General features: G+C 33.5%; 45 protein-coding genes, 1 riboswitch and 1 other annotated feature (1 of these 47 running past the window's edge). Of the genes, 33 read left to right on the top strand and 12 right to left on the bottom strand.

From position 1 onward, the window contains the following. On the top strand, positions 1–393 hold the 3' portion of the coding sequence (gene nagE, locus ACF91D_RS24620; RefSeq protein WP_107527627.1) for an N-acetylglucosamine-specific PTS transporter subunit IIBC. The gene continues 1,107 nt to the left of window position 1, outside the view; only the last 393 of its 1,500 coding nucleotides appear in the window; its start codon lies beyond the left edge, outside the window; its stop codon occupies positions 391–393. A gap of 362 nt (positions 394–755) precedes the next feature. Beyond that, complete coding sequence (locus tag ACF91D_RS24615) at positions 756–1,877, top strand: HAD family hydrolase (protein ID WP_107527954.1); 1,122 nt, start codon at positions 756–758, stop codon at positions 1,875–1,877. Positions 1,878–2,157: 280 nt separating this feature from the next. Here the strand turns inward: ACF91D_RS24615 and serA are convergent, their stop codons facing one another. The 3 genes from serA to ACF91D_RS24600 form a co-directional block, all read right to left on the bottom strand. Further along, the gene (gene serA / locus ACF91D_RS24610) at positions 2,158–3,774 is read right to left on the bottom strand and encodes a phosphoglycerate dehydrogenase (protein ID WP_042738415.1); all 1,617 of its coding nucleotides are present in this window, start codon (positions 3,772–3,774) and stop codon (positions 2,158–2,160) included. After that, positions 3,767–4,927, bottom strand: coding sequence for a pyridoxal-phosphate-dependent aminotransferase family protein (locus tag ACF91D_RS24605; protein ID WP_119624546.1), 1,161 nt, complete (start codon positions 4,925–4,927; stop codon positions 3,767–3,769). The genes serA and ACF91D_RS24605 overlap by 8 nt, the downstream gene beginning before the upstream one ends. A gap of 166 nt (positions 4,928–5,093) precedes the next feature. Next, positions 5,094–5,534 (bottom strand): SACOL1771 family peroxiredoxin, encoded by a 441-nt coding sequence (locus ACF91D_RS24600; protein WP_107527893.1) that lies wholly within the window; start codon positions 5,532–5,534, stop codon positions 5,094–5,096. 79 nt (positions 5,535–5,613) lie between these two features. Here ACF91D_RS24600 and ACF91D_RS24595 point away from each other — a divergent pair, with 79 nt between their 5' ends. Then, positions 5,614–6,360 (top strand): glycerophosphodiester phosphodiesterase, encoded by a 747-nt coding sequence (locus tag ACF91D_RS24595; protein WP_107527894.1) that lies wholly within the window; start codon positions 5,614–5,616, stop codon positions 6,358–6,360. Between the two features lie 66 nt (positions 6,361–6,426). On the opposite strand, the gene ACF91D_RS24590 is transcribed toward ACF91D_RS24595, so the two are convergent. From ACF91D_RS24590 to ACF91D_RS24580, 3 genes are all read right to left on the bottom strand, one after another. Continuing rightward, a complete protein-coding gene (locus ACF91D_RS24590; RefSeq protein ID WP_107512586.1) occupies positions 6,427–6,954 on the bottom strand; it encodes a GNAT family N-acetyltransferase in 528 nt (175 codons plus the stop codon). Between the two features lie 208 nt (positions 6,955–7,162). Continuing rightward, the gene (gene rpsD, locus ACF91D_RS24585; protein ID WP_042738420.1) at positions 7,163–7,765 is read right to left on the bottom strand and encodes a 30S ribosomal protein S4; all 603 of its coding nucleotides are present in this window, start codon (positions 7,763–7,765) and stop codon (positions 7,163–7,165) included. 254 nt (positions 7,766–8,019) lie between these two features. Continuing rightward, entirely contained in the window at positions 8,020–8,484 is a 465-nt protein-coding gene (locus tag ACF91D_RS24580) for a GAF domain-containing protein (protein WP_107512807.1), read from the bottom strand. Between the two features lie 227 nt (positions 8,485–8,711). Here ACF91D_RS24580 and ezrA point away from each other — a divergent pair, with 227 nt between their 5' ends. From ezrA to ACF91D_RS24545, 7 genes are all read left to right on the top strand, one after another. Next, positions 8,712–10,403: a septation ring formation regulator EzrA gene (gene ezrA, locus ACF91D_RS24575; RefSeq protein WP_119624755.1), complete on the top strand. Its 1,692-nt coding sequence runs from the start codon at positions 8,712–8,714 to the stop codon at positions 10,401–10,403. A gap of 242 nt (positions 10,404–10,645) precedes the next feature. Further along, positions 10,646–11,782, top strand: a complete 1,137-nt coding sequence (locus ACF91D_RS24570; protein ID WP_107526689.1) for a cysteine desulfurase family protein — start codon at positions 10,646–10,648, stop codon at positions 11,780–11,782. Continuing rightward, complete coding sequence (gene thiI, locus ACF91D_RS24565; protein ID WP_107526690.1) at positions 11,779–13,002, top strand: tRNA uracil 4-sulfurtransferase ThiI; 1,224 nt, start codon at positions 11,779–11,781, stop codon at positions 13,000–13,002. The genes ACF91D_RS24570 and thiI overlap by 4 nt, the downstream gene beginning before the upstream one ends. Positions 13,003–13,080: 78 nt before the next feature. Next, the gene (locus ACF91D_RS24560; protein WP_042738425.1) at positions 13,081–13,854 is read left to right on the top strand and encodes a sulfite exporter TauE/SafE family protein; all 774 of its coding nucleotides are present in this window, start codon (positions 13,081–13,083) and stop codon (positions 13,852–13,854) included. 357 nt (positions 13,855–14,211) lie between these two features. Then, a complete protein-coding gene (gene tpx, locus ACF91D_RS24555) occupies positions 14,212–14,706 on the top strand; it encodes a thiol peroxidase (RefSeq protein WP_042738426.1) in 495 nt (164 codons plus the stop codon). Between the two features lie 169 nt (positions 14,707–14,875). Continuing rightward, complete coding sequence (locus ACF91D_RS24550; protein ID WP_107512808.1) at positions 14,876–15,829, top strand: class I SAM-dependent methyltransferase; 954 nt, start codon at positions 14,876–14,878, stop codon at positions 15,827–15,829. Between the two features lie 87 nt (positions 15,830–15,916). Further along, positions 15,917–17,116 (top strand): acetate kinase, encoded by a 1,200-nt coding sequence (locus tag ACF91D_RS24545; protein WP_107526691.1) that lies wholly within the window; start codon positions 15,917–15,919, stop codon positions 17,114–17,116. Between the two features lie 134 nt (positions 17,117–17,250). Here the strand turns inward: ACF91D_RS24545 and ACF91D_RS24540 are convergent, their stop codons facing one another. Continuing rightward, positions 17,251–18,429 carry an esterase-like activity of phytase family protein gene (locus ACF91D_RS24540; RefSeq protein ID WP_107526692.1) on the bottom strand — a complete coding sequence of 393 codons (1,179 nt, stop codon included), beginning with the start codon at positions 18,427–18,429 and terminating at the stop codon, positions 17,251–17,253. 359 nt (positions 18,430–18,788) lie between these two features. Beyond that, entirely contained in the window at positions 18,789–19,292 is a 504-nt protein-coding gene (locus ACF91D_RS24535) for a universal stress protein (RefSeq protein WP_042738430.1), read from the bottom strand. 143 nt (positions 19,293–19,435) lie between these two features. Between ACF91D_RS24535 and ald the strand changes: the two genes are divergently transcribed. Next, the gene (ald, locus tag ACF91D_RS24530; protein ID WP_107512810.1) at positions 19,436–20,551 is read left to right on the top strand and encodes an alanine dehydrogenase; all 1,116 of its coding nucleotides are present in this window, start codon (positions 19,436–19,438) and stop codon (positions 20,549–20,551) included. Between the two features lie 139 nt (positions 20,552–20,690). Here ald and ACF91D_RS24525 read toward each other — a convergent pair whose 3' ends face one another. After that, positions 20,691–21,320, bottom strand: a complete 630-nt coding sequence (locus ACF91D_RS24525) for a copper homeostasis protein CutC (protein ID WP_119624544.1) — start codon at positions 21,318–21,320, stop codon at positions 20,691–20,693. Next, the gene (locus ACF91D_RS24520; RefSeq protein ID WP_107526694.1) at positions 21,317–22,369 is read right to left on the bottom strand and encodes a M24 family metallopeptidase; all 1,053 of its coding nucleotides are present in this window, start codon (positions 22,367–22,369) and stop codon (positions 21,317–21,319) included. The genes ACF91D_RS24525 and ACF91D_RS24520 overlap by 4 nt, the downstream gene beginning before the upstream one ends. Before the next feature lie 189 nt (positions 22,370–22,558). Here ACF91D_RS24520 and ACF91D_RS24515 point away from each other — a divergent pair, with 189 nt between their 5' ends. Continuing rightward, entirely contained in the window at positions 22,559–23,248 is a 690-nt protein-coding gene (locus tag ACF91D_RS24515) for a metal-dependent hydrolase (protein WP_107526695.1), read from the top strand. A 281-nt stretch (positions 23,249–23,529) separates the two neighbouring features. Here the strand turns inward: ACF91D_RS24515 and ACF91D_RS24510 are convergent, their stop codons facing one another. Next, on the bottom strand, positions 23,530–23,943 hold the full coding sequence (locus ACF91D_RS24510) for a universal stress protein (protein ID WP_042738435.1): 414 nt from the start codon (positions 23,941–23,943) through the stop codon (positions 23,530–23,532). A gap of 230 nt (positions 23,944–24,173) precedes the next feature. Here ACF91D_RS24510 and ACF91D_RS24505 point away from each other — a divergent pair, with 230 nt between their 5' ends. From ACF91D_RS24505 to pyk, 8 genes are all read left to right on the top strand, one after another. Continuing rightward, positions 24,174–25,466 (top strand): DRTGG domain-containing protein, encoded by a 1,293-nt coding sequence (locus tag ACF91D_RS24505; RefSeq protein ID WP_042738436.1) that lies wholly within the window; start codon positions 24,174–24,176, stop codon positions 25,464–25,466. A gap of 38 nt (positions 25,467–25,504) precedes the next feature. Continuing rightward, a complete protein-coding gene (locus ACF91D_RS24500; protein ID WP_107526696.1) occupies positions 25,505–26,440 on the top strand; it encodes a DHH family phosphoesterase in 936 nt (311 codons plus the stop codon). A gap of 21 nt (positions 26,441–26,461) precedes the next feature. Beyond that, a complete protein-coding gene (locus ACF91D_RS24495) occupies positions 26,462–29,662 on the top strand; it encodes a DNA polymerase III subunit alpha (RefSeq protein WP_107526697.1) in 3,201 nt (1,066 codons plus the stop codon). 249 nt (positions 29,663–29,911) lie between these two features. Beyond that, the gene (gene ystJ, locus ACF91D_RS24490) at positions 29,912–31,144 is read left to right on the top strand and encodes an NADP-dependent malic enzyme (protein ID WP_107513129.1); all 1,233 of its coding nucleotides are present in this window, start codon (positions 29,912–29,914) and stop codon (positions 31,142–31,144) included. A 77-nt stretch (positions 31,145–31,221) separates the two neighbouring features. Then, positions 31,222–32,088, top strand: a complete 867-nt coding sequence (gene accD, locus ACF91D_RS24485; protein WP_107526698.1) for an acetyl-CoA carboxylase, carboxyltransferase subunit beta — start codon at positions 31,222–31,224, stop codon at positions 32,086–32,088. Next, on the top strand, positions 32,081–33,025 hold the full coding sequence (locus ACF91D_RS24480; protein ID WP_042738441.1) for an acetyl-CoA carboxylase carboxyltransferase subunit alpha: 945 nt from the start codon (positions 32,081–32,083) through the stop codon (positions 33,023–33,025). Before accD ends, ACF91D_RS24480 begins: the two co-directional genes overlap by 8 nt. Before the next feature lie 514 nt (positions 33,026–33,539). Further along, complete coding sequence (gene pfkA, locus ACF91D_RS24475; protein ID WP_042738442.1) at positions 33,540–34,508, top strand: 6-phosphofructokinase; 969 nt, start codon at positions 33,540–33,542, stop codon at positions 34,506–34,508. A 21-nt stretch (positions 34,509–34,529) separates the two neighbouring features. Next, positions 34,530–36,290, top strand: a complete 1,761-nt coding sequence (gene pyk / locus ACF91D_RS24470) for a pyruvate kinase (protein ID WP_107526699.1) — start codon at positions 34,530–34,532, stop codon at positions 36,288–36,290. A 648-nt stretch (positions 36,291–36,938) separates the two neighbouring features. Here the strand turns inward: pyk and ACF91D_RS24465 are convergent. Continuing rightward, a complete protein-coding gene (locus tag ACF91D_RS24465; protein WP_042738444.1) occupies positions 36,939–38,297 on the bottom strand; it encodes an amino acid permease in 1,359 nt (452 codons plus the stop codon). A gap of 359 nt (positions 38,298–38,656) precedes the next feature. Here ACF91D_RS24465 and ACF91D_RS24460 point away from each other — a divergent pair, with 359 nt between their 5' ends. The 13 genes from ACF91D_RS24460 (at position 38,657) to ACF91D_RS24400 (ending at position 57,434) form a co-directional block, all read left to right on the top strand. Then, positions 38,657–39,775, top strand: coding sequence for a citrate synthase (locus tag ACF91D_RS24460; RefSeq protein WP_107526700.1), 1,119 nt, complete (start codon positions 38,657–38,659; stop codon positions 39,773–39,775). 110 nt (positions 39,776–39,885) lie between these two features. Further along, positions 39,886–41,151 (top strand): NADP-dependent isocitrate dehydrogenase, encoded by a 1,266-nt coding sequence (gene icd, locus ACF91D_RS24455; protein WP_107589585.1) that lies wholly within the window; start codon positions 39,886–39,888, stop codon positions 41,149–41,151. Positions 41,152–41,711: 560 nt separating this feature from the next. Beyond that, positions 41,712–42,422: a response regulator transcription factor gene (locus ACF91D_RS24450; protein WP_042738447.1), complete on the top strand. Its 711-nt coding sequence runs from the start codon at positions 41,712–41,714 to the stop codon at positions 42,420–42,422. Beyond that, positions 42,422–44,125, top strand: a complete 1,704-nt coding sequence (pnpS, locus tag ACF91D_RS24445) for a two-component system histidine kinase PnpS (RefSeq protein ID WP_119624543.1) — start codon at positions 42,422–42,424, stop codon at positions 44,123–44,125. The genes ACF91D_RS24450 and pnpS overlap by 1 nt, the downstream gene beginning before the upstream one ends. 243 nt (positions 44,126–44,368) lie before the next feature. After that, a complete protein-coding gene (gene polA, locus ACF91D_RS24440) occupies positions 44,369–46,999 on the top strand; it encodes a DNA polymerase I (protein ID WP_107527044.1) in 2,631 nt (876 codons plus the stop codon). Positions 47,000–47,014: 15 nt separating this feature from the next. Next, positions 47,015–47,887: a bifunctional DNA-formamidopyrimidine glycosylase/DNA-(apurinic or apyrimidinic site) lyase gene (gene mutM, locus ACF91D_RS24435; RefSeq protein WP_042738450.1), complete on the top strand. Its 873-nt coding sequence runs from the start codon at positions 47,015–47,017 to the stop codon at positions 47,885–47,887. 16 nt (positions 47,888–47,903) lie between these two features. After that, on the top strand, positions 47,904–48,524 hold the full coding sequence (gene coaE, locus ACF91D_RS24430; protein WP_119624542.1) for a dephospho-CoA kinase: 621 nt from the start codon (positions 47,904–47,906) through the stop codon (positions 48,522–48,524). 451 nt (positions 48,525–48,975) lie between these two features. Continuing rightward, complete coding sequence (gap, locus tag ACF91D_RS24425) at positions 48,976–50,004, top strand: type I glyceraldehyde-3-phosphate dehydrogenase (protein ID WP_107527046.1); 1,029 nt, start codon at positions 48,976–48,978, stop codon at positions 50,002–50,004. A gap of 422 nt (positions 50,005–50,426) precedes the next feature. Next, the gene (nrdR, locus tag ACF91D_RS24420; protein ID WP_042738453.1) at positions 50,427–50,897 is read left to right on the top strand and encodes a transcriptional regulator NrdR; all 471 of its coding nucleotides are present in this window, start codon (positions 50,427–50,429) and stop codon (positions 50,895–50,897) included. Then, positions 50,898–52,295: a replicative helicase loading/DNA remodeling protein DnaB gene (gene dnaB / locus ACF91D_RS24415; RefSeq protein WP_107527047.1), complete on the top strand. Its 1,398-nt coding sequence runs from the start codon at positions 50,898–50,900 to the stop codon at positions 52,293–52,295. 3 nt (positions 52,296–52,298) lie between these two features. Beyond that, on the top strand, positions 52,299–53,222 hold the full coding sequence (gene dnaI / locus ACF91D_RS24410) for a primosomal protein DnaI (RefSeq protein WP_042738455.1): 924 nt from the start codon (positions 52,299–52,301) through the stop codon (positions 53,220–53,222). Between the two features lie 343 nt (positions 53,223–53,565). Next, positions 53,566–55,503 (top strand): threonine--tRNA ligase, encoded by a 1,938-nt coding sequence (thrS, locus tag ACF91D_RS24405; protein WP_107527048.1) that lies wholly within the window; start codon positions 53,566–53,568, stop codon positions 55,501–55,503. A gap of 62 nt (positions 55,504–55,565) precedes the next feature. Further along, positions 55,566–55,737, top strand: a riboswitch (Lysine riboswitch). A 209-nt stretch (positions 55,738–55,946) separates the two neighbouring features. Further along, positions 55,947–57,434, top strand: a complete 1,488-nt coding sequence (locus tag ACF91D_RS24400; RefSeq protein ID WP_042738457.1) for an amino acid permease — start codon at positions 55,947–55,949, stop codon at positions 57,432–57,434. Between the two features lie 62 nt (positions 57,435–57,496). Continuing rightward, positions 57,497–57,624 (top strand) — a sequence feature (ribosomal protein L20 leader region). Positions 57,625–57,671: the final 47 nt, after the last annotated feature.

The raw sequence follows: 57,671 nt of genomic DNA, 5'->3' as shown, positions 1-57,671 counted from the left end.
TTTAGATTTGCGATTAAGGTATTAAAATTAAATACACCTGGTAGAGGTGATAACTTATTGCCTGACCCTACATCAGACGAAGCAACAACAGGTGATGTTGAGCACAGCAATGACTCAAGTGAAACGAGTACTGTGACAACGAATAAGTATACTAAGATAGCAAGTGATATTCTGAGTGGTTTAGGTGGCAAAGAAAATATCATGACCTTAACCAATTGTGCTACTCGTTTACGTATGGAATTACATGATAATACTTTAGTCGATGAGACGAAAATTAAACATGCAGGTGCTGTAGGTGTGACTCAAAGTGGTAAACATAATACACAAGTCATCATCGGTACTCAAGTACAGCAAGTAGCTGATGAAATAGAATCACAATTAGAAAGTAAATAGTTATACAAAGAGTGACGTCAAATGAATGTTTATTTTGACGTCAGTTTTTTATTTTGAATTATTGAAAAAATTGATAATAATTAGTTAGAAGTTTAATCGTTCACTCATACGCATGCTTAATAGTTAATAGAATTATCCACATAGTCGACAAAATCAAAGCAAGATAGGTACTTTATGCTACATTAAAGTTGTTATAATTTGTATTTTTATAAACTTTAATGAAAATGCACTCTGTTAAATTGCAAAGTATTCAAATTTCCATAAAAATTTGAATAAATTCAAGAAATACATTTGCGCTTTTTATATGTAAATAGTACGATATACTAGTATCAGAATTTTCTGATTAAAGGAGAGTAGGTAGGATGAAGTCGGTATTATTTGATGTAGATGGTGTATTTTTAAGTGAAGAAAGGTGTTTTGATGTATCAGCATTAACAGTTTATGAAATGTTGATGAGTAAAGATTACATAGGTTTAGATCCATCGGTACAATTTGAAGGATTAACTGATAGTCAAATCACTGAAATAAGAAATATTGTTTTTTACAATGATGAAATATTAACTAAATTAAAGTCGTTAGGACTCAACTCTAATTGGGATATGTTATTTATTGTTGTAGCGATTCATTTTATAAGATTGTGTCAGGGCTTATCAAATGACCAGCTATCGGACGTATTAAACCCTGAACAATTTAATCAAAATACTTTGGCATTTGTCGGTGAACATATCTCAGATGTAACACTTGATTTTTCTGCACCTCTAGCATTTTTAGATGGTGTGAGTTCTGGAAAGGACAATATCTATAAGTCATTAGTTACATATGCAAGTGAACATTTAAACACAACTGAAACGGAATTATTTGAATTGAAAAGTGCGTTTTGGACATTTGCACAAGAGATTTACCAAGAATGGTATTTAGGTTATAAATTATTTGAGGAAGTTGAAAAGAAACCGAAGCGTTCGAACTTTAAAAATGGCTATATATATGATGAAGTCGTATTAAGACCAGTTGCTGAAATTAAATCACTACTTGAAGATTTAAAAAACGCAGGCTATCATATTGCAATCGCAACAGGTAGACCACGAACTGAAACGATTGTTCCATTTGAAACACTTGGAATTAAAGCATTGTTTGAAGAACAACATATAGTTACAGCAAGTGAAGTGCTAATCGCTGAAGATCATTATCCAGACTTAAAGCCACTCGGAAAGCCTAATCCGTTTAGTTACTTAGCAACTTTAGAAGGTAATGAGTTAGAACGTTATAAACATTTTGCTACAAATCAAGAGAACCGTGTAAATAAGGACGATGTATTTGTAGTAGGGGATTCTTTAGCAGATTTATTAAGTGCTAAAAAAATTGGTGCAACATTTATAGGACCACTGACTGGATTAAAAGGTCAAAATGCACGCGAAGAGTTAGAATCTCATGGTGCAGAATATATAGTTGATCATGTCGGAGAAATTAGAAATATTTTATTATAAATAATTATAATTACTAACAATGATTAACGATTAGTATCTCATATTACATCCTTTATGGAAGACGTTGCAATGCGTTAGATATAAAGGATGTTTTTTAATTTACAATTAATTTCACTTATTATAAGTGAAATTAATTGTTAAGCAATTATTTGGATAGACAATAAATATTGAATAAAAAGCAGCCCTCAGAAAATGGAGTCATTTATCTGAGGGCTGTTATTCTAATATTGATGAGCCAAATTTTTACAAAATATTATTTCTGTATGATTTGGTTTTTGACTTAAATATTGTAATTCGTATCTTGTGGAATATCTAATTCAACGCTACGTACGTTATTGAAACCTTCAATTTGGAATAGGGCATCAATAACATCTTGATTTACAGGGTGGTCAATAGATAATACCATTAAGGCATTACCACCTAAGTTTGTTCGACCAAGGTGCATCGATGCAATGTTAATATCAAACTCACCAAGAATTTGACCCGTACGACCAACAATACCTGGTTTATCTGTATGATTGATAACAAGTTGGTGTTGTTCCGGTTTAAAGTCAACTGGATAATCATTAATTCGCACAATACGTGGGCCATAACCATTGAGTACAGTGGCACCAATTTTAATTTGTGTATCTTTATTGATTAAAGTTAACTCGATATAGTTACTGAAACCACGATGTTTGGTATTCTTTTCAATATTATATGAAACACCTTGTTCATTTAATAATACAAGCGCATTGATTAGGTTAACACGTTCTCCTAAATCTTGACGTAAAACGCCTGAAACAAGTGTACGTGTAATTAAGCTCGTATCATCAAGAGCTAAATCACCTTCGTATTTAATGTGTAATTCGCGAGGTGCTTTTTCTAATAATTGAATACCTACTTCACCTGTTAGTTTACTTAATTCGATATAAGGTTTTAATTCTTCATTAATTTCATTGTAAGTCATTCTTGGTGCATTGATTGCATTCAATACATTACCATTTTCGAAAATATCAACAATTTCATTCGCTACTGAAACGGCAACTTTCTCTTGTGCTTCAACTGTTGAAGCACCTAAATGAGGCGTAACGACAACTTTATCATGTTTAACTAATGGTGATTCAGTTGCAGGCTCAGTTTCAAACACATCTAGTGCTGCTGCTTGAATTCTATCTTCGTTCAGTGCATTAAGTAATGCTTCCTCGTCAATAATCCCACCACGTGCCACATTAATAATTTGTAATGTGGGTTTGGCTTTAGCGAAGAATGCTTCTCCTACAATACCTTTAGTTTTAGGGGTAAGCGGTGTATGAACCGTTACGAAATCAGCTTGTTCAGCAATTTCGTCTACAGTAGCTCGAATAACATTGAGTTCTTTTGCTTTATCTTCAGAAAGATATGGATCAAAAGCTAAAATTTTCATACCAAAACTTTGCGCACGTTTAGCAACACCTAAACCAATACGTCCAGCACCAACGACACCTAATACTTTATTGTATAATTCAGTACCGCGATATGTCTTACGATCCCATTTACCTTCTTTTAAAGACTTATGCGCTTGTGGAACATTTCTGGCCATTGATAAAATCATTGCCATAGAATGCTCTGTAGCAGAAATTGTATTACCATCTGGTGCATTAATAACGATAACACCATGCTTAGTAGCAGCATCGATATCAATATTATCGACACCAACACCAGCTCTTGCAATTACTTTTAGATTTGGAGCAGCAGCGATAACATCTGCAGTAACTTGCGTTTGGCTACGAACGATTAAACCTTCAAAGTCAGCTATTTTTTCAATTAACTCACTTTCGGAAAGTTCGGTATTTGTAACAACTTCAAAGTCTTTATGATCTGTTAAACTTTTTAAACCTTCAGGTGAAATAGGGTCAGATACTAAAATTTTATACATATGCTTTTACAACCTCCATATATTGAGTAATTGCTGTACCAATGTACGCTTCATTTCTAAATTCTGATACGATGATTTCAAGTGCAGAAACGACTTGTAAGATATCAAATGGTGAAATTTGACCCATATGGCCAATTCTTAAAATTTCACCTTTAAGATGTCCTTGTCCGCCAGCAATTGTTATAGAGAAGCGCTTTTTAAGTTCATTTTTAATAAAGTTTAATTCATCTTTCGTTTTAGGTACAAATGCTGTAACAGTAGGTGACGCATAAGCATCTTCTACGAGTAAATCTAAATCTAATGCTTTAAGTGCTGCTCTTAATCCATCTCTAATAGCATAATGACGTGCGACAACTTGATCTAAACCTTCTTCTTCGATTAATTGAGCATACGCAGTTACACCTCTAAATAAAGCTACGTTAGGTGTGAAAGGTGTTGAATTATCAGCTTGAGATTTTAAATATTTATTTAAATCTAAATAAAATCTAGGCGTAGTAACTTCTGCAAATCTTGCTTTTGCTCGATTGTTATAAGCTACAAATGCTAGACCAGGGGGTAACATGATTGCTTTTTGACTTCCTGAAATTAGGACATCAATTTGATCACGTTTTAAATCAACATCAACAGCGCCGATACAACTTACGCCATCTACAACGAAATAAATAGATTCATCAAAGTCTTTTAAGGCATGACCTAATTCATTTACTGGATGTAATACTGCAGTTGAAGTCTCACAATATTGACTGAATACAGCTGTAATATCTCTGTTTAAAGATTTTAAGAAGTCAATGAAATCTGGAACATTTACTGCTTTACCCCATTCAACTTCAAAAATATGTACGTTTTCATAATAAGTCTCTGCAATTTGTTTAAAGCGGTTACCAAAAGCACCAGATACAATAATTACGATATCGTCTTCTGGATTAGCTAAATTTAACATACTTGCTTCTAAAGAACTTGTACCACTTGATGTTAATATCATTACCTCATTTTCTGAACCAAAAACGGGTTTCAATGCTCGAAAAGCTTCTTCGGCAATTGTTTCAAAATCACTAGATCGATGGCCGACCATTGGTAATTGTGTTGCATGTAATATTTGGTCCGGTACAGGTGTTGGGCCGGGCGTTAATAACAAAGGATGATAGTATTTCATATTGTAATTCCCCCATTGAGTAAGATTTAATAAGTTTAGCAAATTTTCAGACAATATAAAAGTCTAAAAATTACAATTTTTTGAAAATTAACAAAATACAAAAGTAATGTAAGGGCATACATTGCTTTTGTATTCAATTTCTATATCGAAAATAAAAAAATTTAAATTATTTTATTTTAGGTTGTATTTTTACGTTAACGTTGCCGCGAATTGAATTCGAAATCATACAATTATTATCAGCAATTTTTAATAATTTATCTAATTTCTTTGCTAATTGTTCTTTTTGCGTAGATTTAACACTAATAATAGGGTAATGAGTTATTGTATCCATTTTAAATTTTGCATTTTCGAAAAGGGCAGTTCCACTTGAAAATTGTTCGATTTCAATTGAATCAAAGCCTGCGCGTTCTAATACCGCAGCAAGTGAAATAATGTAACAAGATGCAGCAGCAGAAACGAGTAATTCATCTGGATTTGTCCCTGTTCCGTTGCCACCTAAGCCAGCAGGTATTGATATTTGTTCTGTTAATACATCTCCATTAAGATCACCAACAGACTCACGTCCACCTGACCAGTGAGTTGTGACGTTAAAATCATGCTTTACCATTATAATTGACCTCCAGTTTAAATGTGTTAATTTATAGTTTAGATTATAATATGAAATAAAGGAAGAGAGGCGCTTTACAATGACCGATCAAAAACCGAGAAGTTTGGATGACATTAAACTTATTGCGCATAGGGGATTATCGACGCAATACCCAGAAAATACGCGTATTGCATTTGAAGCAGCACTAGAATCAAATGAAGTGGATATATTAGAAATTGATATACATAAAACAATAGATGATCAATTAGTTGTGATTCATGATCCTTCCATCGATCGGACATCGAATGGAACGGCGAAAATAAAAAATAATACTTTAGATGAATTACAACAATATGATTACGGTTTTTGGAAAGAAATCAAATATGCAAATCAAAAGTTGTTAGTATTAGATGATGTATTAGAACTTATTGCACGGTCATCCAAGGGGTTAATGATAGAAGTAAAGCAACCGCAACAATATCTTGATATTGAAAATATATTAATCAATAAATTGCAACAGTGGGATATAGACAGTGATAAAATATCGATACAGTCCTTTAATAAGAAGTTTATTAAAGCGCTCGCCGCTAAAGACGTGCCATATAAACTAGGAGTGTTGATTAATCGTAAGAAGCATTGGTACAAAAAGCCTCGATTTAAAAAGATTTCAGAATATGCTTCCTTTGTAAATGCACACCAATCTGTGGTGTCAAAACGTTTTATCCATAAGGCGCATCGGTATGATTTAAATGTTTATGCATACACAGTAAATGATACCTATAAAGCTGAGAAACTTTTACGTTATCCACTTCAAGGTTTAGTTTCTGATAATCCTGAATTACTGTAAAATGAATTAAAGGTCTAAAACATATGATTATCGTTAGTGATAATCTAGCTTTAGACCTTTTTATAATTATTTGATATGTGATAAATCATTGTCGAAATGGTTGACCCAATTCTTTTTAAATAAGCCCATGATATAACAATCACTATATTCACCGCGTGTATAGAAGTGTTCTAATAATGTCCCTTCAATAGCAAAGTTTTGTGACTGATATATATGTACTGCTTTATCATTATTGATATCAACATATAAATATACCTTATGTAAATTTAATACTAAAAACGCGTAATCAATGGCCATTTTAAAGGCGCTTTTAGCATATCCCTTACCACTAAAGTCAGGATCAACAATAATTTGTATCTCACAATTACTATGAACAAAGTTGATTTCTACTAATTCAACAATACCTATGCGTGTATTATCGACTTCGATAATAAAACGTCTTTCTGATTCATCATGTAAATGTTTCTTGTACAATGATTGTAGTTCGCTTAAAGATTGGTAAGGTTCTTCAAACCAATATGACATAATAGAATATTCATTATTTAAATGATGGACAAATTCTAAATCTGTTTCTTCTAATGCTCTAATAATCAAGCATATCACTCCTTTAATTATAGAATAAAGAAATGATTATAAAATGTAAAACGTTTAATAAAATAATTATATTATAGAATGTATGATTTGCAATGTGGTTTGTTGATTTTATAACAATATATTTAGTGAGAGAAGGAAGGGGAGCACAATGATTGATAAAAAAACCCAAGAACAAATGAATGTTCTTGGGTTTGCAAGATAAAAGATATTATCTTGAGTAGTACTCAACGATAAGTTGTTCGTTGATTTCAGCAGGTAATTCACTACGTTCTGGAACGCGGATATATTTACCTTTTAAGTTGTCAGCATCAAATTCTAAGTAATCTGGTACAAAGTTATTGATTTCAACTGATTCAGCAATGATATCTAATTTTTGAGATTTTTCACGTACTGAAATTTCTTGACCTGGTTTTAATGTGTAAGATGGGATATCTACACGTTTACCGTCAACTTCAACGTGACCGTGGTTAACTAATTGACGTGCTTGACGACGAGTACGAGCTAAACCTAAAGCATAAACAACTGCATCTAAACGAGCAGCTAATAATTGCATGAAGTTTTCACCGTGTACACCATGTTGTTTACCAGCAGTTTCGAATGTGTTACGGAATTGTCTTTCAGTCATTCCATATAAGTAACGTAATTTTTGTTTCTCACGTAATTGTAAACCATATTCTGATAATTTTTTACGTTGGTTAGGACCGTGTTGACCTGGTGCGTAAGGACGCTTTTCTAATTCTTTACCAGTACCACTTAATGAGATACCTAAACGACGAGATTTTTTCCAACTTGAACCTCTGAATCGAGCCATAATAAGACTCCTCCTTTTTCTTTTTTGTTGTTATGAAAAAACAAAAAAGAGTGTTGCATGCTTACTTGGATATATTGTTTTATGTGTCCTCGCCTTATAGCTACGGTTACACGGCACGCCCGCATCGGGAACAACATAGAGCCAACTAATATACAACTGCTATTTTCGTTTATTCACACAAAGTACATTTTAACACGCTATATCAATCTGTCAATAGTTAATCCTAGTTTAAACTAAATACTTAGCATGTTTGATTATGAAATTTGTTGTTCAATCACTTTGACAATCGCTTCTAATTCGGTTTGATCAGTTGTTGTAAATCGACCAATAATAGGTGCATCAATATCTAGTACACCAATCACTGCACCATCTTTGTGTATGGGTACTACCACTTCTGATTTACTGTTGGCATCACATGCAATATGACCAGGAAATGCATTAACATCTTCGACTAATTGTGATTTGTCTTCAGCAACTGCAGTGCCACATACGCCTTTGCCCACAGCAATATGGACACAAGCAGGATGACCTTGGAAAGGACCTAAGATGAGTTCACCATTTTCCATTAAATAGAAACCGACCCAGTTAATTTGGTCCAGATTATCATTTAACAATGCAGAGACATTACTGAGTATTGCAATGACATTTGATTCATCTTCAATTAAACTTGCAACTTGCTTTCTTAATAAACTATAATTTGTTTCTTTTACTTCGGTCATCTTTATTACCTCACTTTTTACTTTTCATTTAGTATAAAGACTGTTTTAATAGTAATCAATCAAATGATTTGGAAGGGTTTTATCAATCGGACTTATAAAATTTATAATATTGAGTTTGATTTGCTTATTAAAATAAAATAAATTCTTAACAATTCATCTATTTCTATTTTAATGAAGTGGGTAAGTACGTTATAATAGGTAGTGATAAAATAGGAGGAGAAGAACATATGGCGTTGTATATCATTTTAGCAATTATTGTTATAGTACTGATTATTATCGGTGTATTATTCTATATGCGTTCTAATAAAAGCCAAATGATTGAAAAGGCTGAAGAACGAAAGGCTGAGGTAGAAAAATTACCATACGATGAAAGTGTATCTCGGTTATCAAATTTAACATTAACAGGTGAAACAAAATCTACATATGATCGCCTAAACAAAACGTCAGAAGACAGCAAACAGCAATACTTGAAACCACTTGACGAAAAAATCCATAACGCAGAAGGTTTATTATATAAATTTAAATTTTCACAAGCTCAAACAGAAATTGATGAAGCGCATGAGTTAATGGATCAATACGAAGAGAATTATAAAAAAGTAACTGCTGATGTTGAACAAATTCAATCTGTACATAAACAAAACGACAAATTATATGAAGCATGCAAAGTGGATTATCGTGAGATGAAACGAGATGTTCTAGCAAACCGACACCAATTTGGAGAAGCTGCAGAACCGTTAGAACAAGAAATTGAATCATTTGTGCCTGAAATGGAACAGTATGAAGCTTTAAAGGAAGAAGGCAATTATAATCAAGCTCACGATCATATCAAATTATTAAATGAAGATATGAATTACTTGAAAAAGGACATGACTGAAATCCCTGACTTGATTAGGGAAGCTCAAAAAGAATTACCAGGTCAATTCCAAGATTTGAAATATGGCTGTAGAGACTTGAAGGTTGAAGGTTATGATCTTGATCACGTGAAGGTCGATAGTAATTTGCAAACTTTAAAAACGGAATTGAGTTTTGTTGAGCCTATGATTAGTCGTTTAGAACTGGATGACGCGAACGATAAGTTAAACAGTATTAATGATCGTTTAGACGAAATGTATGAATTGATTGAACATGAAGTGAAAGCGAAAAATGATGTAGAAGAAACAAAAGAAGTCATTACAGATAATTTATTTAGAGCAAAGGAAATGAATTATACATTACAAACAGAAATTGAATATGTACGTGAAAATTACTATATTAACGAAAGTGATGTTCAAAATGTACGACAGTTTGAAAATGAAATTCAGAATCTAATTTCTGTATATGATGAAATATTAAAGGAAATGTCAAAGACTGCTGTAAGATATAGTGAAGTTCAAGATAACTTGAAATACATTGAAGAACATGTTGAAGTTATTAATGACAAACAAGAAAAATTACAAAACCATCTTATTCAACTACGTGAAGATGAGGCTGAATCCGAAGAAAATATCTTACGCGTCCAAAGTAAAAAAGAAGAAGTATATCGAAAGCTACTTGCATCTAATTTACCAAGTGTACCTGAAAGATTTATTATTATGAAAAATGAAATTGACTACGAAGTAAGAGAGGTCAATAAAAAGTTCAGTGTGCGTCCAATTCATGTGAAGCAGTTAAAGGATAAAGTAGCGAAAGTCGTATTACAAATGAATAAATTTGAAGACGAAGCTACAGATGTCTTGGTAAATGCAGTTTATGCAGAGAAATTAATCGAATATGGTAATCGTTACCGTAAAGATAATTCAGGTGTAGATAAGAGCTTGAATGAAGCAGAACGATTATTTAAAAATAATAGATATAAACGTTCTATTGAAATTTCAGAACAAGCTTTAGAAAGTGTTGAGCCTGGTGTTACAAAGCACATTGAGTCTCAAGTGACTGGTTAATTATTTTTAAATGTAGAACGGTAGATGAAAGACACGAAATGATTTTATTATTTCGTGTCTTTTCTTTTTTGGAAATACGAGTATAATGCTAAAAGGGTAAGTACATTTATAAATGTACTATTAAATATTAAGGAACTTTAAATCATTTAGGTAATGTTTAATTTGTAAGATAAATTATATTCTAGGTTATAAATATTACCAATTCCATGATAAGTAATAAATTAATTGAGGAGGATAACGTTGTGATATATCTTGATAATGCTGCTACGACCAAACCAAATCAAGATGTTTTAGATACATTTTTAAAGGTGAATCAATCGCTATATTTTAATCCTAATAGTCCACATCAGGCTGGTTTACAAGCAGAACAATTATTAAATCAAGCTAAGGCACAAATCAAATCATTGTTTAATTTAGATAATGAATTTGATATTATTTTTACAAGTGGCGCGACAGAATCAAATAATATTGCACTACAAGGTGTTGCACGTAAGAAAAAATTATTTGCAAATGAAATTATAACCTCGGTTTTGGAACATCCTTCAGTATTAGAAGTGGTGCGCGCTTTAGAAGAAGAAGGCTTTACGATTAAATATGTTGATGTTACTAAAGAAGGTCAAATAGACCTTAAACATTTACAGAGTTTAATGAATGATAAGGTAGGCTTAGTGACTTGTATGCATGTCAATAATATTATGGGACAAATACAACCAATTACTGAAATAGTAGATATTGTCAGTGCATATCCTAAAGCACATTTACATGTTGATGCGGTGCAAGCAGTCGGCAAAGTACCTTTAATCTTTGATGGTGTGGATTCTTTGAGTTTAAGTGGGCATAAGTTTAATGGTCTGAAAGGACAAGGTGTACTATTTGTTCGTAATAGACATGAAATCATACCTGTAATGCAAGGTGGAGGTCAGGAATATGGCTTGCGTAGTGGGACAGTTAATTTACCAGTCGATATTTCTATTGTTAAAGCCTTGAAATATGCTGTGCAGCACATGCAATCATTAAATAGACAACTCAGTCAATACAATGAACAGATCAAGGCATATATACAGAACTTTCCCAATGTAATCATTAATTCACCAAGTGCAGCTGCACCACATATCATAAATATTGGGTTCCCAGGTGTTAAAGGTGAAGTATTAGTGAATGCCTTTTCTAAACACAATGTTATGTTATCAACAACAAGTGCATGTTCGTCTAAGAAATCAAGTTTAAATGAAGTACTATTGGCAATGGGTATACCAGCAAATCAAATCGAAGGAAGTATTCGAATATCATTAGGCGCTAATACGACAGACAATGATATTGAAACCTTTAAAGATAAATTTAAAGCAGTATATGAAGAAGTAAGGGAGTTGTTAAAATGATATATGATCATTTATTAGTAAGGTATGGCGAATTAACATTGAAGGGTGCAAATCGTAAGATGTTCGTCAATCAATTACGTTCAAATGTTAAGCGTTCATTAATGCCGTTACAAGGGTATAAAGTGAAAGCTAATAGAGATAGAATGTATATCGAACTAGATGAAGGTGCAGATATTAAAGAAATGAGTCAAAGGTTATCGAAAGTTTTTGGCATATATTCTATCAGTCCAGTCCTAAAAATAGACAAAACTATGGATGCTATTAAGGAGCAAGCTGTTGAATTTGCTAAAGGGTATAATGACGGTGACACTTTCAAGATTGACGTGAAACGTTCAGATAAACAATTTCCTTATGATACTTATGAAATACAACGAGAAGTTGGTGGTGCTGTATTACAAGGGGCTGAACATGTATCTGTCAATGTTCGCAATCCAGACCATACGATAAAGGTAGAGGTACGCTTAGACGCAGTGTATATTTATGATGAAGTTATTCCGGGGGCGGGCGGCTTGCCTGTTGGCACTGGTGGTAAGACATTATTGATGTTATCTGGTGGTATTGATTCTCCGGTTGCAGGTATGGAAGTCATGCGCCGCGGTGTTACGATTGAAGCGATTCACTTTCATAGTCCGCCGTTTACAAGTGAGAAAGCAAAGGAAAAGGTTATTGAACTGACACGTATCTTATCTGCACATGTGGGTCCTATCAAATTGCATATTGTGCCATTCACCACATTACAGAAACAAGTAAATAAAGTGGTTCATGAACGTTATACAATGACGTCTACAAGACGAATGATGATGCGTGTTGCTGATAAATTAGTACATCAAATTGATGCTAATGCTATCGTAAATGGTGAGAATTTAGGGCAAGTCGCAAGTCAAACGTTAAAGAGTATGTATGCAATTAATCATGTCACTTCTACGCCTGTATTACGTCCATTGTTAACTTTGGATAAAGAAGAAATTGTTAAAAAGGCTAAAGCAATTGGTACTTATGACGTGTCAATTCAACCATTTGAAGATTGTTGCACGATTTTCACGCCAAAGAATCCTGTTACTGAACCTGATTTTGATAAAGTTGAAAAGTATGAAGATGGCTTTGATTTTGAACCACTTGTTCAAGAAGCGGTGGATGGTATTGAAACACTGACTATAACTAAAGATTATCAAAGTGATAAAGATACAGAAACACAAGCACTGGCAGACGATTTATTTTAATTCATGAAATATGTACGTCAAGCTTAGGTAGCTCAAGTGTAAACTGTTTTGAAATCATGAATATAAAGGGGTAATCAAATGTTAGAGTGGAATGTATCAATAGTAATTATAGTGATATTGTTAGGATTTTTAGCAGCATTTATAGATGCTGTTGTGGGCGGTGGTGGACTGATTTCTATCCCCGCATTATTAGCAGTCGGAATGCAACCCTCAATGGCGTTGGGTACTAATAAATTAGCCAGTGCCTTTGGTTCGATGACGAGTGCATTTAGATTTTTACGCTCTGGTAAAGTAGATTTAAAGATAGTTGCCAAATTATTCCCGATTATTTTTGTTATGGCAATGATTGGGGCTAGTGTTGCTACATTTTTACCTGCTGAACTTTTAAAGCCGGTTGTAATTGTAGTGTTAACATTAGTGATGATTTACACTTTAGTGAAAAAGGACTGGGGCAGTGTACGAACATTTACGAAACTTAGTCTAGGTAAGGCGATTTTATTTGTTTCACTTATGTGTTTAATTGGTTTCTATGATGGTTTCCTCGGTGGAGGTACCGGTTCGTTTATGTTATTTGTTTTATTAATGTTTGGATTTGATTTTTTAGGTGCAGCTGGTAATGCAAAAGTACTCAATTTTGCTTCGAACCTAGGTGCACTCATCTTGTTTATTTGTCTACATGAAGTTGATTATTTTTATGGTTTGATTATGGCAGTAAGCATGATTGCAGGGTCTTATGTTGGTGCACAATTTGCAATTAAAAAAGGTGTAGGATATGTAAAAGGGTTATTTATAGTTGTAACTGCCATTTTAATTATTAAAAATATTTATGATTATATTACACAAATGTCATAAGTTCTGATGATATCAATTCAATATAAATAGGGGGTGACCGCATCATTAACATGTATTGTTAATGATGTGGTCTTTGTTGTTAGTAGCACTGTTTATATGTATTAAATTGTTTCAATTAACATAAAAAATTTTGTAGCATAGTTGTAGCTTGATGATGTGTAAAATGAACACATTAATCGTTATTCAATATGAGCTATTATTTAATTGGGGTAATGATAATGGGTCATTTATTTTGAAAAAATGAATGATTTGTATTATTTAAAGTAATTATAAACAATTTTAAATCAGAAAATTTTATTTCAAGACTATAAAAAGTTATAATGAAAAGGAAAGCACTTATTTATAGGAGGCGTACAAATGACGCAAATTACATTTAAACAAGAACCAATGACATTATCAGGCTCACAAGTAAACGAAGGAGATGTGGCTCCGGACTTTACAGTATTAGACAACGACTTAAATGCGGTGAATTTATCAACTTACGATGGCCAAAAGAAATTAATTAGTGTTGTGCCATCTATAGATACAGGTGTATGTGATCAACAAACACGTAAATTTAACGAAGAAGCAGCACAAGAAGAAGGTGTTGTATTAACGATTTCTGCTGATTTACCATTTGCACAAAAAAGATGGTGTGCAGCTAATGGTTTAGATAACGTAGTTACTTTAAGTGACCATAAAGATCTTTCATTTGGTAAAAATTATGGTGTAGTAATGGATGACTTACGTTTATTAGCGCGTTCAGTATTCGTTTTAGATAAAGATAATAAAGTTGTTTATACTGAAATCGTTCCAGAAGGAACTGATTTCCCTGATTTCGAATCTGCATTAGCAGCATATAAAAACTTATAATTTAATAAATGTATGATTGAAAAACTTTTAACTTAGTAACTGTAGTTTAACAATCAAACAGTATCATTGACATTATAAAGCATACTGTCCATAATTATTTGGTAATATGAGTTAGTTATTAACTTATTTCAAACGAATTATGGACAGTTTTTTTAGAAAGGACTATTAAATGGCACAAGAAGAAACAGTAACAATAATGGAAAAATTATTTAAAGCGCTTGACGAAAAGGCAAAATCATTAAATGAGGAAAATGGTCAAAGTTTTATTGAAAACTTAGGGCTAGCTATGGAAGATATATATAGAAATAATAGAGACCTTTTAGAACAGGCTACATTACAAGATCGTAGAAAGGCATTTCAATTTTCTTATCTAAGCTTACTACAACAAGAAGATATACAAGCGAATCACCAAATCACACCTGACTCTATTGGTTTGATTCTTGGATTTTTAGCACAACGCTTTTTAAAGAAAAATGAAGAAATGCACATCGCAGATATCGCAAGTGGGGCAGGTCATTTAAGTGCTTCAGTACATGAAGTGTTATCTGATCATACATTAATGCATCATTTAGTTGAAGTAGATCCAGTATTATCAAGAGTGAGCGTTCACTTAGCTAATTTCTTAGAAATACCATTTGATGTTTACCCACAAGATGCAATTATGCCACTGCCTTTTGAAGATGCAGACGTAGTTATTGGGGATTTACCTATTGGTTATTATCCAGTTGATGATCGAAGCCAAGAAATGGCTCTGGGCTTTAAAGAGGGGCATAGTTATTCACATCATTTATTAATAGAACAAGCAGTAACGGCATTGAAACAATCAGGTTATGCTTTCTTAGTAGTACCGAGCAATATCTTTGAAGGTGATAATGTGAAACAGTTACAGAATTTCATTGCAACAGAAACAGAAATGCAAGCATTTTTAAATTTACCTGCCACATTGTTTAAAAATGAAAATGCACGTAAATCAATATTAGTGCTACAGAAGAAAGAAGCTCAAATCACGAAACCTGTAGAAGTATTGCTTGCCAATATACCTGACTTTAAAAACCCACAACAGTTCCAGGCATTTTTACAAGATTTGAATGCATGGATGGAGCAAAATCACCCTGAAAATTAAACTGTAATACTCTTGAATTCAACCTGTATTAATGATTAAATAGATATGGATATAAAAAACTTAATTAAAATTGGAGGCATTATGTTTATGTCAAAATTAGTTTTGGCCATTAACGCTGGTAGTTCATCATTGAAATTTCAACTTATTGAAATGCCGGACGAAAAGCTTGTTACTAAAGGACTTATCGAAAGAATTGGTTTAAAGGACTCTATTTTTACTATTGAAGTCAATGGAGAAAAAATTACAGAAGTAAACGATATCGCGAATCATGAAGATGCCGTAAATATTATGTTAGAAAGCTTTAAAAAGCATGGTATTATCGACAGCATTTATGATATAGATGGTACAGGTCATCGTGTTGTACATGGTGGAGAGCTATTCCCTGAATCAGTATATGTTACTGATGAAGTAGAAAAGCAAATCGAATCATTAAGCGAATTGGCACCATTACACAACCCTGCAAACTTAATGGGAATTCGTGCTTTCCGTAAATTGTTACCAGAAATTCCACATGTTGCTGTATTTGATACTTCATTCCACCAAACTATGCCTGAAAAATCATTCCTTTATAGTTTGCCATATCAATATTATGAAGAATACGGCATTAGAAAATACGGTTTCCATGGTACGAGCCATAAATATGTATCTCAACGTGCAGCTGAAATACTAGGTAAACCATTAGAAGAATTGCGTATTATTTCTTGTCATATTGGGAACGGTGCATCAATTGCTGCTATCGATGGCGGTGAATCTGTAGATACATCAATGGGATTCACACCATTAGCAGGTGTAACGATGGGTACGCGTTCAGGTAATATCGACCCTGCTTTAATTCCATTTATTATGGAAAAAACAGGTAAGAGTGCTGAAGAAGTATTAAACACATTGAACAAAGAATCAGGATTACTTGGTATTTCTGGAACTTCTAGTGATTTGCGTGACATCATTGAAGAGTCTAAAGAAGGTAAGGAAAGAGCGCAACTTGCATTAGACGTATTTGCATCTCGAATTCATAAATATATTGGTTCATATGCGACACGTATGCATGGCGTAGATGTTATTGTCTTTACTGCAGGTGTCGGTGAAAATTCTGATCCAGTAAGAGCCAAAGTATTAGAAGGTTTGGAATTTATGGGAGTTTACTGGGACGCTAAGAAGAATGAAGGTATCCACGGTGAAGAAGGCTTTATCAACTATCCGCATTCTCCAGTAAAAGTCATTGTAATTCCTACAAATGAAGAAGTTATGATTGCAAGAGATGTTGTTGAATTTGGTAACGTTAAATAATAGTTACCTAGAGAAAATTAATAGGATAAACGCTTCATAACATATTAGTAGTCACTCTATATTGTCTATAGGGTGACTACTTTTTTGTGAAATTATAAATTTATCATAAATATTGAATTGTTAAAATTACACAATTAGTTTGATTTATCTTCTGGTTGAACCTCAAAAGCAATTAATTCAGTTTTTTGTGATTGATTAAAGTTATTATCTGTCACAAGTACTAGACTGTCATTGCCATTTGGTAATTGCTTGCCAAATGTCATACCTTCAATGTTGTCAATCTTACCAATGTCCTGTTCATTTAGGTTGGCAACCAGTTGTTTATGAACAGGTTTGATTTTTTTATCCTTAATTGAGTCCATATTTTTTATTTCAGTAGTATTTTTAGTGTCAAATTTATAAATACGTACATAATTATGGTATGCTCCGTCAGCTGTTTGGACACTTGCACGTTCCAATGCTAAAAATTCATGATTATTAATCGCTAGCATTTCGGAAATGCCATTTTCTGCTGTCTTATTTGCACCAGGATTACCAGGTACAGCATCGAGAGGGTATGCATATTCTGATATTAACTCACCATTGCGATTATATTGAGTAATTCGTGTAAACGATCCAGAACGTGTAGTTGATATTTGTCCGTCTTGTAGCAGTGAACCTTCCATTGAAGTCCAAATTGACTGCCCGTCTGTTGAAAATGTGCTGCCTTCTAGCGCAAGGTTATTTCTAAAGCCATGTTTATTATCTTTATCCATTTTTATATTGTTTGTAATAGGTATGTCAGCAAGAAACTGACCTGTTAAATCAGCTTCTCTTATAAAGGGATTTAAGCCTAAGGAACGGTCACCCTCACTCGTATATAATATGTTTTGTGTTATTGGATCTATTCTAATTGATTCTATGTCTGCCACTGCCTGATTCTCTTGATGTTTGTATTTATTTTTATTTGGATAGCTTGAACCATCAGGTTGTTTGAATGTATGTACATTAGTGAATTTTGTGTGCTTAAAGCCATGTTGATTATAATTAATTTTTGCTTCGTAAAATCTTGCAGGACTCTTTTCTGAACGGTCATCACTTGCTAGATACCAATTGTTGTTTTTAGCATCGTACGAGATACCTGATAAACCACCAACAGTTGTGCCTTTGTATGATTGATTGTGAGGTATGGTTGTTGTATCTATCCATTTCAAATGTTCAACTGAATGGTTTTGTTGAGATTGAGCATCTATGTATGTATGGGAGTTCAGAGTTGAAATTGAAATCATGCCAATTGTAATACTAGAAATGATTAATTTGTTTAAATTGCGCATGCGCTTCATCCTTTCATTCTTGAGTTAAATCTATCATAAAGTAGATTTATGAAGTGAACATGAAGATAATTTATCAATTGGATTAATATGATAATTTTCATATTAATGCAACTTCAGGTTTGAGAAATTTACAGTGTAGGTGACGTGAAATTTTTAGTTTGAATGTTAGCTTTTGAAGTTAGTAGGGTGATTTAAGTTATATCTTTAATGAATAAAAAATCGACAACTTCTATGTGATATCAATAGAAATTGTCGATTTTCATTTGTCTAAGTGAATATAACTTAGGCATTTATCTAGAAAATATTTGAGATTATATTACTGCGCGTCTAATGACCGGCAAAGTAATATACAATCAATATTAACGAGCTTGGTATTGTGATCTGAATTCATCAGTTGCTACTTGTGGTTGGAAGTCCTCTGGGATTTCTTCAGTTCTAACGACTAATACATCACAAGGTGAATGGCGAACAATTGCTTCAGATACAGATCCTACGATAAAACGTTCAACAGCATTGAGTCCTGATGTACCACACATAATTAAATCTGCATCTACATCAGCAGCTAATTTTTTAGGAATAATTGCTTTAGGTGAACCAAATTCTAAGCGTGTTTCCACATTTGCGACACCTGCGTTTGTAGCGACTTCCTTATAGCCGTTGAGAAGATCTTCGGAAAAATTCTTAGATTTCTCAGTGAACTGTGCATCATATACTTCATATGATGAGTAAGTTCTAGAATCAATTACATTTACGACTGTTAGTTTCGCGTCGTTACGTTTTGCAACATCTACAGCTTTGTTAAATGCCCATTCAGCTTCATGTGATCCATCTACAGCAATTAAAATATTTTTATAAGTTAGCATCACAATTACCTCCTTAATTCTTCTTGGTTATAGTATACCACCATTTACAGAATATTAACACAATTTCAATGTTGTAAAACTTCCCTAAACTATGATTGCGCTTTCATAAGATACGCGTTACTATAAATTTGGAGGTGGATGTAATGATTATTGGTATTCCAAAAGAAATAAAAAATAATGAAAACAGGGTGAGTCTTTCACCAAGTGGTGTTCACGCTTTAGTTGAACAAGGACATACTGTAATAGTTGAACAATCTGCAGGTTTGGGGTCATATTTTGAAGATGTTGACTATACAGAAGCAGGGGCTAAAATTGTTAAGGACCCATCCGAAGTATGGGACGTAGATATGGTGATGAAAGTTAAAGAACCATTGGAAGAAGAATTCCAATTCTTTAAAGAGGGACTAATTTTATTCACTTATTTACATTTAGCAAACGAAGAAAAATTAACAAGAGCGTTATTAGACAATAAAGTGGTAGGTATTGCGTATGAAACTGTACAATTACCTGATCGCTCATTGCCACTATTGACACCAATGAGTGAAGTAGCGGGACGTATGTCAGCTCAAATTGGTGCAGAGTTCTTACAAAAATATAAAGGCGGTATGGGTATCTTATTAGGTGGCGTACCGGGTGTATCTAAAGGCCGTGTATCTATTATTGGTGGCGGACAAGCCGGAACAAATGCAGCTAAAATTGCATTAGGACTTGGTGCAGATGTTACAATTTTAGATGTAAATCCAAAACGTTTACAAGAAATTGATGATTTGTTTGATGGTAGAGTGCATACTATCATGTCAAATCCTTTAAATATAGAGAATTGTGTTAAAGATAGTGATTTAGTTATCGGAGCAGTTTTAATACCAGGTGCAAAAGCACCAAACTTGGTAACTGAAGAAATGGTTAAAGGTATGAGAGACGGGGCTGTAATTGTTGACATTGCCATTGACCAAGGTGGTATTTTTGAAACTACGGACCATATTACTACACATGATGCGCCAACATATAAAAAACATGGTGTTGTCCATTATGCTGTGGCAAATATGCCAGGTGCAGTTCCAAGAACATCAACGATTGCATTAAATAATGCTACATTACCATATGCACAACAGCTTGCTGGTAAAGGTTATTTAAAGGCTCTACAAGATAATCCAGCATTGGCATTAGGTTTAAATACTATTAATGGACAGTTGACAAACAAAGGCGTGGCAGAGGCATTTGATATGTCATACAGTGCAATTGATGCAGCCTTAAAATAAGCTTTATAATCAATTGACATGGATTGATTATAAATAAACAGATCATCACTTAGAGGTTATATACAATCGTTAGTGATGACCTGTTTTTTTGTTGGTATAAGTTATTTAAGTCGTTTTGCAAATAGTTTATAGGATACCCTTAAACTATTTTAGTACCATGTACTTCTTGGAAGGGGAAAGCGTCAAGTAAAGCTTGAACATTATCTTTCGTTACGCCTCCTCCAGGCATAATTTCAATTTTTCCGCCAGAATTGACGACTAATTTTCCTAAATGATTTAAATTATCGAAAATATTAGTTCCAGCAGGACCGCCATGAGTTAATAAACGTGTGAACCCTAAATCGATTAATTGGTGTAATGCTTTGATTTGACCTCGTTGGTGAATCTCATCGAAGGCCATATGACAAACTGATTGAACCGGTGCGGCAAGTTGCTTTAAAGTCTTCATTTGCCATTCATTAAGTGTGTAATCTTCAGTTAGACATCCAAATACAAAATAATCGACATTGTGTGACTTTAATGCTTTGATATCACGCTGCATAATTTCAATATCATATAGACTATAGACGAAATTACCGCCACGTGGTCTAATCATCACTGCCAGTTCAACATGATTGATATGGCAAATTTCAGCCGCAATTTCTGTCATACCATAGCTTGGAGTTGTACCACCCACTGCTAAATTATCGCATAATTCAATACGGTTAGCGCCATTTGCAATAGCTTCTTCAACTTGTTGAATCGTTTCTACTACAGCTTCTTTAATCATTTTTCATATCCCGTTAAAATTTCATAACCGTCTTCTGTAACTAAGATATCATCTTCAATACGTACACCTGCAATACCAGGTACATATATACCAGGTTCCACAGTGACTACCATACCAGCCTCGAATTGATTATTATTAGAACTAGATACATCTTGATATTCATGCTCCTCTAAGCCTAAACCATGTCCAAGTCTGTGAGGGAAATATTCGCCATAACCCGCTTCGCTGATAATATTTCTAGCAATTGCATCTACATCTTTAATTGTAACACCAGGTTTAATTGCGGCGATTGCTGCTAGTTCAGCCTTTAATACCACATCATAGATAGCTTGCGCTTCTTTACTTGGAGTTCCAAATTGAACTGTTCGTGTCATATCACTGCAATAATTATCATAAATGACACCTAAATCAAATAACACAAATTCATCCTGTTGAAGCTTACGATTTCCAGGTGTACCATGTGGTGACGCTGCATGATCGCCGAATAGGACCATCGTATCGAAACTCATTTCATTTACACCATAGCGTTTAATTTCATTTTCAATATGATTGACAACTTCACGCTCTGTAACACCTTCGGATAAGTATGCTACGCCAATTTCAATACACTTATCTGCAAGTTCACAAGCTTTTTTAATTTTTGTAATTTCACTTTCACTCTTCACGTTGCGTAGTGCTTTGATTGTTTGATCAATATCACCAAATTGATTGACGTTAAATGCATCGATTAATTCACGTTGACGGTGTACTGTTAAGTGATGTGCTTCGATTAGTAATTTATTATACGTTGCTTGATGTTTATCTAAAGCATTTTCAGTATCTAAATAACCAATGATTTCACCTTCGAAAGGAGAGTTCTTTACTTCGTCAACTTCTAGTTGTGGGCAAAATAAAATTTGTTCACCATTATTCTTAATTAATAATGCTAATAAACGCTCATGAGGATCACTTAAATAGCCTGTAAAATAAAAAATATTCAATGGTGTGGTAATCCATGCTGCATCAGCTTGCTGTTGCTGTAATTCGGTTGTAATTTGTTCTAATTTCATAAATTAAATCATCCTCCTGTATTCATGCTCACTACAATTTTATGTTAGTTTCTTGTGGAATTCAAAACTTTAATGTTTTTTCAGGAAAATCTACATTATATAGTGAGCATTTAGGTTAGACTTGTGTTATAAAAATACGTTCACGTGGTATAGTAATTTCAAATAGACAATTGGGAGGATTTAACTATTATGAAATTATCTTTTCATGGACAATCAACAATATATTTTGAAGCTAATGGTAAGAAGGTTATCGTTGACCCATTTATTACAGGAAACGAGCTTTCAGATTTAGATCCTAGTACGTTAGAGGTTGATTATATTATTTTAACGCATGGTCATGGTGATCATTTTGGTGACACTGTTGAACTAGCCAATAGAAATCATGCTACTGTTATTGGATCTGCTGAACTAGCTGATTATATTACTACAAATAAAAATGTGGAAAATGTCAGACCGATGAATATTGGTGGTAAAGCTGAATTTGAATTTGGTAGCGTGAAATTTGTACAAGCATTTCATAGTTCAAGTCTAACTGATGATAATGGAATACCAGTTTATTTAGGTATGCCAATGGGCGTAGTATTAGAAATTGAAGGTAAGACGATTTATCACACAGGTGATACAGGACTATTTAGTGATATGAAATTAATTGCGGATCGTCATCCAGTAGATATTTGCTTCGTACCAATCGGTGATAATTTCACTATGGGTATCGACGATGCAAGTTATGCAATAAATGAATTTATTAAACCGAAATTGACGGTTCCAATTCACTATAATACATTTGATTTAATCAAACAGGATCCAAACGAGTTTCAAGCAGCAGTCTCAGTTGGTGAAGTACAAATATTAGAACCTGGTGAAGCTGTAAAATTTTAATTAATTAATAAGTTATGGAGAAATCGTATATATACGATTTCTCCATAGCTTATTTTTTTGTGTCTACAGAAAATAGAATATTATTCCCAAACGTTACTTAAACAATAATTTATGGTAATTGGATTTTTTGAGTTATGGATATTATGTTTCGTTAAAGGGTTGGTATGTATAGAGTTACCATGTCTGTGCTAATGTTGCAGGGAAGATTATTTATAATATGAGATGCGATAAACAAAAATAAAAAGCCTGAAGAACTTTGTAGAACTTCAGACTTTTTAATATTATTTTACAATGAGTACAGGGATGTTCGCTCGTTTAGCAACTTTATGACTTACGCTACCCAAGACGAATTTTTTCTTATCTTCGGCTTTTCGGTTACTTAAGACGACGATTTCGTATTTACCGCTATTTGCGTGTTTGACTAATTCTTCCTTGGCATTACCACGTACAATAATTTCATCATAGTTTATGCCATAATCATCTAGGGCATTACGTGTACTTTCTAAACCTTCACTACGTTTTTCAACAAGTTTATCTAGATGTACACCAGATTTGATTGAAGTTTGTGCGTCTTGTTCGCTAATTGCATTTAAAATCGTTACAATAGTACCTTCGCCTGATAATTTTGAAACTTGTTCTAAAGCTTTTTCATTTTTAAGTGTTGTATCTACACCGAGTAAAATATTTTTGAACATTCGTTCATCCCTCCTTAAATAGTATTTTAATAAAAGACTAATCATAATTGCAATTAAATTATAATAATTTACATATAAATATGGCAAAATAGAATTTTAATGCCAACTTTACTCCAAAGGAGACTAAAATTTATTATAAATCACTATATTTTGAATTGTTACATCGCATTTTTATATATAAAAAGTTATAATATCAGAGAAACGGTTCAAAAATAAATGAGGTTATTCACATGACAAAACATGAACAAATATTATCTTATATTGAATCACTCGCTATCGGGCAGAAAATTTCTGTTCGTAAAATAGCAAAGGACTTAAATGTTTCGGAGGGGACTGCTTACCGTGCAATCAAAGACGCAGGACAACTAGGGCTGGTTGCAACGATTGATAGAGTAGGTACTGTACGTATTGAAAAGAAATCAAGAGAGCAAATCGAACAATTGACCTTTGGTGAAATAGTAAAGATAATTGATGGACAAGTATTAGGCGGGCGTAATGGATTAATAAAAACATTGTCAAAATTTGCAATCGGCGCGATGGAGATAGAGGATGTAATTAAGTACTTAAGTGCACATACCTTGCTTATTGTAGGTAATAGAAAGGACGTTCAGTTAGCAGCATTGGAAAGAGGAAGTGCCGTGTTGATAACTGGCGGATTTAGCACTTCGAATGAGATTATTAAATATGCTGACGAACATGATTTACCGATTATTTCTTCGAATTATGATACTTACTTAGTAGCAAATATTATCAATAGAGCTATGTATAACCAAATGATTCGTAAGGAAATTTTGGTCGTTGAAGATATTGTAAAGTCCGTACAAGGTGATACAGTTATATTTGATCATATGACTCTGGCTGATTATAAAGATAAAGCTAAGAAAACTGGTCATACTCGCTTTCCAGTGATTGATGAAGATTGGCGTTTAGTTGGTATCGTAACCAGTAAGGAAATTATTAAGATGGATGAACAAGATACGATTGCTAATTATATGACTAAATCACCAATCAATGTTCAATTGTCGACCACAGTTGCTAATTGTGCGCATATGATGATTTGGGAAGGTATCGAATTATTGCCTGTAACAACGGTAAGTAAAAAGTTGATAGGGGTTATTACGAGAAAAGATGTATTAACTGCAATGCAATTATTGAGCAGACAACCTCAAGTAGGGGAAACAATTAACGACCAAATTGCTAAGCACATTACCATTGGTGGAGAAGGCATACAAGTTCAGATAACACCTTTGTTAACGAACCAATTTGGCACATTAAGTAAAGCTGTTTTTGTTGCAATTATTGAAGAAACAATTAGATATGAAATTCGAAAGCTAAAAAAACTAGAAGTGATGATTGAGAGTTTGAATATTATATATATTAAAACAGTACAAATCGAATCAGAATTAACGGTACAATATGACATGTTAGATGTTGGTAGAAACTTCGCGAAGTTAGAGGTTAAAATGTCGAATGAAGGCCAACAAGTTGCTAAAGCGATGATTATTTGCCAAATGATAGATTAATGCAGAAAAAATCCATTTTAGAAAAGGAAGAGAGAGAAATGACAACAGAATTTAATGAAATAATGAATAAAATACAAGAAAGTGATACTGTAATTATTCATAGACACGTTAGACCAGACCCTGATGCATACGGTTCACAATTAGGTTTAAAGTCTTACTTGAAGTTAAAGTTTCCAGAGAAAAATATTTATGCCGTTGGAGAAGCTGAACCATCATTAGACTTTATTGGTACGTTTGATACGTTAACAAATGAAGATTACCAAGGAGCATTGGTCATTGTTTGTGACACAGCAAATGCGCCACGTATTAGTGATACACGATTTGATTTAGGTCAGTACCTTATTAAAATTGATCACCATCCCGCAGTGGATCAATACGGTGACTTAAATTATGTTAATGATCAAGCATCTTCTACAAGTGAAATTATATTTGATTTTATAAATCATTTTAACGATATATCATTGATAGATGCCGCAACAGCTAGATTGCTATATTTAGGAATCGTAGGAGATACAGGTCGTTTCTTATTTAATAATACAACGCCGCATACGCTAGAAGTAGCTAGTCATTTATTACAGTTTCCGTTTAGTCATAATGACGAACTGAATAAATTAGGTGAAAAGGATCCAGCCTTATTGCCATTCCAAGGCTATGTTTTACAAAATTTCGATTTAAATGATAAAGGTTTTTGTAAGGTCATCATTACAAAAGAGGTACTAGAGCAATTTGATATTGCACCAAATGAAGCATCATTATTTGTCAATGCGATTGCTGACATTAAAGGCTTGAAAATTTGGGTGTTTGGTGTGGATGAAGGCTCTGAAATCAGATGTCGCATTCGCTCTAAAGGTATTGTAATCAATGATATTGCTAGCGACTTTGGAGGCGGTGGCCATCCAAATGCTTCTGGTGTATCAGTTGCTGATTGGGATCGATTTAATGAATTAGCCGATGCATTAAATAATAAATTATAACAGTTTAGGAGGTATTTGCTGATGGTTGCCCATTTAAATATTCACACAACTTACGACTTATTAAATTCTAGTTTGAGAATTAATGATGTGGTTACTAAAGCCGTTAAAGAGGGGTATTCTGCTTTAGCGATAACAGATACAAATGTATTATATGGTTTACCACAATTTTATGATGCTTGTATTGCAGCAAATATCAAACCTATTTTTGGTATGACGATATATTTAACTGATGGTTTAACTTCATTAGAAACCGTTGTACTTGCGAAGAATGAACATGGCCTGCAGAACCTTTACATGCTTTCTTCAGCCATTAAAATGAAAGATAAAGAAGAAACGCCGGTTGAATGGTTAAAGAAATATGCAGCGGATTTTATTATTATTTTAAAAAAAGTAGATGAAGCACATCAAAATATTGTAGAAACGCTGGTTGAATTTGAAAATGTTTATGTGAACCAAGAGAGCATAACAACATTTGAATTGCCAATTGTATGGGCGCAATCTTCACGATATTTAAATAGGGAAGACAGTGAAACTATAACTGCATTATCAGCAATCAAAAATAATACTAAAATTGATTTAGTTCATGCTGCGCCAGATTATAATGAACATTTATTCAATAATGAAGAAGTTTCATCATTAGAAATTGATAAGGATGTATGGCATCGAACACAAAAAATTGCAACACTTTGCACTGCAGAATTACAATATCATCAATCACTATTACCAAAATTCGCTACGCCGAATGGACAAAGTTCTAAAGCTTATTTATGGTCTATGCTATCAAGTCAATTAGATAAACTGACACTAAACGATAAGCAATCTATTGAGTATCAACAAAGATTAAAGCATGAATATGATGTTATCACTGGTATGGGATTTGAAGATTATTTCTTAATCGTAAGTGATTTAATACACTTTGCTAAAGCGAATGATATCTTTGTAGGGCCTGGACGTGGTTCTGCAGCAGGGTCATTAGTTAGTTATTTATTAAATATAACAACGATAGATCCAATTCAATATAACTTGCTATTTGAACGTTTTTTAAATCCTGAACGTGTGACAATGCCTGATATCGATATAGACTTTGAAGATACAAAAAGAGATGAAGTGATTCAATATGTACAAGATAAATATGGTCCACACCATGTGGCGGGTATCGTTACGTTTGGACATTTATTAGCAAGAGCTGTGGCAAGAGATGTTGGTAGAATCATGGGCTTTGATGAAATAACATTAAATGAAATTTCTAAACTTATACCTCATAAACTTGGAATTACTTTGGATCAAGCATATGAAATACCAGAATTTAAAGCATTTGTACATAGAAATCATAGACATGAGCGTTGGTTTGACTTAAGTAAAAAGCTAGAAGGGCTTCCTCGACATACATCAACACATGCGGCGGGAATTATAATAAATGATCATCCCTTATATGAGTATGTACCACTTACTAATGGTGATAATGGTTTATTAACACAATGGACGATGACGGAAGCAGAGCGTATAGGCTTATTGAAAATAGATTTCCTCGGTTTGCGTAATTTATCTATCATTCATCAAATTGTGAATCAAGTGAGAAAAGACAAAAATATTACAATCAATATAGAAGATATCCCTTTTGATGATCCAAAGGTCTTTGAATTATTATCGCGAGGAGACACAACAGGTATATTCCAACTTGAGTCAGATGGTATACGTAATGTTTTGAAAAAATTACAACCAGAACATTTTGAAGATATTGTTGCAGTTACTTCACTTTATAGACCAGGCCCTATGGAAGAAATTCCAACTTATATATCTAGAAGACATAACCCAGAAAAGGTTATATATCTGCATAAAGATTTAGCTCCTATCTTACAAAAGACCTTTGGCGTTATTATCTATCAAGAACAAATAATGCAAATCGCTAGTACTTTTGCAAATTTTAATTATGGTGAAGCGGACATTTTAAGGCGTGCGATGAGTAAGAAAAATCGTGCAGTATTAGAAAAAGAACGTAAGCATTTCGTAGATGGTGCGCTGCAAAATGGCTATGATGAAAGTTTAAGTAAACAAATTTTTGATTTAATACTGAAATTTGCTGATTATGGTTTTGCACGTGCGCATGCGGTGAGTTACTCAAAAATTGCTTATATCATGAGTTATTTAAAAGTACATCATCCGAACTATTTCTATGCAAATATCTTAAGTAATACGATTGGGAGTGAAAAGAAAACAGCCCAAATTATCGATGAAGCCAAACAGCAAAATATTAATATACTAAGTCCAAATATCAATTATAGTCATTGGTTCTATAAAGCAACAACAAAAGGTATTTATTTGTCTATTGGTGCGATTAAAGGCGTGGGATATCAAAGTGTGAAATTGATTGTCGATGAACGCCATGCTAATGGACAATTTAAAGATTTTTTTGATTTTGCAAGAAGAATTCCAAAGCGAATCAAGACAAGAAAGTTATTCGAAGCATTAATATTAGTTGGTGCTTTTGATGATTTAGGTAAAAATAGGGCGACGCTACTTCAATCAATTGATCAAGTTTTAGATGATGTATCTAATGTTGAACAAGATGGATTTATATTTGACGTGTTAACACCTAAAGCCTCCTATGCAGAAACAGAGGAACTCGAAGATCAAGTATTAAGTGATTATGAAAAGGAATACTTAGGATTTTACGTTTCCACCCACCCTGTTGAAAAGGCATTTGAACAAAAACAATATTTAGGTATTTTCAAATTAAATAATGCTAGAGATAATCAGCCGATTTTTATACAAATTGATAGTAGTCGTAGAATACGTACTAAAAAGGGTCAAAACATGGCCTTTGTAGTCCTCAATGATGGCATCAATACGCTAGATGGTGTGATGTTTCCAGATACCTTTAAAAGGTTTGAAACCGACTTAGCTGATGGTGCAACCTATGTAGTAAGAGGTAAATTCGAACAACGTAATAATAAACGCCAGTTAATTATTCAACATATTGAAAGTATTGAGCATTTTGAATCAGAGAAATTAAACCATGCACAACAAATAGTCATCAGGAATGTAGATGACCTTACGGATATTCAACAAATATTGTCTCAGACTGAACATAATCAGATACCGGTAAATTATTATGATGAATCGACAAAACAATTAAAAACAATTGGACATATTTCTATTGAAAACAACCAAATTGCACTGTTGTTGAAAAAGCTATCACCATGGGATATAAGAATAATTTAACTTTATTCACCCTTTAAACTATGGTATAGTTGACTGATGGTTGAGTAATATTGACCATCAGTTTTAATTTTTAAAAAATTAAAAAATCAAACGATTAAATAATAAATATCTATATGTTTTTATTACAATCAATAACCCGCCAAATTTTTTACGATTTGGTAACGATATCATTTGTAATTTGCGTTATAGTGTAATAAAAATATATATGACGAATCATTATATTAAATGAATGTAAAGGGGTAGATTCACGTGACATTAAGAGACGAAGCTTTACAAATGCATAGAGAAAATCAAGGTAAATTAGAAGTAGCACCTAAAGTTAAAGTTACAAATAAAGAAGAGTTGAGTTTAGCGTATTCACCAGGTGTAGCTGAACCATGTAAGGAAATACATGAGGACCCTCGTAAAGTATTTGAATATACTATGAAAGCAAATACTGTAGCAGTAGTAACTGACGGTACGGCTGTATTAGGTTTAGGTAACATTGGTGCAGAAGCAAGTATTCCAGTTATGGAAGGTAAAGCTGTACTATTCAAGAGCTTTTCAGGAATTGATGGTGTACCAATTGCTTTAAATACTACGGATACAGACGAAATAGTGAATACAGTGAAACTGTTAGAACCAAACTACGGCGGTATTAACTTAGAAGATATTTCAGCGCCACGTTGCTTTGAGATAGAAGAACGCCTTAAAAAAGAAACCAAAATCCCGGTATTCCACGATGATCAACATGGTACAGCTATCGTTACTGTCGCTGGTATGATTAACGCATTAAGAATAGTTGATAAAGATCTATCTGACATTAAAGTTGTATTAAATGGTGCAGGTGCAGCAGGCATTGCAATCGTTAAACTATTATATTCTTATGGCGTACGAGATATGATTATGTGCGATTCTAAAGGTGCGATCTATGAAGGGCGAGACTATGGTATGAATGATACTAAAGCTTATGTTGCTAAATGGACTAACAGAGATAAAAAAGATGGTAGCTTAAACGACATCATTCAAGATGCAGATGTATTTATTGGCGTTTCTGTGGCCGATTTATTAACAAAAGAAATGGTAGAATCTATGGCAGATGATCCAATTATCTTCGCAATGGCAAATCCTAATCCTGAGATTAAACCGGATATTGCTAAAGCAGCAGGTGCTAAAGTGATTGGAACAGGTCGTTCTGACTATCCAAACCAAATTAACAATGTATTAGCATTCCCAGGTATCTTTAGAGGTGCTTTAGATGTAGAAGCAACACATATTAACGAAGAAATGAAACAAGCAGCCGTAGAAGCGATTGCTAATTTAATTGAGCCTGATGAATTGAATGCAGATTATTGTATTCCAGGACCGTTTGATAAACGCGTTGCACCGTCTGTTGCAAGAGAAGTTGCAAAAGCAGCAATGGAATCAGGTGTCGCAAGAGTTGATGTTGATCCTGAATCAATTTATGATAAGACAATGAAATTAACAGATTTAGATAAATAATAATCATAATTGCTTATTTCAAACGTATTAAATGGTTATGTATGGGAAAGTAGCAATGGTTATGTGGAGGTTTACCAATGTTTAAAGATTTTTTCAATAGAAGTAGTAAAAAGAAAAAGTATGTAACTGTATCTGATTCAAAACAAAGTGACGTACCAGCAGGTATAATGACGAAATGTCCTAAATGTAAGAAAATCATGTATACTAAAGAATTGTCTGAAAATCTTAATGTTTGCTTTAACTGTGATCATCATATTGCATTGACAGCATATGAGCGAATTGAAGCAATTGCGGATGAAGGTACATTTGTAGAGTTTGATAAAGGCATGACCTCTGCAAACCCATTAGACTTTCCAAGCTACGAAGAAAAAATTCAAAAAGACCAACAAAAAACTGAACTCAATGAAGCTGTAGTAACTGGAACAGCTAAACTTGATGGTGTTGCTTATGGCGTTGCTGTTATGGATGCTCGCTTTAGAATGGGTAGCATGGGGTCAGTTGTTGGTGAAAAGATATGTAGAATTATTGAATATTGTACCGATAATCGACTTCCATTTATTTTATTTTCAGCAAGTGGTGGAGCCAGAATGCAGGAAGGTATTATCTCATTAATGCAAATGGGTAAGACTAGTGTGTCATTGAAACGACATGCCGATGCAGGTTTATTATATATTTCATATTTAACAAACCCAACTACTGGTGGTGTTTCTGCGAGCTTTGCATCTGTTGGTGATATTAATATCAGCGAACCTAAAGCATTGATTGGTTTTGCAGGACGCCGTGTAATAGAACAAACAATAAATGAGAAGCTACCTGATGATTTCCAAACTGCTGAGTTCTTATTAGAACATGGACAGTTAGACAAGGTTGTACATAGAAAAGAAATGAGACAAACATTGTCTAATATTTTGAAACTGCATCAAGAGGTGAAAAAGAATGCTTGATTTTGAAAAGCCACTTTTTGAAATAAAAAATAAAATTGAATCATTAAAAGAATCACAAGAAAAAAACGATGTAGATTTGCAAGAGGAAATCGAAATGCTTGAAGCATCACTTGAACGTGAGACAGAGAAGGTCTATACAAATTTAAAACCTTGGGATCGAGTTCAATTAGCACGTCTACAAGAAAGACCGACAACACTGGATTATATTCCTTATATATTTGATTCATTTATAGAATTGCATGGGGATAGAAATTTCCGTGATGATCCAGCGATGATAGGTGGAATCGGTTATATCAACGATCAACCTGTTACTGTTATTGGTCAACAACGAGGTAAAGATACTAAGGATAATATTTATAGAAACTTTGGGATGGCTCATCCAGAAGGTTATCGTAAAGCCTTGAGATTAATGAAACAAGCTGAAAAATTTAATCGCCCAATCTTTACTTTTATTGATACTAAGGGTGCTTATCCAGGAAAAGCTGCAGAAGAACGAGGACAAAGTGAGTCTATTGCTAGAAACTTAGTTGAAATGGCAGCACTTTCTGTACCTGTTATATCAATTGTTATCGGTGAAGGCGGAAGTGGTGGCGCACTCGGTTTAGGAATTTCAAATCGTGTGTTAATGCTTGAAAATAGTACATATTCAGTTATATCACCAGAAGGGGCATCTGCATTATTGTGGAAAGATAGTAATTTAGCAAAAATTGCTGCGGAAACAATGAAAATCACAGCTGATGATTTACATGAATTAAATATTGCAGACGAGGTCGTTAAAGAACCAATCGGTGGAGCGCATCAAGATGTAAAAGCTCAAGCATTGAATATTAAGGCTGCATTTGAAAAGCACCTTACTGAATTGACGGAATTGGATGAACAAGCACTTATAGAAGATCGATATCAGAAGTTTAGAAATATTGGTTCTTTTACTGAGTAAATACTATACAATGAGCTTGATGATTTGTTTAATCACAGATAATTTTGCCGAAAGTAATAAACAGAAGTTTGGGACATAAAATCTAGAAAAATAGCATTCAGGTGATTGGATTCAATTTATCTGAATGCTTCTTTTTATTTCCTATTTCGTATTGTTGGCTCACCAAAATATTACGTATTGCATTATAATGCCATATTAAAAGGATATAAAAATGAGCGTATCAATTAATGGATTACTTATTAATTTTAAATATGCTGAATTATGTTCAAAACTTATTATGATTGGCATTATTAAACTGAGTTGACTGTTTAAAATACAGTGCAAAAAGGTAGATACATATTAGGATTAAAAATTTGATAATAGTGAAAAATGAGCAAACGCTTTCTATAATGATTTCATTCTATACCTCTATTAAAAACGTTTACATTAGTCATAATGCCTTATTTTAATGGCACGTACCACAAATATATGGTATTTTTAGAGTAAGAAATTCAAGTTAGAAAGGTATGTCGTCATGAAAAAAATTGCAGTGTTGACAAGTGGTGGAGATTCACCAGGTATGAATGCAGCGGTTAGAGCTGTCGTTCGTAAAGCGATTTACAATAACATTGAAGTTTATGGTGTTTACCAAGGTTACCAAGGGTTGTTGAACGATGAAATCGAGAAATTGGAACTTGGTTCAGTAGGTGATACAATCCAACGTGGTGGTACATTCTTGTATTCAGCAAGATGTCCTGAATTCAAAGAACCTGAAGTACGTAAAAAAGGTATAGAAAATTTACGTAAACGAGGTATTGAAGGGCTTGTAGTAATCGGCGGTGACGGAAGTTACAGAGGTGCTCAACGTATCAGTGAAGAATGCCAAGAAATTCAAACAATTGGTGTGCCTGGAACAATTGATAATGATATTAATGGTTCAGACTTTACAATTGGTTTTGATACTGCGCTAAACACTATTATCGAATGTGTTGATAAGATTCGTGACACAGCATCAAGTCACGCACGTACTTTCATTATAGAAGTCATGGGGCGTGACTGTGGAGATTTAGCTTTATGGGCTGGTTTATCTGTTGGTGCAGAAACAATTATAGTACCAGAAGTAGAAACTGACATCAAAGATGTTGCAGAAAAAATTGACCACGGTATTAAACGTGGAAAAAAACATTCAATCGTAATGGTAGCAGAAGGCTGTATGTCTGGTGAAGCTTGTGCGAAAGAATTAACGAAATATATTAACGTCGATGCACGTGTATCTGTACTAGGACATATTCAACGTGGTGGAAGCCCAAGTGGTGCTGACAGAGTGTTGGCTTCACGTATGGGAGGGTATGCAGTTGACTTATTATTACAAGGTAAATCTGCAGTCGGTGTAGGTATCCGTAATAATGTATTAGTTGACACACCATTTGATGAAATATTCAAATCGAATGATCATGAATTTGATTATGAAACATTTGAATTAACAAATGAATTATCTATTTAAAAATACTGGGAGGCATTAATAATGAGAAAGACTAAAATTGTTTGTACTATAGGGCCAGCATCTGAATCAGAAGAAATGTTGGAGAAATTAATTAAAGCAGGAATGAACGTTGCACGCTTAAACTTTTCACATGGTGATCATGATGAGCATAAAGCACGTATTGATACAATCCGCAAAGTATCTAAAAAATTAGGTAAAACAGTAGCTATTTTATTAGATACTAAAGGCCCAGAGATTCGTACGCACAACATGAAAGATGGCGTGATTGAACTTGAAAAAGGTTCAGAAGTTATCGTAAGCATGACAGAAGTAGAAGGTACGCCTGAAAAATTCTCAGTAACTTATGACAACCTAATCAATGATGTTGAAGAAGGTTCATATATTTTATTAGATGATGGTTTAATCGAATTACAGGTTAAGAAACTTGACAAAGCGAATGGCGAAGTTCTATGTGACGTATTAAATACTGGGGAACTAAAAAATAAAAAAGGTGTTAACTTACCAGGTGTTAAAGTAAGTTTACCAGGTATCACAGATAAAGATGCAGATGACATTAACTTCGGTATCCGTGTTGGTGTTGACTTCATCGCTGCTAGTTTCGTTCGTCGACCAAGTGATGTGTTAGATATCCGTAAATTATTAGAAGCACAAAATAATACAAATATCAGTATTATTCCTAAAATCGAAAACCAAGAAGGTATTGATAACATTCAAGAAATCTTGGAAGTTGCAGACGGATTAATGGTTGCTCGTGGTGACATGGGTGTTGAAATTCCACCAGAATCAGTACCAATGGTTCAAAAAGATTTAATTAGACAATGTAATAAATTAGGTAAGCCTGTTATTACTGCAACTCAAATGTTAGATTCAATGCAACGTAATCCACGTGCGACACGTGCCGAAGCAAGTGACGTTGCCAATGCTATTTATGACGGTACAGACGCAGTTATGTTATCTGGTGAAACTGCTGCAGGACAATATCCAGAAGAAGCTGTTAAAACAATGAGAAACATTGCGGTTTCAGCTGAAGCAGCTCAAGATTATAAGAAATTATTATCTGACCGTACAAAATTAGTAGAGACTTCACTAGTTAATGCAATTGGTGTATCTGTTGCACATACTGCATTAAACCTAAGCGTTAAAGCAATTGTAGCTGCAACTGAAAGTGGTTCAACTGCACGCACAATTTCTAAATACCGTCCAAAATCAGACATTATTGCAGTTACACCAAATGCAGAAACTGCACGCCAATGTGCTTTAGTATGGGGTATTCACCCAGTTGTTAAAGAAGGTCGTAAGACAACTGATGCACTATTAAACAATGCTGTTGCTACTGCTGTAGAAACAGAACGTGTTAAAAATGGTGATTTAATCATTATCACTGCGGGTGTACCTACAGGTGAACAAGGTACAACAAACATGATGAAATTACATCTAGTTGGTGACGAAATTGCTAAAGGACAAGGTGTTGGTAGAAATTCAGTCGTTGGTCATACATTGGTTGTTAATAATGCAAGTGAATTAGAAGGTAAAGACTTGTCAGATTCAATCATTGTAACTTCTTCTGTAGATGAAACATTGGTTCCTTATATTGAGAAAGCAATTGGTTTAATTACTGAAGAGAATGGTATTACTTCTCCAAGTGCTATCATCGGTTTAGAGAAAGGTATACCAACAGTAGTAGGCGTTGAAAATGCTACATCTGAAATTCAAAATGACGTTTTAGTTACTGTAGATGCAAATCACGGTAAGATTTTTGAAGGATACGCTAACGTACTATAATTACTGATTGAAATAAATTAATAATTAGTGTCTGGGACATAAATACCCAGCATTGAGCCCATCAAAGATTTTTGATTTTTGATGGGCTTGTTATTTATATTAATACTCTGTATTGTAACTGCTCGCTTACCTAGGGGGGCCGTATCTAGATCGAACCATGATCTCGATACGCATCCAACAATCCAGATGTCTTGCAAACCATATGCAGTTCTTATTTGCTATCACTACAAAAAATAAGACACTACCGTATGATTTAATAAACTTCATTAAACAAAATTAGCGAGTTACCCTTATGTATAAAAATTATGATAGGTAGCAATTAACTATACCAATGAAAACTGCAATGCTTATCCCTGAAAATGTATCGCACAAATTGTTTTTGTTTCTAGCGTAGTTATGTTTTGTATATGTGATAAGTATAATAACTCAATACAATTTGAAATTTTTGCAATATAAACATAAAAAATCTTAAATAAAAAGAGAGCCATTCCATAACGGAACAGCTCTCTTTTATTGCGTTTGAGACATAAATCTTCTAACTACTCAGTTAAATAACAATGAAAACCAAGTTGCCCGCTAAATTTTTAAATACTCTAGAATCAATGCTTTAATAGCTTTCTATGTATTTATGCAACTCGTAAATGGTTGTTATTGAGATTTTTCTACTTTTTTATATCTAAGATACATTAAACATAGAATAATGAACCAAATAGGTGTTAAGAACACCGCGATTCTAGTATCAGCATTTACAAATAATAGACAAAATACTAATACAAAGAATACTAATATCGCGTAGCCCATATATTTACCACCAGGTAATTTAAAAGTTGCCTTTTTATGTGCTTCAGGATTACGACGATGATAATTAATATATGCCACAATGATTAATGCCCATACAACGATGAATAATACAGTCGATACCGTAGTGATGTATGTGAACACTAATGTAGCATTTGGAATGATATAATTTAGTAATGCTGCAATTAATAACAGTGCACATGATGCGAAAATCGCAATATGTGGAACACCGTTTTTATTAGTACTACTTAAAATTGGTGGTGCTTGATCTTTCTTTGAAAGTCCGAATAACATACGACTGTTTGAAAAGATACCACTGTTACAAGAAGACGCTGCAGCTGTTAATACTACAAAATTAATAATACCAGCAGCAAATGGAATACCAATTAATGCAAACAATCTCACGAAAGGACTCTCTTCAGGATTAATTTGTGCCCAAGGAATAATAGACATAATTACTGCTAAAGCACCAACGTAGAATACTAATATACGTAAAGGTACACTGTTGATTGCTTTTGGTAAGGTCGTCTTAGGATCCTTTGTTTCCCCAGCGGTAACCCCTATAAGTTCGATTCCGACAAATGAGAAGAGAGCCATTTGGAATGACATAACAAAACCACTCATCCCTTTAGGGAAGATACCATTGTTGTATAGATTTGTTAGAGAAGCATGACCAAATTGTGTCTTATAAGCCATGATTATCATGATAGCACCTACAACAATTAATGCGATAATTGTAATAATTTTTATAATCGCAAACCAAAATTCTAATTCACCGAATAATTTGGCACTTAATAAATTTAAAGACATTAACACTAATACGCAAAATAGAGCGCTTAACCAGTTTGGAACATTTGGGAACCAGAAACTGACGTATTTTGCAACGGCTGTTACCTCGGCCATACCTGTTATAATCCAACAAAGCCAATAAGTCCAGCCTGTGACGAATCCTGCAAATGAACCTATGTATTCGTTAGTAACGTCGGCAAACGATTTAAAATTCGTATTTGCTACTAAAATTTCACCTAAACCTCTCATAAACATAAATAACATAAAACCAATAATGATATATGTTAGTAATATTGAAGGCCCGGTTAATGCAATAGTTTGCCCAGCTCCTAGGAATAGTCCAGTTCCTATTGCTCCCCCAATTGCAATAAGCTGAATGTGACGATTACTTAGTTCTCTTTGTAATTGATTTTTCCCCATAGTAATAACTCCTTTATTTAGCTAATTATTATTATCCTATGCTATTAAAAATAAAACAACTATTTTTATAAACATTAAATGAAGCAGAAGTTTAAAAATACATTAATAATTTGTTATTAACCATGATAACGAATTAAAAAGTTATAAAAATTGATGTGTGTCAACTTACATATTAAAATAGATATATAACCATTTATAGGTTTTAGCAATTATAGGCATATAAATAAATGAATATTTCTTATGTTATGGCGTTGAAGATGTTTTAAATCAATCCCAAGTTGTTCACAAAAGTGACAGGATTGGATATAATGATTTGTGAAAGCCATTTCATAATGAAATAGAAAAGGGGAAATTTATATATGGCAGAGTTACAAAAAGGTTTAGAAGGGGTAATTGCAGCTGAGACTAAAGTGAGTTCGATTATTGATAGCCAACTTACATATGCTGGCTATGATATTGATGACTTAGCTCAAAATGCTGAATTTGAAGAAGTAATTTATTTATTATGGCATTATCGATTACCTAATAAAGAAGAATTACAAGAACTTAAAGATAAACTCTATGAGTATATGACTTTAAATCCGAGAGTTTATAATCATTTTAAAGAATATGCAACTGGCAATGTACACCCAATGACTGCTTTAAGAACTTCAGTATCATATATTGCACACTTCGATTCACATGCTGAAGACGAAGATGAGTCTCAAACAATGGAAAGAGCCGTACGTATACAAGCTAAAATCGCTTCGTTAGTAACAGCTTATGCTCGTGTGAGACAAGATAAAGAAATTGTTAAACCAAATAAAGATTTAAACTATGCTGGAAACTTCCTATATATGTTACGAGGAGAATTGCCAACTGATATTGAAATTGAAGCGTTTAATAAAGCGCTCGTATTACATGCTGACCATGAGTTAAATGCGTCAACATTTACTGCTAGATGTGCAGTATCTTCATTATCAGATATGTATTCAGGTATTGTTGCCGCTGTTGGCTCGTTAAAAGGCCCATTACATGGTGGTGCAAACGAGCGTGTAATGAGCATGTTATCTGAAGTGAAATCAATTGATGAGGTTGATGCGTACATAGATAACAAGATTAAAAATAAAGAAAAGATAATGGGCTTTGGTCACCGTGTTTATAAAGATGGAGATCCTAGAGCGAAATACCTGAAAGAAATGAGTAGAAAAATTACTTCAGAAACAGGACAAAGTCAATTGTTTGATATTTCAGTTAAAATTGCCGACAAAATGAAAAAAGAAAAAGGATTGATCGCTAATGTCGATTTCTTCAGTGCTACTGTTTACCATAGTATGAACATCGAACATGATTTATTCACACCTATTTTTGCGGTAAGTAGAACATCTGGTTGGATTGCTCACATCCTAGAACAGTACAGAGATAATAGAATTATGCGACCTAGAGCATCTTATATTGGTGAAACAAATAGAACTTATGAACCAATTGAAAATAGATAAGTTTATAGTAATTAAGTAATTTGTTTTACTATTTATTTGCAACATTAGTTGTAAATTAGTTAGCATAGGATTCAATCACTAAATAATTAAAATTAACGGAGGTTTTACACATGGCAGGAGAAAAAGTAATTAAAACAAACGAAGGTTTATCAGTACCAAATAATCCAATTATTCCATTCATTATCGGTGACGGTATCGGACCAGATATCTGGAAAGCTGCAAGTCGTGTTATCGACGCTGCTGTTGAAAAGGCTTATAACGGTGAAAAGAAAATTGAATGGAAAGAAGTATTGGCAGGACAAAAGGCATATGATGAAACAGGCGAATGGTTACCTCAAGAAACTTTAGATACAATCAGTGAATATCTAATCGCAATTAAAGGTCCTTTAACTACACCAATTGGTGGAGGTATTCGTTCATTAAATGTTGCTTTAAGACAAGAATTAGACTTGTTTACATGTTTACGTCCGGTACGTTGGTTCCAAGGAGTACCTTCTCCTGTTAAACGTCCTGAAGATACAGATATGGTAATCTTCCGTGAAAATACTGAAGATATTTATGCTGGTATTGAATTTAAAGAAGGTACACCAGAAGCGAAGAAATTAATCGATTTCTTACAAGACGAAATGGGTGCTAAAAATATTAGATTCCCTGAAACATCGGGTATTGGTGTGAAACCAGTTTCTAAAGAAGGTACAGAACGTTTAGTACGTGCTGCGATTCAATATGCATTAGATAATAACCGTAAATCAGTAACATTAGTGCATAAAGGTAATATCATGAAGTTTACTGAAGGTGCATTTAAACAATGGGGTTACGATTTAGCGCAAAATGAATTTGGTGATAAAGTGTTCACTTGGCAACAATATGACAAAATTGTTGAAGAAGAAGGTAAAGATAAAGCGAACGCTGCTCAAGAACAAGCTGAAAAAGATGGCAAAATTATCATCAAAGATTCAATAGCTGATATTTTCTTACAACAAATTCTTACACGTCCAGCAGATCACGACGTAGTAGCTACAATGAACTTGAATGGTGACTATGTATCAGATGCATTAGCAGCACAAGTTGGTGGTATTGGTATTGCACCTGGTGCAAATATTAACTATGAAACTGGACATGCAATCTTTGAAGCTACACATGGTACTGCTCCAAAGTATGCAGATTTAAATAAAGTAAACCCTTCTTCAGAAATCTTAAGTGCTACATTAATGTTAGAACACTTAGGTTGGCAAGAAGCTGCAGATAAGATTACTGCATCAATCGAAAAAACAATCGCTTCTAAAGTAGTTACTTATGACTTTGCTCGTTTAATGGATGGGGCTAAAGAGGTTTCTACTTCAGAATTTGGTGACGAATTAATTAAAAACTTATAATTTAAATAATGAGATTGGAGTATTATTTACTCTGTCTAAATGTAAAACGTCAATTTCTATTGTGAGATAGAAGTTGGCGTTTTTTTTGAAAATGGTTAGTTATTCCGTAGACTACAGCATATTATATTAACCCTTGTCTTGTTGAAGTGTACACTATGCTATTAGTTTGAAGGTAAAGTAACGTACCTATATAAATTTTTTATCTGATATATAATACCTTGAGCATTATAGTAATCTAATTGTAATAACTGTTTGAAACTATACGCTGGATAAGTGGTTATAGATGGTGCTATTTGAAAAGTGGGTACATTTATCTGGAATTAAATAATCAATTTTTAATGTTAAGGTTTTATGAAGATGATTTTAAGGAATAATAAAAGACAATAATCAAAAATAGCATAACAGAGAGTTTATATTATAATTATCTGAACTTTATACTAGCTTAATAATTTGCTAATATTAGCTCAATGTAAAGATTATGTAAATATCGTTAGAACTATGTTATTTTTATTTAAAATTAAGTTATAATCAACTTGTAAACATAAATTTGGAGGTACATTATGTCACAAAAAGTACTTGTAGTAGATGATGAACAATCTATTGTAACCTTGTTAAAATATAATTTAGAACAAGCAGGATACATAGTAGATGTTGCTTATGATGGTGAAGAAGCATTGGAAAAAGTTAACACTACAAACCCAGAGTTAGTCGTATTAGATGTCATGCTTCCAAAAAAAGATGGTATTGAAGTATGTAAAACAATAAGATCAGATAAAAATCTTGTGCCAATACTTATGTTAACGGCGAAAGATGATGAATTTGATAGAGTGTTAGGACTAGAACTTGGTGCAGATGATTATATGACAAAGCCATTCTCACCAAGAGAAGTAGTAGCGCGTGTAAAAGCTATTTTAAGACGCTCTGCAATGATTAACGAAGCGAAGACAGTAGAAAATGATGAATCAGACATTATCATTGGTTCTATTCGAATTAGACCGGAGTACTTTGAAGTATATAGAGATGACGTATTATTAGAATTAACCCCTAAAGAGTTTGAGCTATTATTGTATTTAATCGAAAGACAAGGACGTGTTATCACACGTGAACATATGCTGAACTCAGTTTGGAATTATGAATTTGCGGGTGATTCTCGAATTGTGGACGTACATATTAGTCATTTAAGAGATAAGTTAGAAGAAAATCCAAAGCAGCCTAAACTAATAAAAACAGTTCGTGGTTTAGGTTATAAATTGGAAAGACCTAAGGTATAATGTTGAAATTCCATCAACGACTCTTATTTCTATTGTGTACGATTGTGATTCTAAGCTTTTTAGCTTTGGGTGCAATTATTTCACATGTTGTTTATAATACGGTTTCAAATAGCCAAAATGGAGATTTGGAACATCAAGCTCAACACTTATTAAGTTTGTACAACCAAGAAAAGAAATCTGAGATTGTTAATATTGCGAAAAATGAAAAATTAACTGTCGAAATAAAAGATGAAGATGGTGTACTTTTCACTACACAAAAAGGATTAAAGATTAATAAAGAAATCTTTAATGAAGCGAATCCATCCACTTTGATTTACGATAAAGTGGATAATGATCGTCGATTTACGTTCCATACGGATATTAAAGATAAACAGATTTATATTAGTGGTATTAATAATTATATTTTAGATTTGCAAATTAAGATTTGGAAATACATTGGTTTGATTGGCTTATTCGTATTAGTTATTATGTTTGCTGTTGTAAGAAGTATTAATCGTACATATATTAGGCCGATTAATGAAGTGACTTATGCAACCAATTTATTAGCTGAAGGCTATTATCATGTGCGTGTTCCAGAAAGTAATGTAAAAGAAACACGAGAGTTGTTTGTCACAACGAATGAATTGGCTCGTAAGTTACAATTGTTAAATCATAAGCAAAAATTACAGTCAAACAGATTGAAAACTACAGTGGAAAATATTCCAAGTTCAATTTTGATGATTGATAAATACGGTGAAATTGTCGTAGCTAACCGCGCTTATTATGAGGTGTTCACACCGGATGAAGCAGTAGAACATAAAAGTTATGGCGATTTTATTGATGGTAAAATTCAAAGCTTAATTACTGAGGCGTTTAGAGTTGAAAAGCCAGTATATGATCAAGTAGAACTAACTTTAAATCAAGTACATCAAAAATATTTTGATACTGCTTGTGTGCCGATATTATCGAAATCAAAAAAGCATCTCTATGGTATGGTGCTAGTACTACATGATATTACAAATCTGAAAAAATTAGAAAACTTACGCCGTGAATTTGTCGCAAATGTCTCTCATGAACTAAAGACACCAATTACATCAATTAAAGGATTTGCAGAAACTTTATTAGATGGCGCGATGAATGATAAACAAACCTTAACTGATTTCTTAAATATTATTTCTAAAGAATCAGATCGTATCGAAACTTTAGTGTTTGATTTACTCGAGTTGTCACATGTAGAACAGCAGACAGAAATTGAAACAGAACCAGTTAGTCTTTCTGAAATTGCACAATCAACGATTCAAAATATGCAAACCATAGCAGAAGATAAAAATATATCCATTATTGATGAAATTGAACCAGATATCGTAATAGATGCTAACAAAGACAAGGTTTCTCAAGTGTCTATTAATCTTCTGTCTAATGCAATTAGTTATTCTTTAGATTCAAGTCAAGTCATTGTTAAAGTGTATAAAGACATGAATAAACGCATCTTAGAAGTTCAAGATTTTGGCATGGGAATAAGTGAGGAAGACCAGAAGCATATTTTTGAAAGGTTTTATAGAGTTGATAAAGCGAGAAGTAGAGATTCAGGTGGAACTGGCTTAGGTTTATCTATCACTAAACATATTATGGAAGCACACAATGGTAGAATTAATGTGTTTAGTAAGTTAAACGAAGGCTCTACGTTTAGAGTGACCTTTTTTGAAACAAATCAAGAAGAATGATGAGTGTATAATATCATCATTATTAAATAATTTGATTTTAGCGCAGAAGTGATAACAACCACTGTCGCATGTATTTTAGGACTAATCTCATAAAAGATTAGTCCTTTTTATTATGATAATTAAATGGCGCATTTTGTTATGTTAAATGGCGCATTTTGTTATGTTAAATTGCTGCGAATCAATACGGTTTAAGGCTGTATTTGTGATAAAATAGTAGGTAAATATGTGTTGGAGGTTAATATATTGAATAAACTAGTCTTAATAGATGGTAATAGTCTTAGCTTTAGGGCCTTTTATGCGTTACCACTTTTACAAAATAAGGCAGGTATACACACCAATGCCGTATATGGTTTTGCGATGTTACTTGAGAAAATAATTAAAGAAGAACAACCTACACATTTCTTAGTGGCATTTGATGCTGGCAAGACGACATTTAGACATGAAACTTATGGAGAATACAAAGGCGGTCGTCAAAAGACCCCACCAGAATTAAGTGAGCAGTTTCCATATGTTCGACAGCTATTAGATGCTTATCAAATTAAGCGTTATGAGCTTGATAATTACGAAGCTGACGACATTATAGGAACTTTGAGTAAAGAGGCTGACCAATCAGGTTTTCAAACAATCATTGTTACTGGTGACCGAGATTTAACACAACTGGCAACGGATAATGTTACAATTTATTATACGAAAAAAGGCGTGACAGATGTAGATCACTATACACCAGACTTTATTGCCGAAAAATATGACGGTTTAGTTCCAAACCAAATCATAGACATGAAAGGTTTAATGGGAGATACATCAGATAATATTCCTGGCGTTGCTGGCGTAGGTGAAAAAACAGCAATCAAGTTACTTAAGCAATTCTCTACTGTTGAGAATGTTTATGAACATATTGATAAAGTATCAGGTAAGAAATTAAAAGAAAAGCTAGAGAATAGTAAAGATGATGCAATTATGAGTAAGGCATTGGCTACGATTAATTGTGAGAGTCCTATAGAAGTGAAGGTTAGCGATACAAAGCTACCTGATGAATTAGACGAAACAGCCAAAGTAGAATTGTTCAAGAAATTAGAGTTTAAACAATTACTAGAACAAATTGATGTGGATAGCGATAATAGTAATGTCGAAGAAAAGGAAATTTCAGTAGTAGATCATTTTGATCAAATAGATTTTGCTACATTAGAGGAAGCGAATATTCATTTTGAACTTGATGGTACAAACTATTTGAAAGATGATATTTTGAAATTTGGATTTTATGATGGGTCACATCATGTAGTAATTGATGCAAATGACATAGATAAACATAAAGATCTCGTTCAATGGTTAGAAAATGGTCAAACTGCAAAAGTGGTTTATGATGCTAAAAAATCGTATATCACAGCGCATCGTTTAAATATCGATTTGAAAAATATTACATTTGACACAATGTTGGCAAGTTACATCATTGATCCATCGAGAACGATAGACGATGTGAATTCTGTCGTAACTCATTATGGTCAACACTATGTAAAAGAGAGTGTTGCTATTTATGGTAAAGGTAAGAAACGTTCGATACCAGAAGATGATGTGCTTAATCATTACATCGCTACCATTACTGAAGCAATTAACCAATCATATCCATTAATGCTTGAACAACTGACTGAGTATAATCAAGCAGAATTACTATTTGATTTAGAGTTACCATTGGCAGAAATTTTAAGTCAAATGGAAGAAATTGGTATTTATACCGATGTAAATGATTTACAAACGATGGAAAGCGAAATTCAAAGTAAATTAGATGAATTAATTCAAAATATTTATGATGCGGCAGGAGAATCATTTAATATCAATTCACCTAAGCAGTTAGGCGTAGTATTATTTGAAAATCTACATTTACCAGTTATTAAAAAAACAAAAACGGGTTATTCTACTGCTGTTGATGTATTGGAACAATTGAAGGGCGAACATCCTATCATCGAGTATATTTTAGAATATAGACAATTGGCTAAATTACAATCAACTTATGTTGAAGGATTACAGAAAGTAATTAGTAAAGACCAGCGCATTCATACAAGATTTAATCAAACCCTAGCTCAAACAGGTAGATTATCTTCAATTGATCCGAATTTACAAAATATTCCTGTACGCCTAGATGAAGGTAGGAAAATTAGAAAAGCATTTAAATCTACAGATGAAAATAACGTTATATTTTCTGCGGATTATTCGCAAATTGAATTGCGTGTTTTAGCACATATCACACAAGATGAAAGTATGATGCAAGCATTCATCAATGATGAAGATATTCATACTGCAACAGCAATGAAAGTATTTAATGTGGAACCTAATGAGGTTGATGCTATGATGCGTCGACAGGCGAAAGCTGTAAACTTTGGTATAGTATATGGCATTAGTGATTATGGCTTAAGTCAAAGTTTAGGAATTACTAGAAAGCAAGCAAAGCAATTTATTGATGATTATTTAGATAGCTTTCCAGGCGTGAAACAATATATGGAAGATATTGTTAAAGATTGTAAAGCGAATGGTTATGTGGAAACACTATTGCATAGACGTCGTTATATTCCAGATATTACGAGCCGTAACTTTAATTTAAGAAGTTTCGCTGAACGTACAGCAATGAATACACCAATTCAAGGTAGTGCTGCTGATATTATTAAATTAGCGATGGTGAATTTTGCTAAAGCAATTGATGATACAGATTTTCATGCGAAGTTATTATTGCAAGTACACGATGAATTAATCTTCGAAATTCCTGAAAATGAAGTATCAGAATTTGAGAAATTTATAGAAGATATTATGGATAATGCATTAGATTTAGATGTGCCATTGAAAGTAGAATCTAGTTATGGCAAGACATGGTATGATGCAAAATAGAAAGTTGGTACAATAATGCCGGAATTACCAGAAGTTGAACACGTAAAAAGAGGAATTGAACCATTTGTTGTCGATCAGAAAATTGTAGGTGTACACTTTTCAAATAAAGTAAAAGAAGGTAAGGCAGCAAATAAAGAAACGATTATCAAAGGAATGGAATTAGATACGTTCCAAATGTTCACGCAACAATTTATAATTGAGAAGGTAGAACGCAGAAGTAAATATATTGTTTTCTATCTTAAAAAACAGCATGAGCATCGTATTTTAATCAGTCATTTAGGTATGGCTGGTGGATTCTTTGTTGTAGACAAAATAGAAGATATTACAAACACGAATTATAGAAAGCATTGGCATGTTGTGTTTAAACTAGCAAATGGCAAGTTGCTTGTGTATTCAGATATACGACGATTTGGAGAAATTAGAAATGTGGCCTCATTTGATGCCTATCCTTCATTTTTAGAAATAGCGCCTGAACCATTTGAAGATGGTGCGTTAAGTCATTATTTGTCATGGTTTGATAAGAAACTGTATCAAAATAAACCAATTAAACAGATGATACTAGACCATAGAGTCATTTCAGGTTGTGGAAATATTTATGCTTGTGAAGCGTTATTTAGGGCTGGTATACATCCTGCTAGGTTATCAAAAGATTTAAAACATCAAGAGCGAGAAATGGTGTTTTATTATGTTCGAGAAGTCCTAGAAGTGGGTATAAAAAATGGAGGCACAAGCATATCAGATTACCTACATGCAGATGGTAGTAAAGGTACGATGCAACTACATTTAAATGTATATAAACAAAAGCAATGTAAAGTATGTGGTACTGATATAGAAACACAAGTTATCGCAACGAGAAACAGCCATTTTTGTCCGACATGCCAAAAGTAAAGGAAGAGTGAGTATTATGCCAAAAATCATAGGATTAACTGGTGGTATTGCTACAGGTAAATCAACTGTATCTGAATTATTAACTATACATGGTTTTAAAATTGTCGACGCTGACGTTGCATCACGAAAGGCAGTAGAAAAAGGAACGACAGGTCTCGCTCAAATTCGTGAGCATTTTGGTGAGGAAGCGATTTTAGAGAATGGTGAGATGGATAGACAATATGTTGGAGAACTTATTTTTAATTATCCTGAAAAGAGATTAGAACTCAATGAAATCGTCCATCCAATCGTCCATGAAATTATGGAACAAGAAAAAGAGGCCTATTTAGAACAAGGTTATAATGTAATTATGGATATTCCATTACTTTATGAAAATGAATTGCAGGATACTGTCGATGAAGTTTGGTTGGTATATACATCTGAAAGTATACAAATCGAGCGTTTAATGGAACGTAATGATTTAAGTTTAGAGGATGCTAAAGCGCGTGTCTTAAGTCAAATTTCAATAGATAAAAAGCGTCGAATGGCAGATCATGTAATTGATAATAGAGATACCAAACTTGAATTAAAGCAAAATGTCGAAACATTATTGATTGAAGAGGGTTATATTGATAATGAAATAGAAGATGGACAGTAATTACTTTAGTCATATTAAATAGCATGTATGTAATTGTTATTAACTATAGGTGCTTAAGTTAATCTCTTTAGCAAGTTTAACGAAGATAAAAACACTGATTTATTAAGGTATTAGCTTCGAATTTTAACGTTTTGAAACGTAGCTAAGTTGTAACGCTTTTAACAATAAATGCTAAATAATGAGAGTAACACACTGATACAAAAAAATAACGTCAATTCCTATGGCATAAGTTCATTAAATAGGAATTGACGTTTTTTTATCATTTAGTCTTATAAATCAAGATATATTTTGTATTAATAGCCTAATTATTACAGCATTTCGGGATAATAAAAGCTTCATATTACAGCATAAATAAAAAATTGAAATTTCTAAAAGAAAACGCTTTCTTATTCAAAGTTTTATGTTATACTATTTCCATAAAGTATAACACAAAGATGAGGGGTGCTTTTTAATGGCTACAAATATTGCAATTAACGGTATGGGCAGAATCGGAAGAATGGTATTAAGAATCGCATTAAAAAATAAGGACTTAAATGTGGTTGCAATTAATGCAAGTTACCCTCCGGAAACAATTGCTCACTTGATTAATTACGATACTACACATGGTGCATATGATTTAACTGTGGAACCAGTTGAAAATGGTATCAAAGTTGGTGATCATGAAATAACATTAGTTTCAGATAGAAATCCAGAAAATTTACCTTGGAATTCAATGAATATAGATATCGTAATAGAGGCTACTGGTAAATTTAATCATGGCGACAAAGCAGATGCACATATTAAAGCTGGGGCTAAAAAGGTATTATTAACAGGACCATCTAAAGGTGGAGACGTACAAATGATAGTTAAAGGCGTTAACGATGATCAATTGGATATCGATGCATATGATATCTTTAGTAATGCTTCATGTACTACAAATTGTATTGGTCCAGTTGCAAAGGTATTAAATGATCAGTTTGGTATCGAAAATGGCTTGATGACAACAATACATGCGATTACAAACGATCAGAACAATATTGATAACCCTCATAAAGATTTGAGACGTGCAAGATCTTGCAATGAGAGTATCATACCAACTTCTACAGGTGCTGCGAAAGCATTAAAAGAAGTGTTGCCAGAATTAGAAGGTAAATTACATGGTATGGCCTTAAGAGTACCTACAAAAAATGTATCTTTAGTAGATTTAGTTGTAGATTTAGAGAAATCTGTTACAGTTGAAGAAGTTAACGAAGCATTCAAAGCACATACATTAGGTGGTGTGATCGATACAGAAGATGCACCATTAGTATCTATGGATTATAATACAAATCCACATTCTGCTATCATTGATACACAAAGTACGATGGTAATGGGTGATAAAAAGGTTAAAGTAATCGCTTGGTATGATAATGAATGGGGTTATTCAAATAGAGTTGTAGAAGTAGCGGCACAAATTGGTTCGTTAATTGCTAATCAGACATCTGCCGTGGTTAATTCTTAATATAAAATATAATAATCAATGTAGAGTAAACGATCTCTAATGAGTTAAAACGTCGATTTCTATTGTTAAAAATAGAGATTGGCGTTTTCTTAATTATGTGGAGTTGTTACTATTTATGAGTATTTAGTATACCTCAGTCAGAAAAAGATAACACCATGTTGAATTGCAACAATAATATATTAACGTTTGAATCGTATTGTGATAAAATGACTTGCCAAATGAGATGGTCGAAATCGTTACGCTTTTTTAATATTATATGGCGCATTTTTAATAGAAATCAAGAAAATGGGTGTAAATTATAAATTTTAATATAATAAAACAACTAAAAGTAAAGTGATTTCAGTTGAAGTGTTGCCATTCTTTTGTGGGACTCATATTTATAGTATAATGAAAATTAATCAAATTGAGAGGGTGATAAGACGATGAAATGCCCGAAATGTAATTCGACGCAATCACGTGTCGTCGACTCTAGACATGCTGATGAAGTTAATGCGATTCGTAGAAGAAGAGAATGTGAAAAGTGTGGGACACGTTTTACAACTTTTGAACATATAGAGAAGAGACCATTAATCGTCGTGAAAAAAGACGGAACAAGGGAACAATTTTTACGTGAGAAAATCTTAAACGGACTTGTGCGATCATGTGAGAAAAGACCTGTACGATACGAACAGTTAGAGGAAATTACAAATAATGTTGAATGGCAATTGCGTGATGCAGGTCAAGCTGAAATTTCTTCGCGAGAAATTGGGGAGTATGTAATGAACTTATTGATGCACGTGGATCAAGTATCTTATGTGAGATTTGCGTCTGTCTATAAAGAGTTTAAAGATGTCGATCAATTATTAGAATCGATGCAAGGTATTTTAGCAGAGAATAAACGGAGTGATTCTTAGATGGGATTACAGGCAAATGATTATGGATTGCGACCGCATGATAACTTTAATGTCATTCGTAATTTTGAAATCAATCACAGACATTTGCAAATACTAAATAGATTATTCACACCACTTATAGGTCCTGAGGCAATTGGTTTGTACCATTATTTAAACCAATTTGTTGAGCAGTCAGCCGACACAATTGCTACACATTATATTATTATGAGTGAATTAAAGATTAATTTGCTAGAATTTCGAAAGCAAATGGATTTGCTAGAAGGTATTGGGCTAATGAAATCCTTTGTAAAGCATGATGAACAACTTTCCTCATTTGTCTATCAATTGGTGCAACCACCTTCTGCTAAACAATTTTTTAATGATCCAATGTTGTCAGTCTATCTTTACAGTGAAGTCAGTAAGCAGCGTTACCATCAATTAAAGCAGTATTTCGAAGCAGAACATACTGTAGCAATGCAACACTATCAAGAGGTCACGCGAACATTTACAGATGTATTTAAAGTACCTAATCATCAAGTTAAAGTGGATACGAGTAAAATTCTGAACGACCAACATTATAATGGCATCGAGCTTTCAGATGTAAAGTTTGATTTTGAGACATTATATGACCTATTGCAGACACATTTTATTAGTAAAAAGATTATCAATAAAGATGCAAAACAGTTAATCACACAGTTAGCTACTTTATATGGTTTGACACCAGAATCGATGAAACGCATTATCTTGAAATCGATTACTAGTGCCCAAGAACTTTCTTTTGAAGAGTTAAGAAAGCATGCTCGAACTTATTATTTAATTGAACATGAACAACAGTTACCTAAATTAAATAAAAAGGGTGACGCAGTTTCAAAATCTGCACCAACTCAACAAAGTGAACCAACTCAACAAAGTACATCAACGGAAAGTAAACAACAACAATGGTTACAGCAACTAGAAGAAACTAGTCCGATTGACATGTTAGCTTCTTGGTCAGAATCTGAACCAACTGCACAACAAAAGTTTATGATTGAAGATTTAATTGAACGAGAAAAACTATCTTTCGGTGTCATTAATGTATTACTTCAATATGTTATGTTAAAAGAAGATATGAAGTTGCCAAAGACTTACATTTTAGAAATAGCGTCCAATTGGAAGAAAAAAGGAATTAAGACTGCAGAGCAAGCATATCAACAAGCGATGAAAGTGAATAAGGCACAATCTGAACCACGTAATCATGCTCCGAAGTATAAACAACGTCAATTAGCGTCAAGAGAAATGACGCCAAAATGGTTATTAGAAGCTAAGGATCAGGATGATCATCCTGCAACTGCAAACAATGAACCAGAAGAAGATGAAAAATTAAAGGCTGATAGAGAAGCCTTTCTTAAACATTTGAAACAACAATGGAAGGAGGAATAAGTTATGAAGTCTTTTAGTAATATAATGGGGGATTCTAATGATTTATCAAAGCGCATTGCTAAAATTAAAAAAGATGTAATAAATGATCCTGATGTAAAAGCTTTTTTAGAGTCAAATCAGAAGAATCTAACTAATGCTATGATTGATGAAGATTTAAATATTTTGCAAGAATATAAAGATCAACAAAAACATTATGATGGCCATGCATTTGAACAATGTCCGAACTTTGTAAAGGGGCATGTACCAGAGTTATATATTGAACATGGACATATAAAAATTAAATATTTGCCATGTCCATGTAAAATAAAGCATGATGAAGAACGATTCAACTCCCATCTAATTACTTCGCACCATATGCAACGAGATACTTTAAATGCTAAATTAGAAGATATTTATATGGATAAACGTGATAGATTGGACGTAGCTATGGCAGTAAATAAAGTGTGTGAACAAATCACCAATAAAGAGACGGGTGTTAAAGGACTTTATTTATATGGGCCATTTGGTACAGGCAAGTCATTTATAATGGGAGCAATCGCCAATCAGTTAAAGACTAAAAAAATTCCTTCAACTATCGTATACTTACCAGAATTCATTCGAACATTAAAGGGTGGATTTAAAGATGGTTCATTTGAAACTAAGTTATCACGTGTAAGAGAAGCGAATATCTTAATATTAGATGATATCGGTGCAGAGGAAATTACGCCGTGGGCACGTGATGAAGTGATTGGCCCATTGTTACATTATCGTATGGTACAAGAACTACCTACATTCTTCACATCTAACCTGAGCTTCAAAGAATTGGAACATCATCTTTCTGTGACCCGTGATGGTACAGAGCAAACTAAGGCGGCTAGAATATTAGAGCGTATTAAAGCATTGGCTACACCATACTATCTTGAAGGAAAAAATTATAGGAACGATTGAAATATTGAATAATTGTTGTATAATATAGATAAATCTAAATCAATATGAAATTGTCAAAGACATGATGGATCAGTGAATACTTTACAGAGAGCCAAGTGAGATGAGATTTTGGTAAGTATACTTGTTCATTACTACTTTGTAAATGGTGTGCTAAATCACATCCGGCTCAAGACCGTTATCTTAAGTAGAGTAGGCAAAGTTAACTTTAAGTTAGACGATGTCTTATTTTAGGGTGGTACCACGATGACCTCGTCCCTTTTGGGATGGGGTCTTTTTGTTTTTTAGTAGTGTGTTTGACAGTTCATTATTGATGATAGTACATATGAAAAATAGGAGGGTAATTATGGAGCAAATTAATATAACATTTCCAGATGGCAATTCGAAGGTGTTTGATAAAGGCACAACAACTGAAGATATAGCACAATCTATTAGCCCTGGTTTACGTAAAAAAGCTGTTGCAGGTAAATTAAATGGACAATTGATTGATTTAACACGTCCAATTGAAACAGATGGGGAAATTGAAATCGTAACACCAGGTAGTGAAGAAGCATTAGAAGTGTTACGTCATTCGACAGCACATTTAATGGCACAAGCTTTAAAACGTCTGTATGGAGATGTTTGCTTTGGTGTAGGTCCAGTGATTGAGGGTGGATTCTACTATGACTTCGATATGGAAGAAAGTATATCATCTGATGACTTTGAAAAAATTGAAAAGACAATGAAACAAATAGTCAATGAAAATTATCCAATAGAACGTAAAGTGGTAACTAGAAATGAAGCAAAAGCATTCTTTAGTGATGACCCTTATAAACAAGAATTGATTGATGCAATACCTGAAGATGAAAATGTAACATTATACTCTCAAGGTGAATTTACAGATCTTTGTCGAGGTGTACATGTTCCAACTACTGCGAAAATAAAAGAGTTTAAACTATTATCTACAGCTGGTGCATATTGGCGTGGTGATAGCAATAATAAAATGTTACAACGTATTTATGGTACTGCGTTCTTTGACAAAAAGGATTTAAAAGCACATTTACAAATGCTTGAAGAAAGAAAAGAACGTGATCACCGTAAAATTGGTAAGGAGTTAGAATTATTCTCTAATAACCAACTTGTTGGTGCGGGTCTACCTTTATGGTTACCTAACGGTGCTACAATTCGCCGTGAAATCGAACGTTATATTGTCGATAAAGAGGTGAGCATGGGATATGGTCACGTGTATACACCAGTTATGGCAAATGTTGATTTATATAAAACATCTGGTCACTGGGATCATTATCAAGATGATATGTTCCCAACAATGAAATTAGACGAAAATGAAGAAATGGTACTACGCCCTATGAACTGCCCGCATCATATGATGATCTATGCGAATAAACCACATTCATACCGTGAGTTACCAATTCGTATTGCAGAGTTAGGTACAATGCATCGTTATGAAGCAAGTGGGGCAGTATCAGGATTGCAACGTGTTCGTGGTATGACTTTAAATGATGCGCATATTTTCGTACGTCCAGATCAAATTAAAGAAGAATTCAAACGCGTTGTTAATCTTATAATTGATGTTTATAATGATTTTGGTTTTGAAAATTATTCATTCCGATTAAGTTACCGCGATCCTGAAGATAAAGAAAAATACTTCGATGATGATGATATGTGGAACAAAGCTGAAAGCATGTTAAAAGAAGCGGCTGATGAATTAGAATTGGATTATGAAGAAGCAATCGGTGAAGCCGCGTTCTATGGTCCGAAATTAGACGTTCAAGTTCAAACTGCAATGGGTAAAGAAGAAACATTATCTACTGCACAACTCGATTTCTTATTACCTCAAAAATTCGATTTAACATATATCGGAAATGATGGTGAACAACATCGCCCAGTAGTTATACACCGAGGCGTAGTGTCAACAATGGAACGATTTGTTGCATTCTTGACTGAGGAAACTAAGGGTGCATATCCTACTTGGTTAGCACCTAAACAAGTAGCTATTATTCCAGTTAATGTTGATTTACATTATGATTATGCACGTCATATTCAAGATGAGTTGAAATCACAAGGCGTACGTGTAGACATTGATGATCGTAATGAAAAAATGGGCTATAAAATAAGAGAAGCTCAAATGCAAAAAATTCCTTATCAACTTGTTGTTGGTGATAAAGAAGTTGAAAACAATGAAGTAAATGTAAGGAAATATGGTTCGCAAGATCAAGAAACACTTGAAAAAGATGAATTCATTTGGAATCTTGTAGATGAGATTCGTTTGAAAAAACAAAGATAGTCTTGAAAGTCTTTACAAAATAATGTATATTACAAGTTAGTGAAATAAATAAAATTCATAAAATTTGAGTTAGAGGTTGCGTTTTTAATAAGTAAGCATTTTGATGTCGAATGGGGCATATGACGAATGTTAAAAGGTAAAATCGCCGAAACAGACATTATCCATTTATACTGTTTGTTGGGTCAGTTATCGAAAGAGACTGAACTGTCACATATGTGATGTGCTACCTATATACATGCTATTATTAAATTGGTTGCATATCTATTAGGTATGCAACCTTTTTTTAGGCGTAAAACTATAAAGCATATGCTTCGGGAAAGAGCAAAATTATAGTGACTACTGATGTGGATAATCATAAGCTGTCAGTATGAAACAAACTATAAAAACACTGGCTAAAACATATAGAAAGTTAACCTCTAAGTTTACAAAGAAAGGAAGCTTCTATGGCAAAACAAAATAATCAGAATGATGGTATACAAAGGGGACTTAAAGACCGTCATATTTCAATGATCGCAATTGGAGGTTGTATCGGAACTGGGTTATTTATGACTTCAGGTGGTGCAATCCATGACGCTGGAGCTCTAGGTGCATTGCTCGCCTACGCTATAATCGGTGCTATGGTATTCTTCTTAATGACATCACTAGGTGAAATGGCTACTTATTTACCGGTATCTGGTTCATTTAGTACATATGCAACAAGATTTGTAGATCCTTCATTAGGATTTGCATTAGGATGGAACTATTGGTTTAACTGGGTAATAACAGTAGCGGCAGATGTTACAATAGCTGCACAAGTTATACAATATTGGAGTCCTTTAGCAGGCATTCCAGCGTGGTTGTGGAGTTGTTTATTCTTAATAATTATCTTTGGTCTAAATGCTTTATCAGTTCGAGTTTATGGAGAAAGTGAATATTGGTTTGCTTTGATTAAAGTCGTAACAGTTATTATCTTTATTGCGATTGGATTGTTAACGATTGTAGGTATCATGGGTGGCGAATTTGTTGGTTTTGATACATTTACAAAAGGAAATGGACCAATCTTAGGTGATGGTATTGGTGGAAGCTTATTATCTATATTAGGTGTATTCTTAGTTGCCGGATTCTCATTCCAAGGAACAGAATTGATTGGTATTACTGCAGGTGAATCTGAAAATCCAGAGCGTGCAGTACCTAAAGCGATAAAACAAGTATTCTGGAGAATATTATTATTTTATATCTTAGCGATATTTGTTATCGGTATGTTAATTCCATATGATAGCTCTGCGTTAATGGGTGGAGATGATAGTGTAGCTACATCACCATTTACATTAGTCTTTAAAAATGCTGGTTTAGCATTTGCAGCGTCATTTATGAATGCTGTCATACTTACCTCAGTATTATCTGCAGGTAATTCTGGAATGTATGCATCAACACGTATGTTATATTCAATGAGTAAAGATAAACTAGCCTTTCCAATTTTTGGTAAAACTAACAAATACGGTGTGCCGTATATTTCATTATTCGTAACTGCATTAATTGTAATCGGTATTTTCTTATTACAACATGTAAGTGGAGATGCTTATCAATATATCGTTGCAGCGAGTGGTATGACCGGTTTTATTGCATGGGTAGGTATTGCGATAAGCCACTATAGATTTAGAAAGGCATTTAACAAGCAAAATTATGATAAATCTAAGCTTAAATATACTGCTAAACTATTCCCATTTGGACCTATTTTTGCCGGTATATTATGTGTGATTGTTATCATTGGTCAAGACGTTGATTTCATCAAAACAGGTGACTTTGATTTAAATCGCTTTGTCATTACTTATATGGGAATACCAGTATTCTTAGTGTTCTTTATCTATCATAAATTACGCTATAAAACGAAGAAGATTCCTTTAGAACAAGTTGACTTACGTCAAGATGTAAAAATGGATGAAATAAAATAATTTAACAAAACTATTGACTTAGCCAATTAATGTTGATATGATAGGTAACGTTGAATACGAAACGAACCAAGAAGAAGCTCCCGCTTCTCACCTGTAGCGACGCTAATTGCAGTTGGCAGGTCTATATATACATGGATTGTCATGTGTAGAGAAGAGCGGGTATATTATGTACTCGCTCTTTTTGCTTGGGATAATTTCGTAAAAATCTTGGAGGTGTCAACCATAGCAAAAGATCAG

The organism is Staphylococcus sp. 231237_7MaSpsaltlick (assembly GCF_043107035.1).
This window is presented reverse-complemented; position numbering and strand designations above follow the sequence as displayed.

Excerpts from the sequence above, each read along its gene's own strand:
- ACF91D_RS24465 (WP_042738444.1), bottom strand. The coding sequence starts at position 38,297 with ATGGGGAAAAATCAATTACAAAGAGAACTAAGTAATCGTCACATTCAG.
- ACF91D_RS24535 (WP_042738430.1), bottom strand. The coding sequence starts at position 19,292 with ATGCTAACTTATAAAAATATTTTAATTGCTGTAGATGGATCACATGAA.
- ACF91D_RS24600 (WP_107527893.1), bottom strand. The coding sequence starts at position 5,534 with ATGGTAAAGCATGATTTTAACGTCACAACTCACTGGTCAGGTGGACGT.
- ACF91D_RS24450 (WP_042738447.1), top strand. The coding sequence starts at position 41,712 with ATGTCACAAAAAGTACTTGTAGTAGATGATGAACAATCTATTGTAACC.
- rpsD (WP_042738420.1), bottom strand. The coding sequence starts at position 7,765 with ATGGCTCGATTCAGAGGTTCAAGTTGGAAAAAATCTCGTCGTTTAGGT.
- ACF91D_RS24480 (WP_042738441.1), top strand. The coding sequence starts at position 32,081 with ATGCTTGATTTTGAAAAGCCACTTTTTGAAATAAAAAATAAAATTGAA.
- ACF91D_RS24580 (WP_107512807.1), bottom strand. The coding sequence starts at position 8,484 with ATGACCGAAGTAAAAGAAACAAATTATAGTTTATTAAGAAAGCAAGTT.
- ACF91D_RS24595 (WP_107527894.1), top strand. The coding sequence starts at position 5,614 with ATGACCGATCAAAAACCGAGAAGTTTGGATGACATTAAACTTATTGCG.
- ACF91D_RS24605 (WP_119624546.1), bottom strand. The coding sequence starts at position 4,927 with ATGAAATACTATCATCCTTTGTTATTAACGCCCGGCCCAACACCTGTA.
- ACF91D_RS24515 (WP_107526695.1), top strand. The coding sequence starts at position 22,559 with ATGAAATTATCTTTTCATGGACAATCAACAATATATTTTGAAGCTAAT.
- pyk (WP_107526699.1), top strand. The coding sequence starts at position 34,530 with ATGAGAAAGACTAAAATTGTTTGTACTATAGGGCCAGCATCTGAATCA.
- mutM (WP_042738450.1), top strand. The coding sequence starts at position 47,015 with ATGCCGGAATTACCAGAAGTTGAACACGTAAAAAGAGGAATTGAACCA.
- ACF91D_RS24560 (WP_042738425.1), top strand. The coding sequence starts at position 13,081 with ATGTTAGAGTGGAATGTATCAATAGTAATTATAGTGATATTGTTAGGA.
- dnaB (WP_107527047.1), top strand. The coding sequence starts at position 50,898 with ATGGGATTACAGGCAAATGATTATGGATTGCGACCGCATGATAACTTT.
- ald (WP_107512810.1), top strand. The coding sequence starts at position 19,436 with ATGATTATTGGTATTCCAAAAGAAATAAAAAATAATGAAAACAGGGTG.
- ACF91D_RS24505 (WP_042738436.1), top strand. The coding sequence starts at position 24,174 with ATGACAAAACATGAACAAATATTATCTTATATTGAATCACTCGCTATC.
- ezrA (WP_119624755.1), top strand. The coding sequence starts at position 8,712 with ATGGCGTTGTATATCATTTTAGCAATTATTGTTATAGTACTGATTATT.
- serA (WP_042738415.1), bottom strand. The coding sequence starts at position 3,774 with ATGTATAAAATTTTAGTATCTGACCCTATTTCACCTGAAGGTTTAAAA.
- ACF91D_RS24510 (WP_042738435.1), bottom strand. The coding sequence starts at position 23,943 with ATGTTCAAAAATATTTTACTCGGTGTAGATACAACACTTAAAAATGAA.
- gap (WP_107527046.1), top strand. The coding sequence starts at position 48,976 with ATGGCTACAAATATTGCAATTAACGGTATGGGCAGAATCGGAAGAATG.
- thrS (WP_107527048.1), top strand. The coding sequence starts at position 53,566 with ATGGAGCAAATTAATATAACATTTCCAGATGGCAATTCGAAGGTGTTT.
- dnaI (WP_042738455.1), top strand. The coding sequence starts at position 52,299 with ATGAAGTCTTTTAGTAATATAATGGGGGATTCTAATGATTTATCAAAG.
- accD (WP_107526698.1), top strand. The coding sequence starts at position 31,222 with ATGTTTAAAGATTTTTTCAATAGAAGTAGTAAAAAGAAAAAGTATGTA.
- thiI (WP_107526690.1), top strand. The coding sequence starts at position 11,779 with ATGATATATGATCATTTATTAGTAAGGTATGGCGAATTAACATTGAAG.
- ACF91D_RS24525 (WP_119624544.1), bottom strand. The coding sequence starts at position 21,320 with ATGATTAAAGAAGCTGTAGTAGAAACGATTCAACAAGTTGAAGAAGCT.
- ACF91D_RS24500 (WP_107526696.1), top strand. The coding sequence starts at position 25,505 with ATGACAACAGAATTTAATGAAATAATGAATAAAATACAAGAAAGTGAT.
- ACF91D_RS24520 (WP_107526694.1), bottom strand. The coding sequence starts at position 22,369 with ATGAAATTAGAACAAATTACAACCGAATTACAGCAACAGCAAGCTGAT.
- ACF91D_RS24495 (WP_107526697.1), top strand. The coding sequence starts at position 26,462 with ATGGTTGCCCATTTAAATATTCACACAACTTACGACTTATTAAATTCT.
- coaE (WP_119624542.1), top strand. The coding sequence starts at position 47,904 with ATGCCAAAAATCATAGGATTAACTGGTGGTATTGCTACAGGTAAATCA.
- icd (WP_107589585.1), top strand. The coding sequence starts at position 39,886 with ATGGCAGGAGAAAAAGTAATTAAAACAAACGAAGGTTTATCAGTACCA.
- pfkA (WP_042738442.1), top strand. The coding sequence starts at position 33,540 with ATGAAAAAAATTGCAGTGTTGACAAGTGGTGGAGATTCACCAGGTATG.
- nrdR (WP_042738453.1), top strand. The coding sequence starts at position 50,427 with ATGAAATGCCCGAAATGTAATTCGACGCAATCACGTGTCGTCGACTCT.
- ACF91D_RS24550 (WP_107512808.1), top strand. The coding sequence starts at position 14,876 with ATGGCACAAGAAGAAACAGTAACAATAATGGAAAAATTATTTAAAGCG.
- ACF91D_RS24400 (WP_042738457.1), top strand. The coding sequence starts at position 55,947 with ATGGCAAAACAAAATAATCAGAATGATGGTATACAAAGGGGACTTAAA.
- ACF91D_RS24615 (WP_107527954.1), top strand. The coding sequence starts at position 756 with ATGAAGTCGGTATTATTTGATGTAGATGGTGTATTTTTAAGTGAAGAA.
- tpx (WP_042738426.1), top strand. The coding sequence starts at position 14,212 with ATGACGCAAATTACATTTAAACAAGAACCAATGACATTATCAGGCTCA.
- ACF91D_RS24460 (WP_107526700.1), top strand. The coding sequence starts at position 38,657 with ATGGCAGAGTTACAAAAAGGTTTAGAAGGGGTAATTGCAGCTGAGACT.
- pnpS (WP_119624543.1), top strand. The coding sequence starts at position 42,422 with ATGTTGAAATTCCATCAACGACTCTTATTTCTATTGTGTACGATTGTG.
- ACF91D_RS24540 (WP_107526692.1), bottom strand. The coding sequence starts at position 18,429 with ATGCGCAATTTAAACAAATTAATCATTTCTAGTATTACAATTGGCATG.
- ACF91D_RS24545 (WP_107526691.1), top strand. The coding sequence starts at position 15,917 with ATGTCAAAATTAGTTTTGGCCATTAACGCTGGTAGTTCATCATTGAAA.